This is a genomic window from Amycolatopsis coloradensis (assembly GCF_001953865.1).
GTDB lineage: Bacteria > Actinomycetota > Actinomycetes > Mycobacteriales > Pseudonocardiaceae > Amycolatopsis > Amycolatopsis coloradensis.
Map to the genome: position 1 here is coordinate 344,967 of NZ_MQUQ01000003.1, position 55,087 is coordinate 400,053.

56 protein-coding genes, 2 tRNA genes and 1 other RNA gene (2 of these 59 only partly in view) are annotated in these 55,087 nt (G+C 68.9%); 24 read left to right on the plus strand and 35 right to left on the minus strand.

The genetic code is table 11. The features are described from left to right. Positions 1 to 685 carry the end of a 2-isopropylmalate synthase gene (gene leuA, locus BS329_RS05185; RefSeq protein ID WP_076156079.1) on the plus strand. It extends 1,073 nt beyond the left edge of the window, so the window shows 685 of its 1,758 coding nt (coding positions 1,074-1,758); its start codon lies beyond the left edge, outside the window; its stop codon occupies positions 683 to 685. 171 nt (positions 686 to 856) lie between these two features. Here leuA and BS329_RS05190 read toward each other — a convergent pair whose 3' ends face one another. Then, positions 857 to 1,483 (minus strand): peroxiredoxin-like family protein, encoded by a 627-nt coding sequence (locus BS329_RS05190; protein ID WP_076156080.1) that lies wholly within the window; start codon positions 1,481 to 1,483, stop codon positions 857 to 859. Between the two features lie 57 nt (positions 1,484 to 1,540). Between BS329_RS05190 and BS329_RS05195 the strand changes: the two genes are divergently transcribed. Beyond that, the gene (locus BS329_RS05195; RefSeq protein ID WP_076156082.1) at positions 1,541 to 2,146 is read left to right on the plus strand and encodes a TetR/AcrR family transcriptional regulator; all 606 of its coding nucleotides are present in this window, start codon (positions 1,541 to 1,543) and stop codon (positions 2,144 to 2,146) included. Here the strand turns inward: BS329_RS05195 and BS329_RS05200 are convergent. Next, positions 2,103 to 3,041 (minus strand): LysR family transcriptional regulator, encoded by a 939-nt coding sequence (locus BS329_RS05200; RefSeq protein ID WP_076156861.1) that lies wholly within the window; start codon positions 3,039 to 3,041, stop codon positions 2,103 to 2,105. The two genes, BS329_RS05195 and BS329_RS05200, sit on opposite strands and share 44 nt — an antisense overlap. 87 nt (positions 3,042 to 3,128) lie before the next feature. On the opposite strand from BS329_RS05200, the gene BS329_RS05205 reads away from it, so the two are divergent. Then, positions 3,129 to 4,052, plus strand: a complete 924-nt coding sequence (locus BS329_RS05205; RefSeq protein WP_076156084.1) for an EamA family transporter — start codon at positions 3,129 to 3,131, stop codon at positions 4,050 to 4,052. On the opposite strand, the gene erm is transcribed toward BS329_RS05205, so the two are convergent. Both erm and BS329_RS05215 read right to left on the minus strand, forming a co-directional pair. After that, positions 3,955 to 4,758 carry a 23S ribosomal RNA methyltransferase Erm gene (gene erm / locus BS329_RS05210; RefSeq protein ID WP_076156085.1) on the minus strand — a complete coding sequence of 268 codons (804 nt, stop codon included), beginning with the start codon at positions 4,756 to 4,758 and terminating at the stop codon, positions 3,955 to 3,957. The two genes, BS329_RS05205 and erm, sit on opposite strands and share 98 nt — an antisense overlap. A 147-nt stretch (positions 4,759 to 4,905) precedes the next feature. Beyond that, positions 4,906 to 5,649, minus strand: a complete 744-nt coding sequence (locus tag BS329_RS05215) for an SDR family oxidoreductase (RefSeq protein WP_076156087.1) — start codon at positions 5,647 to 5,649, stop codon at positions 4,906 to 4,908. A gap of 87 nt (positions 5,650 to 5,736) precedes the next feature. On the opposite strand from BS329_RS05215, the gene BS329_RS05220 reads away from it, so the two are divergent. Continuing rightward, positions 5,737 to 6,300: a CGNR zinc finger domain-containing protein gene (locus BS329_RS05220; protein WP_076156088.1), complete on the plus strand. Its 564-nt coding sequence runs from the start codon at positions 5,737 to 5,739 to the stop codon at positions 6,298 to 6,300. Here BS329_RS05220 and BS329_RS05225 read toward each other — a convergent pair. The 12 genes from BS329_RS05225 to BS329_RS05280 form a co-directional block, all read right to left on the minus strand. After that, positions 6,293 to 6,934 carry an SDR family oxidoreductase gene (locus BS329_RS05225; RefSeq protein ID WP_076156863.1) on the minus strand — a complete coding sequence of 214 codons (642 nt, stop codon included), beginning with the start codon at positions 6,932 to 6,934 and terminating at the stop codon, positions 6,293 to 6,295. The genes BS329_RS05220 and BS329_RS05225 overlap by 8 nt on opposite strands. Positions 6,935 to 7,169: 235 nt before the next feature. Continuing rightward, complete coding sequence (locus tag BS329_RS05230) at positions 7,170 to 8,288, minus strand: ABC transporter ATP-binding protein (protein WP_076156090.1); 1,119 nt, start codon at positions 8,286 to 8,288, stop codon at positions 7,170 to 7,172. Beyond that, positions 8,285 to 9,280, minus strand: a complete 996-nt coding sequence (locus BS329_RS05235) for an ABC transporter ATP-binding protein (protein ID WP_076156866.1) — start codon at positions 9,278 to 9,280, stop codon at positions 8,285 to 8,287. Before BS329_RS05235 ends, BS329_RS05230 begins: the two co-directional genes overlap by 4 nt. 94 nt (positions 9,281 to 9,374) lie before the next feature. Next, positions 9,375 to 10,310, minus strand: a complete 936-nt coding sequence (locus BS329_RS05240) for an ABC transporter permease (protein WP_076156091.1) — start codon at positions 10,308 to 10,310, stop codon at positions 9,375 to 9,377. Continuing rightward, a complete protein-coding gene (locus tag BS329_RS05245) occupies positions 10,307 to 11,308 on the minus strand; it encodes an ABC transporter permease (protein WP_076156093.1) in 1,002 nt (333 codons plus the stop codon). Before BS329_RS05245 ends, BS329_RS05240 begins: the two co-directional genes overlap by 4 nt. A 140-nt stretch (positions 11,309 to 11,448) precedes the next feature. Continuing rightward, the gene (locus BS329_RS05250; RefSeq protein WP_482746704.1) at positions 11,449 to 13,122 is read right to left on the minus strand and encodes an ABC transporter substrate-binding protein; all 1,674 of its coding nucleotides are present in this window, start codon (positions 13,120 to 13,122) and stop codon (positions 11,449 to 11,451) included. A 463-nt stretch (positions 13,123 to 13,585) separates the two neighbouring features. Continuing rightward, positions 13,586 to 14,077: a uridine kinase family protein gene (locus BS329_RS05255; protein WP_076156094.1), complete on the minus strand. Its 492-nt coding sequence runs from the start codon at positions 14,075 to 14,077 to the stop codon at positions 13,586 to 13,588. A 44-nt stretch (positions 14,078 to 14,121) separates the two neighbouring features. Continuing rightward, entirely contained in the window at positions 14,122 to 14,559 is a 438-nt protein-coding gene (locus BS329_RS05260) for a DUF2304 domain-containing protein (protein ID WP_076156096.1), read from the minus strand. A gap of 12 nt (positions 14,560 to 14,571) precedes the next feature. After that, positions 14,572 to 15,273: a glycosyltransferase family 2 protein gene (locus BS329_RS05265; RefSeq protein WP_076156871.1), complete on the minus strand. Its 702-nt coding sequence runs from the start codon at positions 15,271 to 15,273 to the stop codon at positions 14,572 to 14,574. A 59-nt stretch (positions 15,274 to 15,332) separates the two neighbouring features. Further along, complete coding sequence (locus BS329_RS05270) at positions 15,333 to 17,309, minus strand: DUF6541 family protein (protein ID WP_076156098.1); 1,977 nt, start codon at positions 17,307 to 17,309, stop codon at positions 15,333 to 15,335. 74 nt (positions 17,310 to 17,383) lie between these two features. Continuing rightward, complete coding sequence (locus BS329_RS05275; protein WP_076156099.1) at positions 17,384 to 18,682, minus strand: hypothetical protein; 1,299 nt, start codon at positions 18,680 to 18,682, stop codon at positions 17,384 to 17,386. Continuing rightward, positions 18,679 to 19,695 carry a glycosyltransferase family 2 protein gene (locus BS329_RS05280; RefSeq protein WP_076156874.1) on the minus strand — a complete coding sequence of 339 codons (1,017 nt, stop codon included), beginning with the start codon at positions 19,693 to 19,695 and terminating at the stop codon, positions 18,679 to 18,681. Before BS329_RS05280 ends, BS329_RS05275 begins: the two co-directional genes overlap by 4 nt. A gap of 61 nt (positions 19,696 to 19,756) precedes the next feature. Between BS329_RS05280 and BS329_RS05285 the strand changes: the two genes are divergently transcribed. Next, positions 19,757 to 20,869, plus strand: coding sequence for a UDP-N-acetylglucosamine 2-epimerase (locus BS329_RS05285; RefSeq protein WP_076156101.1), 1,113 nt, complete (start codon positions 19,757 to 19,759; stop codon positions 20,867 to 20,869). Between the two features lie 77 nt (positions 20,870 to 20,946). On the opposite strand, the gene recR is transcribed toward BS329_RS05285, so the two are convergent. Both recR and BS329_RS05295 read right to left on the minus strand, forming a co-directional pair. Then, positions 20,947 to 21,543, minus strand: a complete 597-nt coding sequence (recR, locus tag BS329_RS05290) for a recombination mediator RecR (protein ID WP_076156102.1) — start codon at positions 21,541 to 21,543, stop codon at positions 20,947 to 20,949. Position 21,544: 1 nt separating this feature from the next. Beyond that, positions 21,545 to 21,901, minus strand: coding sequence for a YbaB/EbfC family nucleoid-associated protein (locus tag BS329_RS05295; RefSeq protein WP_005166259.1), 357 nt, complete (start codon positions 21,899 to 21,901; stop codon positions 21,545 to 21,547). 101 nt (positions 21,902 to 22,002) lie between these two features. On the opposite strand from BS329_RS05295, the gene BS329_RS05300 reads away from it, so the two are divergent. Next, the gene (locus tag BS329_RS05300) at positions 22,003 to 22,827 is read left to right on the plus strand and encodes an N-acetylmuramoyl-L-alanine amidase (RefSeq protein ID WP_084749388.1); all 825 of its coding nucleotides are present in this window, start codon (positions 22,003 to 22,005) and stop codon (positions 22,825 to 22,827) included. A 63-nt stretch (positions 22,828 to 22,890) separates the two neighbouring features. On the opposite strand, the gene BS329_RS05305 is transcribed toward BS329_RS05300, so the two are convergent. Beyond that, positions 22,891 to 24,912 (minus strand): DNA polymerase III subunit gamma and tau, encoded by a 2,022-nt coding sequence (locus BS329_RS05305; RefSeq protein WP_076156104.1) that lies wholly within the window; start codon positions 24,910 to 24,912, stop codon positions 22,891 to 22,893. Positions 24,913 to 24,942: 30 nt separating this feature from the next. Here BS329_RS05305 and BS329_RS05310 point away from each other — a divergent pair, with 30 nt between their 5' ends. Then, a complete protein-coding gene (locus tag BS329_RS05310; protein WP_076156106.1) occupies positions 24,943 to 25,776 on the plus strand; it encodes a spermidine synthase in 834 nt (277 codons plus the stop codon). 21 nt (positions 25,777 to 25,797) lie between these two features. Here the strand turns inward: BS329_RS05310 and ffs are convergent. Further along, positions 25,798 to 25,892: signal recognition particle sRNA small type (ffs, locus tag BS329_RS05315), an RNA gene on the minus strand. Between the two features lie 46 nt (positions 25,893 to 25,938). Here ffs and BS329_RS05320 point away from each other — a divergent pair. Continuing rightward, positions 25,939 to 26,829 (plus strand): serine/threonine dehydratase, encoded by an 891-nt coding sequence (locus tag BS329_RS05320; RefSeq protein ID WP_076156107.1) that lies wholly within the window; start codon positions 25,939 to 25,941, stop codon positions 26,827 to 26,829. A gap of 1 nt (position 26,830) precedes the next feature. On the opposite strand, the gene BS329_RS05325 is transcribed toward BS329_RS05320, so the two are convergent. The 3 genes from BS329_RS05325 to BS329_RS05335 all read right to left on the minus strand — a co-directional run bounded on the left by BS329_RS05325 (position 26,831) and on the right by BS329_RS05335 (position 29,719). Beyond that, entirely contained in the window at positions 26,831 to 28,303 is a 1,473-nt protein-coding gene (locus BS329_RS05325) for a sensor histidine kinase (protein WP_076156109.1), read from the minus strand. Beyond that, on the minus strand, positions 28,281 to 29,030 hold the full coding sequence (locus tag BS329_RS05330) for a response regulator transcription factor (protein WP_076156111.1): 750 nt from the start codon (positions 29,028 to 29,030) through the stop codon (positions 28,281 to 28,283). Before BS329_RS05330 ends, BS329_RS05325 begins: the two co-directional genes overlap by 23 nt. Positions 29,031 to 29,095: 65 nt before the next feature. Further along, the gene (locus tag BS329_RS05335; protein WP_143252860.1) at positions 29,096 to 29,719 is read right to left on the minus strand and encodes a hypothetical protein; all 624 of its coding nucleotides are present in this window, start codon (positions 29,717 to 29,719) and stop codon (positions 29,096 to 29,098) included. 121 nt (positions 29,720 to 29,840) lie between these two features. Here BS329_RS05335 and BS329_RS05340 point away from each other — a divergent pair, with 121 nt between their 5' ends. Continuing rightward, positions 29,841 to 30,422 carry a hypothetical protein gene (locus BS329_RS05340; protein ID WP_076156880.1) on the plus strand — a complete coding sequence of 194 codons (582 nt, stop codon included), beginning with the start codon at positions 29,841 to 29,843 and terminating at the stop codon, positions 30,420 to 30,422. Here the strand turns inward: BS329_RS05340 and BS329_RS05345 are convergent. Beyond that, positions 30,416 to 31,489, minus strand: a complete 1,074-nt coding sequence (locus tag BS329_RS05345; protein WP_076156114.1) for an AAA family ATPase — start codon at positions 31,487 to 31,489, stop codon at positions 30,416 to 30,418. The genes BS329_RS05340 and BS329_RS05345 overlap by 7 nt on opposite strands. Positions 31,490 to 31,541: 52 nt before the next feature. On the opposite strand from BS329_RS05345, the gene BS329_RS05350 reads away from it, so the two are divergent. From BS329_RS05350 to BS329_RS05360, 3 genes are all read left to right on the plus strand, one after another. Then, positions 31,542 to 32,717 carry a sensor histidine kinase gene (locus BS329_RS05350; protein ID WP_076156115.1) on the plus strand — a complete coding sequence of 392 codons (1,176 nt, stop codon included), beginning with the start codon at positions 31,542 to 31,544 and terminating at the stop codon, positions 32,715 to 32,717. Next, entirely contained in the window at positions 32,714 to 33,370 is a 657-nt protein-coding gene (locus BS329_RS05355) for a response regulator (protein ID WP_076156117.1), read from the plus strand. Before BS329_RS05350 ends, BS329_RS05355 begins: the two co-directional genes overlap by 4 nt. 67 nt (positions 33,371 to 33,437) lie before the next feature. Beyond that, on the plus strand, positions 33,438 to 33,644 hold the full coding sequence (locus BS329_RS05360) for a hypothetical protein (RefSeq protein ID WP_076156119.1): 207 nt from the start codon (positions 33,438 to 33,440) through the stop codon (positions 33,642 to 33,644). Positions 33,645 to 33,865: 221 nt separating this feature from the next. On the opposite strand, the gene BS329_RS05365 is transcribed toward BS329_RS05360, so the two are convergent. Next, positions 33,866 to 34,309: a nitroreductase family deazaflavin-dependent oxidoreductase gene (locus BS329_RS05365; protein ID WP_076156120.1), complete on the minus strand. Its 444-nt coding sequence runs from the start codon at positions 34,307 to 34,309 to the stop codon at positions 33,866 to 33,868. A 116-nt stretch (positions 34,310 to 34,425) separates the two neighbouring features. On the opposite strand from BS329_RS05365, the gene BS329_RS05370 reads away from it, so the two are divergent. After that, the gene (locus tag BS329_RS05370) at positions 34,426 to 35,115 is read left to right on the plus strand and encodes a TetR/AcrR family transcriptional regulator (RefSeq protein ID WP_076156122.1); all 690 of its coding nucleotides are present in this window, start codon (positions 34,426 to 34,428) and stop codon (positions 35,113 to 35,115) included. Here BS329_RS05370 and BS329_RS05375 read toward each other — a convergent pair. Both BS329_RS05375 and BS329_RS05380 read right to left on the minus strand, forming a co-directional pair. Next, positions 35,099 to 35,722 (minus strand): TetR/AcrR family transcriptional regulator, encoded by a 624-nt coding sequence (locus BS329_RS05375; protein ID WP_076156124.1) that lies wholly within the window; start codon positions 35,720 to 35,722, stop codon positions 35,099 to 35,101. The two genes, BS329_RS05370 and BS329_RS05375, sit on opposite strands and share 17 nt — an antisense overlap. A 9-nt stretch (positions 35,723 to 35,731) precedes the next feature. Further along, positions 35,732 to 35,926, minus strand: coding sequence for a hypothetical protein (locus BS329_RS05380; RefSeq protein ID WP_076156125.1), 195 nt, complete (start codon positions 35,924 to 35,926; stop codon positions 35,732 to 35,734). A 167-nt stretch (positions 35,927 to 36,093) separates the two neighbouring features. On the opposite strand from BS329_RS05380, the gene BS329_RS05385 reads away from it, so the two are divergent. Then, positions 36,094 to 37,617: a 3-hydroxyacyl-CoA dehydrogenase gene (locus BS329_RS05385; RefSeq protein ID WP_076156127.1), complete on the plus strand. Its 1,524-nt coding sequence runs from the start codon at positions 36,094 to 36,096 to the stop codon at positions 37,615 to 37,617. A gap of 64 nt (positions 37,618 to 37,681) precedes the next feature. On the opposite strand, the gene BS329_RS05390 is transcribed toward BS329_RS05385, so the two are convergent. The 4 genes from BS329_RS05390 to BS329_RS05410 form a co-directional block, all read right to left on the minus strand. Then, positions 37,682 to 40,504 carry a PQQ-dependent sugar dehydrogenase gene (locus BS329_RS05390; RefSeq protein WP_076156128.1) on the minus strand — a complete coding sequence of 941 codons (2,823 nt, stop codon included), beginning with the start codon at positions 40,502 to 40,504 and terminating at the stop codon, positions 37,682 to 37,684. A gap of 318 nt (positions 40,505 to 40,822) precedes the next feature. Next, positions 40,823 to 41,482: a L,D-transpeptidase gene (locus BS329_RS05400; RefSeq protein WP_076156132.1), complete on the minus strand. Its 660-nt coding sequence runs from the start codon at positions 41,480 to 41,482 to the stop codon at positions 40,823 to 40,825. Positions 41,483 to 41,576: 94 nt separating this feature from the next. Continuing rightward, on the minus strand, positions 41,577 to 42,461 hold the full coding sequence (locus BS329_RS05405) for a serine/threonine-protein kinase (protein ID WP_076156133.1): 885 nt from the start codon (positions 42,459 to 42,461) through the stop codon (positions 41,577 to 41,579). A gap of 1 nt (position 42,462) precedes the next feature. Continuing rightward, on the minus strand, positions 42,463 to 44,124 hold the full coding sequence (locus BS329_RS05410) for an N-6 DNA methylase (RefSeq protein ID WP_076156135.1): 1,662 nt from the start codon (positions 44,122 to 44,124) through the stop codon (positions 42,463 to 42,465). Positions 44,125 to 44,201: 77 nt separating this feature from the next. On the opposite strand from BS329_RS05410, the gene BS329_RS05415 reads away from it, so the two are divergent. The 6 genes from BS329_RS05415 (at position 44,202) to BS329_RS05440 (ending at position 48,875) form a co-directional block, all read left to right on the plus strand. Then, on the plus strand, positions 44,202 to 44,948 hold the full coding sequence (locus BS329_RS05415; protein WP_084749390.1) for a PP2C family protein-serine/threonine phosphatase: 747 nt from the start codon (positions 44,202 to 44,204) through the stop codon (positions 44,946 to 44,948). Between the two features lie 72 nt (positions 44,949 to 45,020). Next, positions 45,021 to 45,108 (plus strand) — tRNA-Ser (locus BS329_RS05420). 137 nt (positions 45,109 to 45,245) lie between these two features. After that, on the plus strand, positions 45,246 to 45,506 hold the full coding sequence (locus BS329_RS05425) for a hypothetical protein (protein ID WP_076156138.1): 261 nt from the start codon (positions 45,246 to 45,248) through the stop codon (positions 45,504 to 45,506). A gap of 2 nt (positions 45,507 to 45,508) precedes the next feature. Further along, entirely contained in the window at positions 45,509 to 45,754 is a 246-nt protein-coding gene (locus BS329_RS05430; RefSeq protein WP_076156140.1) for a hypothetical protein, read from the plus strand. A 15-nt stretch (positions 45,755 to 45,769) separates the two neighbouring features. Then, positions 45,770 to 48,511, plus strand: coding sequence for an FtsK/SpoIIIE domain-containing protein (locus BS329_RS05435; protein WP_076156141.1), 2,742 nt, complete (start codon positions 45,770 to 45,772; stop codon positions 48,509 to 48,511). Then, positions 48,504 to 48,875 (plus strand): hypothetical protein, encoded by a 372-nt coding sequence (locus tag BS329_RS05440; protein ID WP_076156143.1) that lies wholly within the window; start codon positions 48,504 to 48,506, stop codon positions 48,873 to 48,875. Before BS329_RS05435 ends, BS329_RS05440 begins: the two co-directional genes overlap by 8 nt. Before the next feature lie 112 nt (positions 48,876 to 48,987). Here BS329_RS05440 and BS329_RS05445 read toward each other — a convergent pair whose 3' ends face one another. After that, positions 48,988 to 51,471, minus strand: coding sequence for an endonuclease/exonuclease/phosphatase family protein (locus tag BS329_RS05445; protein ID WP_076156145.1), 2,484 nt, complete (start codon positions 51,469 to 51,471; stop codon positions 48,988 to 48,990). A gap of 145 nt (positions 51,472 to 51,616) precedes the next feature. On the opposite strand from BS329_RS05445, the gene BS329_RS05450 reads away from it, so the two are divergent. Both BS329_RS05450 and BS329_RS43775 read left to right on the plus strand, forming a co-directional pair. Then, on the plus strand, positions 51,617 to 52,945 hold the full coding sequence (locus BS329_RS05450) for a BNR-4 repeat-containing protein (RefSeq protein ID WP_076156146.1): 1,329 nt from the start codon (positions 51,617 to 51,619) through the stop codon (positions 52,943 to 52,945). A 127-nt stretch (positions 52,946 to 53,072) separates the two neighbouring features. Next, positions 53,073 to 53,243, plus strand: coding sequence for a hypothetical protein (locus BS329_RS43775; protein ID WP_167479985.1), 171 nt, complete (start codon positions 53,073 to 53,075; stop codon positions 53,241 to 53,243). 247 nt (positions 53,244 to 53,490) lie between these two features. Here the strand turns inward: BS329_RS43775 and BS329_RS05455 are convergent, their stop codons facing one another. Beyond that, entirely contained in the window at positions 53,491 to 53,937 is a 447-nt protein-coding gene (locus BS329_RS05455) for a limonene-1,2-epoxide hydrolase family protein (RefSeq protein WP_208619149.1), read from the minus strand. A 93-nt stretch (positions 53,938 to 54,030) separates the two neighbouring features. On the opposite strand from BS329_RS05455, the gene BS329_RS05460 reads away from it, so the two are divergent. Both BS329_RS05460 and BS329_RS05465 read left to right on the plus strand, forming a co-directional pair. After that, on the plus strand, positions 54,031 to 54,576 hold the full coding sequence (locus BS329_RS05460) for a DUF305 domain-containing protein (RefSeq protein ID WP_076156148.1): 546 nt from the start codon (positions 54,031 to 54,033) through the stop codon (positions 54,574 to 54,576). 42 nt (positions 54,577 to 54,618) lie between these two features. Next, positions 54,619 to 54,706 (plus strand) — tRNA-Ser (locus BS329_RS05465). A gap of 46 nt (positions 54,707 to 54,752) precedes the next feature. On the opposite strand, the gene BS329_RS05470 is transcribed toward BS329_RS05465, so the two are convergent. Both BS329_RS05470 and BS329_RS05475 read right to left on the minus strand, forming a co-directional pair. After that, the gene (locus BS329_RS05470) at positions 54,753 to 54,959 is read right to left on the minus strand and encodes a CsbD family protein (RefSeq protein WP_076156149.1); all 207 of its coding nucleotides are present in this window, start codon (positions 54,957 to 54,959) and stop codon (positions 54,753 to 54,755) included. Positions 54,960 to 55,044: 85 nt separating this feature from the next. Then, a protein-coding gene (locus BS329_RS05475) for a nucleoside deaminase (RefSeq protein WP_076156886.1) crosses the window boundary here: on the minus strand, positions 55,045 to 55,087 show its 3' end. Its footprint extends 410 nt past the window's final position; the window shows 43 of its 453 coding nt (coding positions 411-453); its start codon lies beyond the right edge, outside the window; its stop codon occupies positions 55,045 to 55,047.

The window sequence follows — 55,087 nt, forward strand, 5'->3', positions numbered from 1 at the left end:
GTTCTCCGGCAGCCACCAGGACGCGATCAACAAGGGCCTCGACGCGCTGAAGGCCGCCGCCGACAAGGCGGGGACCCCGGTCGACGAGCACCCGTGGGAGGTTCCGTACCTGCCGATCGACCCGAAGGACATCGGCCGCAACTACGAGGCCGTGATCCGGGTGAACTCGCAGTCCGGCAAGGGCGGCGTCGCCTACATCATGAAGGCCGAGCACCAGCTCGACCTGCCACGGCGCTTGCAGATCGAGTTCTCGAAGGTCGTCCAGCGCCACACCGACACCGAGGGCGGCGAAGTCGACCCGGCCACGATGTGGAACGCGTTCTCGGCCGAGTACCTGGAGCTGAAGACGCCGCTGGAACTGGTCCGCCAGCACGTCAGGGACAACGGGGACGGCGAGTACGACATCACCGCCACCGTGCGGGTCGAGGGTGACGAACACGAGGTCACCGGTCGCGGGAACGGGCCGATCGCGGCGTTCTTCGACGCGCTGTCGACAGTCGGCTTCGACCTGCGGCTGCTGGACTACAGCGAGCACACCCTCTCGCCGGGCGACGACGCCCGGGCGGCCTCGTACATCGAGTGCGCGATCTCCGACCGGGTCTACTGGGGCATCGGGATCGACCCGTCGATCGTGACCGCTTCGCTGCGGGCCGTCGTCTCGGCCGTGAACCGGGCGAACCGCTAAGTCCCCCAGGGGCCTTTCATGGCAACTTTGCCATGAAAGGCCCCTTCCGCCGGGTGATGTCCGCCCAGTCACGCGTGATGTCCGGCTGATCACGCGTGATCGCCGTCTGCGGAACGAAACCCACCGTCAAGCGAGCGGGATCACGCGCAACCAGAGGACTACTTGCGCCGGCTACAGGGCCTTCACCGCGGCCAGGACGTCGGCCGGGTCGGTGCGGGTGGTGTAGTCCGGGTGCACGTCGATGTAGCGGATGACGCCGTCGCGGTCCACGACCAGGACGGTGGGGTACGGCAGTTCCCATTCCGGCTCGCCGTTGATCTTCTCGACGTCGCCGATGAGCGTGTCGAACGCCGGCTTCGTCTCCGGGGCCAGCCGGAACGTGATGCCGAGCGCGCGTCCGAGTTCGTTGCCGACGTCGGACAGCACGGTGAACTCCAGCTCCTTTGTGGACAGTGAGCCGTCCGGGAGCTGCGGACTGACCGCGATCAGCTTCACTCCCAGATTCTCCAGCTCCGGCAACACATCCCGCTGATACGCCCGTAGCGCGAGGTTGCAGTACGGGCACCACGCGCCGCGGTAGAACACCACGACGGCGGGCCCGGTGGCGACCGGGACCTTGGCTCCGTTCGCGTCCGGCAGTGCGAGGTCCGGCATCGCCGTGCCCGGCTTCGCGGCCGTCTCGGCGACCATTCCGACGAACTTCTCGCGATCGGCTTTGAGCACCTCGGCGATCTCCGCCGGAACATGGCTCGCGACGGATCCCCGCAGCTCGGCGAGGTCGGTGTGCAGATCCCCCATCATCAGCTCCCTGATTGTACTGATTGGTACAGTGCGGCCGACTGTACTATTCGGTACATGGATGGTCAACCGGCGAAGACACCTCGCGGACGGCTGACGCGGGACGCGATCGTCGACGCGGCGGCGGAACTGATGTACGTCAACGGCGTCGCCGGGACGAGCGTCGACAAGGTCCTCGCGGCGAGCGGGGCCGGGAAATCGCAGATGTACCACTACTTCAAGAACAAGGATCAGCTCGTCGAGGCGGTGATCGCGCGTTTCCTGGAGAACATCCTCGGCAACCAGCCGACCATCTTCGAACTGCGCGACTGGGCCGATTTCGACCAGTGGGCCCAGGAGATCCTGGCCATCCAGACCACGCCGAAGGGCCCGATCGCCTGCCCCCTCGGCAACCTCGCCGGCGAACTCGGGGACGACCCGAAGATCGCGCCACTGCTCGACAACGCCTATCGCGAGTGGGAGTCGCATCTCGAACGCGGACTGAAGTCGTTGCGGGATCAGGGAAAGCTCGCCGAAGACGCCGACCCGGCCAGGCTCGCGCAGGCCGCGATGGCCTGCGTGCAGGGCGGTCTGCTGATGGCGCATCTGCGGCACGACCTCACGCCGATCGCCGACGCGCTCAAGATCGCGCTGGGCCACCTGAAGAGTCACGCTCGCCCGTGAGCGCGGCGACTTCGTCGGCGAGCGCGTCGAGCACCTTCGCCACCGCGGGCCGCGAGGACGCGCCGAGCCGGCAGACCGCTTCCACGTGCCGCGCCGCCTTGATCCCGGCGAGCGGACGGCAGACCAGGCCGCTGCCCCGCCGAGTGTCCATGGTGTACCGGGGGAGCAGCGCGATCCCGTGCCCGGCGGCGACAAGCCGTTCGGTGATGCGGAAATCGTTGATGCGCTGGACGACCTGCGGGCGCACGCCGGTGCGGATGATCAGCGACTGGAGGATGTCGTCGACCGGGAACCCGGCGTTGACGCTGATCCAGCGTTCGTCGGCCAGTTCGGCGAGTTCGATCCGGCGTCGCTTCGCGAGCCGATGCCTCGCGGGGAGTGCGACGTCGAGCGGTTCACGCAGTAGATGCCGCGTCTCCAGGCGCTCCGAACCGAGTGACGGCGCGTGCTCGTCCCGGTGCGCGACCACGATGTCGTAATCCGCGACGAGCCCGGGAACCTCCGGCGGGGTCATGTCGACATCGCGGACGATCACGTCCAGTCCCTCGAATTCCGCCGTCCGGCGCAGCAGTCCCGGCAGCAGCATCAGCCCGGCCGACTGGAAGATCGCCACCCGGACCCGCCCGCGCGGGGCGCTGCGGTAAGTGTCCAATTCGGACTCCGCGCGGTCGAGCGCGGCGAGCACGTCGTCCGCGCGGGCGACCAGCGCGCGGCCCGCGTCGGTCAGCCGGAGGCCCCGGCCCGCCGGTTCCGTCAGCGCGAGCCCGACGTCGCCCTGCAAGGCGCGGAGTTGCTGGGAAACCGCGGACGGGGTGCAGTGCAGTGCCTTGGCGGCCGCCGTCACGCTGCCGCGATCGGCGAACTCCCGCAGGGTCCGCAACCGGCCGATGTCCATGCCGCCACCATATGTGAAGCAGAACTGAACGGTCACTGAAAATATTGTCGCTTGTCCTTCACGATATGCACCCGTAAGAGTGACGGTATGCCCGCCCGCGACCGTTTGCTCGCCCTGCTCGTCGCCGTCCTCTGGGGCTGCAACTTCCTCGCCATCCACGCCACCCTCGGCCAGTTCCCTCCCGTTTTCGCCGGTGGGCTGCGTTTCGCGGTCATCGCGATCCCGACGATCCTGTTCGTACCGTGGCCGAAGGTGAAGATCCGCCACCTGCTCGGCTACGGCCTGGGCTTCGGCACCGGGCAGTTCGCGTTCCTCTTCATCGCGATGGACACCGGCATGCCGACCGGCCTCGCGTCGCTGGTGCTCCAGGCCTCGGCCCCGTTCACCGTCCTGCTCGGCGCCGTCTTCCTGCGGGAACGCGTCTCCGGGCGACAGCTGGCCGGGATCCTGCTCGCCGTCGCCGGGATGGCGACGATCGCCTGGCAGCAGGCGGGCAACGCCGCCCTGCTGCCGGTGATCCTGACCTTGCTCGGCGCGCTGAGCTGGGCTTTCGGCAACTTGAGCACGCGAAAGGCGGCACCGGACAACCCGCTGAACTTCGTCCTCTGGATGTCCGTGGTGCCGCCGCTGCCGATGTTCGCGCTGTCACTGGCCATGGAGGGCCCGGCGGAGATCGGCCACTCGCTGACCACGCTGGGTACTCCGACCGGCTTGATCGGCCTCGGCGGACTGGCCTACGTCGTGTTGTTCGGCACGATCGTCGGCTCCGGGATCTGGACGTCGCTGATGCGCCGCAATCCGGCGGGCGTGGTCGCGCCGTTCTCCCTGCTGGTGCCGGTGGTCGGGCTGTCGATGGCGTTCCTCGTGCTCGACGAGCGGCCGTCGCCGCTCGAAGTCGTCGCGGCGGCCGTCGTCATCGGCGGGGTGCTGTTCGGTTCGGCGAAACGCCGCGTGCGCGAGCCGGATTTCCTCGCTGAAGCCGAAACACCTCAGCCCACTGGCGTGCGGTGAGGCTTTTGGGCAGGGCGGTGGGCGCGACGCCCTCCGCTTTGAGCCATTGCCGCGTCTCGCGAGACGCGGCCAGGATCTCGGCGATGCCCCTGCCGCGGCCGGTGAACACTCGCTGGACGAAGTCCTGGTAGCGCTCGCGGTCCGCGTGCGCGACGAGCGGACGCCGACGGCGGGTCATCATCAGCAGCCCGCCGTCGACGCCGGGCTTGGGGCGGAACGCCGCCGCCGAGACCCTCGTGACCAGCCGGAAGTCGAACCAAGGCCACCACTGCGCGGTCATCATGGTCGCGCCGCCGACACCCGCGCGGCGGCGCGCCACCTCCCATTGGACGAGCAGCACGGCCTCGGTCCAGCCAGGAGCGCGCAGGACGCGGCGCAGCATCGCGGTCGTCAGATGGAACGGCAGATTGCCGACCAGCACGTGCGGCGTCGCCGGGAGAGGATGCCGCAGGAAGTCCGCGGTGACGATCTCCGTCGGCGGCTGGACCCGGGCCGCGAGCCGGGCGGCGCGCCGGTCGTCGAGTTCGATGGCGGTCAGGCGCCTGCCGAGCCGCTGCAACGGGACGGTCAGCGCGCCGTCGCCCGCGCCGATCTCGATGACGGGCCCGTCCGTGGCGGCGACGAGTTTCACGACGGTTTCGATGGTGTTCCGGTCGATGAGGAAGTTCTGGCCGAGTTCATGGCGGCCAGGACGCTGTGTGCGCAAGGGATCTCCGCGGCTTCGAGGTGGGCCGGGCAGCCTGAAGCGGGCCCGGCGATGACTCGCTCGGGCGGCGGTTCCTTGCTGGATACGGGAATCCGCCGCTAGACGCGGCGGGTCCTGGTGAAGGCGGGAGCACACATGGCGGCGAAACTACCTGGGCCGGGCCGCTCTCGCCAACGCTTTTTCCTCAGCGCCGATCCGGCTGGTGCCGAGGTGTTCGACCGGACCGGACAGCGCGGCCTTGACCCGGCGGGTGACGTCGTCGGTGAGCACCTCCGTCTCACCTTTCTCCAGCCCGTCGACGACCTGGCGGGCGACGTCCCGCGGGTCGTTCTTGGGGATGTCGAGGCCCTGGGTCATGTCGGTGTCGGTGTAGCCGAGGTGGACGCCGACGACCTGGGTGCCCTGCTCGGCGAACTCGATCCGGAGCGAGTTGGTGAGCGACCAGAAGGCCGCTTTCGACGCGCCGTAGGAGCCCGAGCCCGCCGCCCACGACAGGACGGAATGCACGTTGACCAGCGCTCCGCCATCCTTGAGCCGCGGCGCAAACGCTTGCGCGATGCGCAGCGCCCCGAAGACGTTCGTCTCGAAGACCGGACGGTGCGCGTCGACGTCGAGGCCGCCGCTGCCGAGCAGCGAACCGAGACCGAGGATCCCGGCGTTGTTGAAGACGATCGTCGCGTCGCTCGCCTTCTCAGCCAGCGCACGGACGGACTCCGGGTCGGTGACGTCGAGCGGGAGCGGGACGATCCGCGGGTCGGTCTCCTCGCGCGGCGTCCTCGCCGTCGCGTAGACCTTGGCGGCGCCGCGGTCCAGCAGTTCGGCGACGAACGCCTTGCCGAGCCCGCGCTGCCCACCGGTGACCAGGACGACGGCGCCCTCGATGGAGGTCATGGCTTGCTCCTTTGACAGAAGTGTATGGCTTTTGCTTCTGTCATCAGCATGGAGCCGCACGCCGACAGAGTCAAGTACGCTTGATCTATGTCATGGACCGCGACGGACCGGTACCGGTTGCGCACCGCCCCCTCGGGGCTGGCGCTCGTTCAGGACTTCCTCAACACGAAGGCGATCAAGACGCACGGCCTCGACCTGCTGAGCGAAGCCGACCTCGCGCGGCCTTGGGCGGCCGAGGCACTGGCCGAGTGGTCGCGGACGCGAGACTCCGACGTGCCTGAGATCATGCTGGCCGACAGCGACCTTCGCGCGCTTCGAGACCTTCGGGAGTCGTTCGTAGCGCTCGTCGACGACGGCGACGCTTCGGCCGTGAAACCGGCGAAGGCGGATCTGGTCCTGCGGGACGGCGTCGTCCGGCTGTTCCCGTCCGGCACCGGGCGGCAGTGGCTCACCTCGGCGCTGTGGACGGAGACGCTGCTCGCGCAGCAGTCCGGGATCTGGCCGCGGCTGAAACTGTGCCGTCTCGGCGGCTGCCGTTCCGCGTTCTACGACGTCTCGCGCAACAACAGCGGCGTCTGGCATGACGTGAAGACCTGCGGGAACGTCGCGAACCTGCGTGCGTCGCGGGAGCGGAAGAAGGCGCTCAGCTGAACGAGGCCAGCGCCGACGGGATCGGGATGTCGCCGCCGATGACGTCGAAACCCTGGTTCTCGGTCAAGGGTTCTTCGAGGGTCGCGACCATGACTGCGGCGACGTCGGCGCGGGAGACGCGACCCGGTTCGAGGTGACCGGCGATCTTGACGTGGCCGCTCGGCTGGTCGTCGGTGAGCGTGCCGGGACGGACGATCGTCCAGTTCAGGCTCGAGCGGCGGAGGATGCTGTCGGAGATCTGCTTCGCCATCAGGATCGACCGCACCAGGCGATCGCCCTGATCCGGCGAATCGGCGAACTGCGCGGACAACAGCACGAACCGCGAGACACCCGCCTTCTCCGCGGCGCGGATCGCGGTGATCACACCGTCGCGATCGACGAGGTCCACCGACGCCTGATCCGGATCGGGTGCGCCGATCGCGCTGATCACCACCTCGGAACCGGCGAGGGCCTCGACGAGGTCCTCCGCGTCGGCGGTGACGTCCGCGACCACGGTTTCGACACCGAGACCGGCGACCTCCTCGGCCCGGCGGCGGCTGCGCAACCCCGCCCGCACCTGATGTCCCCGCCCCCGCAGAAGCCGGACCACGTGAATCCCCGTCCGCCCCGAAGCACCCAGCACTGTGACCCGCATGACACCGAGTCTGCCCGAAAGCGGCGGACCGTGCCTGGTCACGCGGGTCGTGAGTGGCGATTCGGGTTGCAACCCGAATCGCCACTCACGACCACCCGGACCCGCTTGAAGCACAGGAAGGTGTGAAGGTCGCGTTTCTTCGGCTCAGCCGAGGGAGGGGGGCCTTCACGCGCCCCACTCCTGGCCCTAACCCGAGACGGCACTCACGACCAGCTGTACCGGGCGGCCAGGTGAGCTACAGGATCTCGGCCGCCGAGCCGACGTCCGGCAGGCCGCCGATGTCGGGGTTCAGCTCCCCGGCCTCGACGAGTTCCGCCTTGACCTCGTGCCGCTGGATCCGCCCGTCGCGGATGTCCTCCGCGTAGTGGCAGGCGACCCGGTGCCCCGCGCCGATCTCCCGCAGCTGCGGGCGGTCGGTGTCACACAGGCTCTGCTGCTTCCACGGGCACCGCGTGTGGAAGCGGCAGCCGGACGGCGGCCGCGCCGGCGAGGGAAGGTCACCGGCGAGCAGGATCTGCTCGCGGGTGTCCTCCACCGTCGGATCCGGCACGGGGATCGCCGAAAGCAGCGCCCGCGTGTACGGGTGCAGCGGGTTCTCGTACAGCGCGTCCGCGTCGGCTTCCTCGACCAGCGAGCCGAGGTACATCACGCCGATACGGTCGGAGATGTGCCGCACCACCGCGAGGTCGTGCGCGATCACCAGGTACGTGAGGCCGAGTTTCTCCTGGAGGTCTTCCAGCAGGTTGACCACCTGCGCCTGCACCGACACGTCCAGCGCGGACACCGGTTCGTCGGCGACGATCAGGTCCGGCTCGACGGCCAGCGCCCGCGCGATGCCGATGCGCTGACGCTGACCGCCGGAGAACTCGTGCGGGTACTTCCGCAGCGAGGACTCCGGAAGACCGACGGCGGACAGGAGTTCACGCAGCCGCGCGGCGGTCGCTTCCTTGTCCTTGTCGAGACCGTGTGCCTTCATCCCTTCCAGCAGAATGGATTCCACCGACTGCCGAGGGTCCAAAGAGGACATCGGGTCCTGGAAGACCATCTGCATCCGGCGGCGCGCCTTGCGCAGGGCCTCGCCCTTGAGCTCGGCGACGTCCGTGCCGTCGAAGACGACGTTGCCGCTCGTCAGCTCGGTCAGCCGGAGGATCGCCCTGCCCAAAGTGGACTTCCCGCAGCCGGATTCCCCGACAAGGCCGTAGGTCTCGCCCTTGCGGATGGCCAGGTCGACGCCGTCGACGGCGTACACGTGCCCGACCGTGCGGTCGACGACGATGCCGCGTTTGATCGGGAAGTGCACCTTGAGGTCGTTGACCTCGAGCAGCACTTCCTGGGTCGGTACCACTGAGGTCATCGTGCCCCTCCTCGTGCGGCCACGGCCGGGATCACCGGGTTGTGGCAGCGCAGCAGCCCACCGCGATCGGGGGTCAGCTGCGGTGAAACCTCCCGGCACACGCCGAGAGCGTTCGGGCAGCGGGGCGCGAAGGCGCAACCGCCGTCCCACGGGATGTTGTCGGCGACGGATCCCTTGATGGGGATCAGTTTTTCGCCGCGGCCCGCGTCGAGACGCGGGATCGAGGCGAGCAGGCCGTGCGTGTACGGGTGCCGCGGCTCGGCGAACAGCGCGTGCCGTTCGGCGCGCTCGACGATCTTGCCGCCGTAGAGCACGTTGACCTCGTCGCAGAGACCGGCGACGACCCCGAGGTCGTGCGTGATCATGATCAGCGCGGTCCCGGTGTCCTGCACCAGTTCCCGCAGCAGCGCGAGGATCTGCGCCTGGATCGTCACGTCGAGCGCGGTGGTCGGCTCGTCGGCGATGAGCAGCCGCGGACGGCAGGCCAGCGCGATCGCGATCAGCGCACGCTGCCGCATCCCGCCGGAAAGCTGGTGCGGGTACTCGGAAAGCCGCCGCGACGGGTCGGGGATGCCGACCTTGTCCAGCAGTTCCACAGCCTCCACCGACGCCGCCTTGCGCGACATCCCACGATGCCGCTCCAGCACCTCGGTGATCTGGAGGCCGATCGGGATGACCGGGTTCAGCGACGACAGCGGGTCCTGGAAGACCATGCCGAGGTCGCGTCCCCGGCGATCCCGCATTTCCTTGTCCGACAGGCGAAGCAGGTCAGTGCCTTCGAACGACACCGAACCACTGACCTGGTTGCCGCGCTTCGCGAGCAACCGCATGATCGCCAGTGACGTCACGGATTTGCCGCAGCCGGACTCGCCGACGAGGCCGACCGTCTGGCCGGGTTCGACGTCGAAACTGATCTCGTTCACCGCGGTGAACGGCTTCTCGCCGCGTCGCTGGAACACGACCTTGAGGTCGCGTACTTCGAGGAGGGCCATCGTGTTACAGCACCGCCTGTTCTTCGGATCGAGGGCCACCAGCGACGATCCGCCGCGCAGACAGGTCAAGTTCTTCAAGGAGAGCCATGAAAGATCACCGCCTGTTCTTCGGATCGAGGGCTTCCCGCAATGACTCGCCGAGCAGCGTGAACCCGAGCGCGACGATGATGATCGCGATGGCCGGGTAGTACGCCAGCTCGGGGCGGATGTCGAGGAACTGCCGAGCGCTGCGGCTCAGCATGATGCCCCATTCCGCCCGGTTCGGGTCCGGGTCGCCGAGACCGAGGAACGACAGTGCCGCCGCCTCGAGGATCGCGGTCGCCAGCGTCAGCGTGGCCTGCACGATGAGCGGGCCGAGTGAGTTGGGCAGCATGTGCCGCAACACGATCGCCCCGCGTTTGACGCCGAGCGACGTCGCCGCGAGCACGTGGTCACTGTTTCTTTGCGCGAGCATCGAACCGCGCAGCAAGCGCGCGAAGATCGGCACGCCGACCATCGACACGGCCACGATCACGGTCCACTGGCTCGGCTTCTGGAACAGCGCGGCGACCGAGATCGCGAGCAGCAGCGACGGCACCGACAGCATGACGTCGACGAGGCGCATCAGCACCGTGTCGACCCAGCCGCCGAACGCGCCGGCGAGCCCGCCGATGATCATGCCGACCACGACGCCGATGATCGTCGCGAGCACACCGACCAGCAGCGTGTTCTGCGCGCCGACCAGCAGCCGCGAAAGGTAGTCGCGGCCGAAGTCGTCGACACCGAGCGGGAAACCGGCCTGTGCGCCGGGGATGATGCCCTGGCCGAGGATGACCTCGCTCTGCAGGTACCGCTCGTAGGGATCCTTCGGCGCGATGAACGGCGCCAGAATCGCCAGCAGCAGGAACAGGATGGTGATCACGCCGCCGGTGATCGCCACCGGGCTCCGCAGCATCCGGCGGATCGCCTCGCCACCGAGGCTGTGCCCCTTCGCCGACGTCGCGGCGAGCTTGTCGATCGGCTCTTTCTTCTTGTTCAGCAAAGTGTTCATCGGACACGCACCCTCGGGTCGATGAGCCCGTACGAGACGTCGACCAGCATGTTCACCAGCACGTAGACCAGCGCGCCGAACAGCAGCAGCGCCTGCAGCCGCGGGTAATCACGCCGTTCGATGCCTTCGGCGAGCAGGAAGCCGAGGCCGCGGAAGTTGAACACCCGCTCGGTCAGCACGGCGCCACCGAGCAGCGCGCCGGTCTGCAGGCCGATGACGGTGACCACCGGCAGCAGGCCGTTGCGAAGCACATGGCGTCGCCGGACGACCGGCTGGGTGAGGCCCTTCGAGTTGGCGGTGCGGATGAAGTCCTCGTTCATCACGTCCAGCACCGACGCACGGGTGATCCGGACGATCACCGCGAGCGGGATGGTGGCGAGCGCGAACGCGGGCAGGATCAAGTGGGTGATCGCGTCCCAGGCGGCGTCCCATTCCTGGGTGATGATGCCGTCGAAGACCGCGAAACCGGTGACGGTGGTGGCGTCGAGCCCGGCCATCTGACGGCCCTGCGACGGAAGTCCCAGCGGCGCGGCCAGGGCGTCCTGCATCATGTAGCCGAGGAAGAACACCGGCACGGCGACGCCGATCAGCGAGAACACGATGATGACGTTGTCGACCGCCCCGCCGTGGAAGCGGGCGGACAGGTAGCCGAACGGGATGCCGAGTCCCACCGCGATGAGCATCGCGCAGAAGCCGAGCTCGAGGGTGGCGGGGAGGAAGTTCCCGATCTCCGACATGACCGGCTGGGCGGAGACCAGCGAGTTGCCGAAGTCGCCGGTGATGGCCCGGCCGAGGAACTTGAAGTACTGGACGAAAATCGGATCGTCGAGGCCGAGGAGCTTGTTCAGGTCGGCGATCTTCTCCGGGGTCGCCTTGTCGCCCAAGAGAGCGCCGGCGGGGCCACCGGGCAGTGACCGGAGCCAGGCGAAGATCAAAATGGACAGGATCAAGAGCGTCGGTATCGCTTGTAGCAGCCGACGCACGAGAAAACGGAGCACGTGCGTTCCTTTGTTGCCAGCCCGGGAATGGACCACAGGGGGCGGGCGCGGTAGCGCCCACCCCCTGGCGGCTCAATATTCAGCCTCGGGAGCGAAGCGACTCCGTTGAGGGCGGTGGTGGGGGCATGGATGGAGGTGGATCAGTTGACCGTGACGGTGTAGAAGCGCTCGTCGGTCAGCGGGCTGGCCACCAGACCCTTCACCTTCGGGCCGACGACGATCGCCGGGGGGCCGTAGGAGATCGGGATGGCGGGCAGGTACTCCATGATCTTCTGGTTCACTTCCTGGTACGCCTTGGTGTGCGTCTCACCGGCGGGCGCGGCGTCCGCGGCCGAGATGGCCGAGAACAGCTCCGGGTTGCTGAAGCCGAACTCCGGCTTCTCGCGGCCGAAGAAGGTACCCACGAAGTTACCGGCGTCGTTGTAGTCACCGGTCCAGCCGAGCAGGTGCACGTCCTGCTTGCCCGCCTTCTGGACGTCGTCCTTGTAGCCACCGTTCCACGGCTTGGCGATCGGCTCGACCTTGATGCCCATGGCCTTCATGTCCTCGGACAGCGAGGTGAAGATGTCGGCCGGGTTCGGCATGTACGGCCGGGTGACCTCGGTCGGGTAGTAGAACTTCAGCGTCATACCCTCGGCACCGGCTGCCTTCAGCAGGTCTTTCGCCTTCTGAAGGTCGTAGTCGTACTTGGTGACGTTCTCGTTGTAGCCGTCGATCGCCTTCGGCACGAACTGCGTCGCGGTCTCGGCGCCCTCGGGGAGCTTCGACTTCACGAACTGGGCACGGTTGAGGCCGTAGGCCAGCGCCTTGCGGACGTTGGGGTCCTTCAGCTTCGGGTTGTTCTTCTGGTTGATGCCCAGATACAGGATGTTGAACGACGGGCGGATGAGCACCTGCTCGCCGTCGTTGCGCAGCAGGCCGTAGTCCGCGGGCGACGGGTAGTCGTAGCCCTGGATGTCGCCGGCCTTCAGCGCCTGCTTGCGGGCGTTCTCATCCGGGATGACCTTGAAGACCAGCTTGTCGAGCTTGGCCGTCTGGGTCGGCGAGTCGGTCGCCTTGGACAGCGTGATCTCACCCTTGGCCTGGTCCCAGCTGTCGAACTTGAACGGGCCGGTACCGGTCGGGTGCTTCAGCGCGTACTCCGGGTACGAGAACGAGTCACCGCTCTGGGTGACGTTGTCGGCGTTGTACTTCTTCAGCGCGTCCGGGCTCTGGATGGACAGCGACGGAAGGGTGAAGGCCGCGGGGAAGGCGCCCTTGGCCTTGTTCAGGTTCAGGATCGCGGTCGACTCGTCCTTGGCCTGGCAGTCCTTGAACACCGGGGAGCCGGAAGCGTCACCCTCGTTCTTGGCGAAACCCTCGAAGACGTCGCCGTAGTAGATCATCTGGCTCTGGGCGGCGGCGCCCTTCATGTTGAACATGCGGTTGAAGTTGAAGCAGACCGCTTCGGCGTTGAACGGGGTGCCGTCGTGGAACTTCACGCCCTTCTTCAGGGTGAAAGTCCACGTCTTGCCTTCGTTGCTGCCTTCCCACTTCTCCGCCAGGCCGGGCTCGAGATCCGCGGTACCCGGCTTGTTCATGATCAGGGTGTCCATCATCTGGCGGATGATGCGGAAGGTCTCACCGTCGTCGTTGAAAAGCGGGTCGAACGTCTTCGGGTTACCGGCGGCGCCGAAGACCATGGTGCCTCCTGAGCCACCCCCTGCGCCTTCTTCACGCTTCGAATCGGCACAGGCGGAAATGGAGACCGCGAGTGCGCCGGCAAGCCCGATCAGGGCCACACGGCGTGCTCGGGTCACCCGCAGTTGCTGCATCTGGCACCCCTTGAGGAGAATTTCGGTGTTTAGGCACCGCCGGCGTCGGTCGGTCGGGAACTCGAACTCCGCGGACGATCGGTGTGCTCGCCGACACTAGCGGGAACTCGGCCCGCACTTAAGCACGCGAGGTTACGATCGCGCTACACGAAGGTCAATACGACCGCAAGGTGTCGGCAATTCCGGACGGAGCGTAATCAATTCGGGACCACTAACGCGTAGAGTGCCGGGCCACTGACGCAAATGGGTGTCCCCCACTCCGTCGAATGGGTGGCTGACAAAAGTGGACAAACACCGGAAGGACGGTTAGCGCGGACCGGTCTTCACCTACCCACGGCTGACCCGGTGTCTCCGCGAGTTCGCTGGCGATCCCGGGCCCTGGCCTGTTCAGGACAGCCGAGCGGCCGCTCGCGCCTGCCTGCCCACCGCACTTAGGGGACTACTTACGGCGTCCACGCCTGAGTCACGACCCGACCACTCGATCCGCCGCCGCCTTGGTCCCGTCGACGGTGAACCACCCTCGCTCGAACAGCTGCCAGCGCCGCAGGTCCGCCCGCGATTCCTCACCGTCCCGGCCCGCGGCGCGGTCGAGGCGGTCGGCCTCGCTCCCGCCGTCCAGCCAGGTCAGCAGGGACAACGACGGCCGGATCCGCGCCCTGCCGCTGGAAACGCCTTCCAGCACGAGGACGTCGGGGACGTCGATCTCGATTTCTTCACCCGGCCGCGGGGCGCCGCCGGCCCAGTCCACGCGCCGGTAGCCGCCCGGCCTGCCCGCGCGCAGCGGTGCCAGGACGCCGGTTTCCAGCCTCGGCCACCACGAAACGGGCTCGTCCCAGGTGGCGAATTCGTCGGTGCTGACCAGGGCGACCCGGACGCCACGGCTGCCGAGTTCCGCGACGACCTGCCCGGCGAGGGTGGACTTGCCCGATCCGGACGGCCCGTCGATGGCGAACAGGCGAACGGCGCCGAGCCGGGGCGGGGCCGCCAGGACCTCGTCGATCAGCGTGCGCGTGCGGGGCTCACTTCGGGAAGCCCTTTGACGTTGTCGGGAGCGGCCGTCCTCGCTTCGAGCGCGGCGACGCGTTCTTCCAGGTCACGCTGGGCGTCGGCGAGTTCACAGCGGAGCAGCGCGATCTCCTCGACGGAGGTCCGGACCTCTTCTTCGAGATGCCCGACCTCGGTCGACAGGTGCAACGCGACCAGTGCCAGCACCACGCCCGCCAGCAGGAATACGAAGTTCGACGGCGTTTGGACGCCGGTCACGCGAGCCAGGAAATCAGCGGCCTGCGGAACGAGCGCGAGAACCACGACGCCGAGAGAGAGGACGAGCCAAACACCCGCGTACTTCTCGCGCAGTTTCCGCCGTCGCATCATCTCGAGAACGGCGAACAGCACCAGACAGGCGACGACGATGCTGAGAATGCGCCAGCCGTCCATGATCAGCTCCTTTTACGCCGAATCCGACGAGTCGACGGCGGGGCGGCGGCGCACCAGCGCCAGCAGCAGGGCAAGTCCGGCGCGGCCGAGGTAGACGGCCGATTTCACCGGTGAATGGCTCGGCGTCCCGCCGACCCGTTCCCGCATGATCACCGGGATTTCCTTGATCTTCAGTTCGGCACGGATCGCCATCACCAGCGACTCGACCGTGTCGCCGAGATATTCGGCCGGGTAGTACCCCGCGAAAAGTTTGATCGCCTTCGGGCCCATCGCTTTGAACCCGGAGGTCACGTCGGTGAGCCTGGTCTTCCCGAGCCGGGAGAAAACGAACGAGAGGACGACCATCGCGTATTTCCGGGGGCCGCTCGCCTTGTACGAACCCTTGCCCGCGAACCGCGAACCGATCGCGATGTCCGCGTCGTCGAGCGCGTCGAGCAGGGCGGCGACCTCGTCGGGGTCGTGCTGGCCGTCGGCGTCCACCTGGACGACGACGTCGTAGCCGCGGGCGGCCGCGTACCGGAAGCCGGTGCGCATCGCCCCGCCGACGCCGAGGTTGACCGACAGGCGAGCCACCTCCGCGCCCGCGGCACGGGCGAGCGTGGCCGTGTCGTCGGACGAACCGTCGTCCACCACCAGCACGTCCATCCCCGGCAAGGACTGCTTGACCTGGGAAATGACCGCACCGACAGTGGCCTGCTCGTTCAAGGCAGGCATCACGATGAGTACGCGACGCGTGGTCACGGACGTACTGGACACTGGATCACTCTATCTTCTTACTGGCCGTGAGCGGTGTCGGACCCGGTCGTGGCGCCGGCGGCGACCACACCTTGCTGACCTTCGATTTCGTAAACCGACGCGTCGGGGTTGTGATAGACGCGCTTGAAACCCGGAGTGATGTCGAGGCGCTGGAGACCCACCGCGGACTGCGCGTTCGGGGCCACCTTGCCCTTGCCGACGAGCACGTAGCGCACCTTGAGGTCGGTGAGCGCCTCGCGCACGCGCGGCTCGCGGTTGAGGTCGTTGAGGAACACGCTGAGCCAGCCCGCCTTGGTGGTGAACTCGGCGCCGTAGTTGGTCCACTCGACCGGCTGGACCCCCGAAAGGGCGTACATCCACACCGAGCCGTCGGCCTTGTCGTTCATGACGCGCTCGCCGGGAACGACGTGCTCGCCGAGCCAGGCGTAGGCCTCTTCCTCACCCTTGCTGACCGAAGGGCCGTCCGCGCCGTAGTTCATCGCCAGCCGGGCGGAGTTGCGGCCGATGTAGCCGCCCCGGCTCAGCACCGCGAGCACCAGCCCGACCACCAGTGCCCCGGCGATGACCGCGGTGTACGGGTTCAGGTCCGGTTTGCGCTCGCCGAGCTTTTCGGCGACCTTGCCCGACGCGGTGTGCACGAACTCGCCGAACGCGACGGCGCCCGCCAGCGGGACGAGCGCGCCGATGCGCCAGTGGTCGTTGTAGAACACGCCGGTCAGGGTGTGGATGAGCGGGGTCTCCAGCGAGATCGTCGCGGCGAACAGGCCACCGAGCACGACGTACGCGCCGACCATCCAGAGCATCCGACGGTGCTTGACCAGGAAGAACACGCCGATGATCGCCGGGATGCCGATCCACCACTGCGGGAACGACGCCATCGGCGAGAACGTGATGGTCTGCCCGAGCGCGCCGGACACGCTGGTCTCCGACGCCCAGAACGCGCTGGTCACGCCGCCCGCGTTGTAGAGCGCGGGCAGGACCTGCGGCACGCCGAACACGACCGCCAGCACGATCGTGGCCACCAGTGAGACCGCGCTGCGGCGCCAGCTGATCTTCTCGAAGCGGAAGAGGACCGCGAGCAGGATCAGCAGGAAGTAGACCAAGATGACGAAGATCAGGCTGGTGTGCAGGCCCGCCAGCCCGGCGACACCGACGCCGATCGCGACCGGTCCGGCGATGCCGCGCGGTTTGAGCAGCAGGTGGGCCAGCGCGAGCATCGCGGGCACGAGCGCCACACCGGCGACGTACGGCCACAGCGGGCCGCGCCACAGCGAGTCGTACGGGAAGGCGGTGAACCAGGTGGACACGGCCGCCGCCGCGGCGGTCGCGAGGACCGGCATCCGCCAGGCGCGGCACATCGCGGCGACGCCGACCGGGACGGTCAGCACGACCATGAGCGCCGCCAGGTTCAGCGTCGGCATCATCGTCAGGCCGCCCTTGCCGAAGATCAGGGCGAGCAGCGCGTGATAGGTGTCCGGATAGAAGTAGTCGGTCTGGTTCGGCAGGTTGGCGATGGTGCCGACCGTCGACGCGCGCGCGTCGCCGTGCTCGGCGATCCAGCGCACCAGGTTGCCGTGGAACGGCGCGTCCCAGCCCTGCTGGACGTTCTCCAAGGAGTGCGAACCACGCAGGAAGGTCACCGCGCCGACACCGAGGCCGACCACGACACCCGCGCCGATCAGCAGGTGATCACGCGGGGAGCGCTTCGGCGTGTCCTCTTCGTCTTCGTCCCAGCCGGGGTGACGTTTCGCGGTGAAGCGGAGCACGAGGAAAGAAAGGGCGAAACCGACGACGGACAGCAACAGGACCCACAGGCCGACGTTCGGCAGGGTCCAGCGGATACCGAAACGGCCGAGGATCGGGATGCCGATGGCGACGAGGCCGAAGGTCAGCAGCGGGGCGGCGGCGGCGAGGGTCCAGCCGCGCAGCCTGATCGCGGCACCGAAGACGAGCCCCGGCAGCCAGAACGCCAGCAACACCAAAAGAACGTTCATCGAATTCGCTGTCCAACCCTATTCGGCGTTAAGAACGCCACCGGCCAGTTCCGGCCCGTGATGGCGCGGCCACACTATCGAGACGTTTCGGACGGCTTCGCGTTGCCCGGCTCTGGGGTGCCTCTCACCACGAACGCCATGACGACCAGGAGCCCGGCCGTCGGACCGGCGGCGAGGCCGACGACGGCGCGCACGACGGTGTCACCGGGGAAGAACAGCAGCACCAGCGCGGTCGCGACGACGACGACGGCCCAGGTGATCAGCACCTTCGTGGCCTTGGCCTGCGCGACAAGGACGGCGGCGAGGAGCTGCATCGCGGCCAGCAGCACCGAAGACCAGACCAGCCCGGCCATCCACCAGGCCTCGGGGTCGTTCTTGGCACCGTAGACGAGACGGACCACCCACGGGCCGATCAGCCAGCCGACCAGCGCGCCGAGGGCCGCGAGGGCCAGCGCGCCCGCCGAACCCAGCGCGAGCAGCCTGCGCAGCCGGTGCTTTCCCTCTTCGGTGCTGGACAGGCGCACCACGGTCGGGACCGCGAGTGCCTGGACCGGCGCCATCAGCGTCAGCGGCGTCCTGGCCACGAACAGGGCGAGGAAGAGCACCCCGAGCTTGTCCTTGTCGCCGCCGGGCGCGAGCAGGCTGACCAGCGCCGGATAGCCGGTGATGACGCTCGCGGTGAGCCCGGCGCCGGCGAGCAGCATCAGCATGTTCGTGACGACCGGCTTCGCGGGCTCGTCGGCGTCCAGCTTCGGGTCGACCAGGCGGGCGGCGCCGCGGGCGAACAGCAGCCAGGCGAACGAGCCGGTCGCGGCGGCGATGGCGAACCAGTACAGCTGCGTGAGCCCGGCGACCACCAGCGCGGCGACCACGAGGATCCGCACGGCCGCTTCGACCAGGATCAGCCAGGAGTAGGACCGGACGTGGTCATGGCCGATCAGCAGGCCGCGCGCGGCGAACTGGAAGGCGAACGAAAGCCCGCCTGCCAGCACGATCACGGCGAGCGCGAACTGGCCGCCGTAGATCTTGCCGGTCACCGGCGGGATGAGCGTGACCAGTGCCACGACGGCGACCGCGACCAGGCTGGTGACGAAGGCGATCACCGCGGGGCGGCCTGCCTTGCGGCCTTCGAGCGCGGCGTGCGCGGACTGGCGCGAGATCTCCTGTTCCAGCGGGGACAGGGCGGCGCCCAGCCCCATCAACATGCCCCAGAAGGAGAGCAGGACGGCGTTGTCCGCTGTGGACAGTGTCCGGCCCCAGACGACGGTGAGCGCGTAGCCGAGGGCGATCGCGATCAGCAGGTAGACACCGATCCGCCCGGCGGATTTGCCGGTGTTCTTGGCCAGTTTCTCGCTGGTCACCGCGGTGCTCATCGACGCAGCCGGGCTCGCAGCGCCAGGAAGAGGCCGCGCAGCGCGCCCGCCCCGAATCCGGCGGCGAACACGGGCGTGAGCCGGGCGACCGCCTTGGCCTCGGCCTTGGTCGCGCCGAACTTCGTCACCGCGAACCCGGCGGCCGTCGAACCCGCGGCGGCCAGCGCGACGGCGGTCTTCGGGCGCTTCGCGGCGACACCGAGTCCGAGCACTCCGACGGCCATCGCGGCGAACAGGCCGTTACGCGCGGGGCCGGGCGACGCGAGATACGAATCGACGAATGTGGTGCCGCGGAAATACGACTGCCCGACGAACTTCTTGAACGAATCGCGGCCGTGGTAGGTCGCGGAGAACTCCGGGGCCAGGAAGATTCGGTGCCGTTCGGCGATCCAGCGCAGAACGCCGGTGTCGTCACTGGCGAAACGGACGTCTTCGAAGAGCGACTCGAACGCGTTGGACGAATCCTCGAGAACTTCCTTCGGGGCGGAAAAGAATCCGGTGCCTTTCGGGAAGACGTCGAACTCTTCGATACCGAACGACATCAATCGCGGGTTCGCGCAATAACGGCGCCACGGGATCTTGACCAGTCCCGCCATGAATCCCGCGTACGGATTGTGTTCGGACGCGACGTTGATGTGGCCGTTCCACACCGAGCGCTCAGGGTGGTCGACGAGCTGGTCCCGGAGGAAGGTGAGCGAGCCGGAGTCCACGATCACGCGGCTGTCGAGCAGCAGGATCTGCGTCCCGGATGCCTTCGCGATCCCCGCCCGGCGAGCCTCGAACCGGCCGCTGTTCGGCTGGGTGAGGACGGTGATGCCGTACAGCTCCTGCAGCCTGGCCAGCTTGTCGCCGGTGCCGTCGGTGCTGCCGTCGTCCACGACGACGACCTCGACCGGCCAGTTCGCCGCCTGCGCCGACGCGATCAGCGCGCCGACACTGCGGTCGATCCAGTCCTGCTCGTTGTAGACCGGGATCACGACGGACAGGGCAGGGAGGAGCGAATTCGCACTCACCCCGGCGAGGCTACCTTGCGCGGCCCACCAGTATCCTTCGGGCACCGCAGACCCCGACAGAATGGCCATCCCGGTGATTTCCTTCATTCTCGGCACCACGGCGGAACTGATCAAAATCGCGCCGGTCTACCACGGCATCCTCGAACGCGGGGTCCGGCCGAAGATCTGGTTCACCGCCCAGCACGTCGACGAGGTCTCGGACGTGCTCGCCGACCTGAACCTCCCGGAGCCCGACGTCTGGCTGGTGCCGAAGGAGAAGGCGCACAACCTGGAATCGCCCGCGCAGGTGCCGGGCTGGGCCGCGCAGGTGCTGCGCACCGCGTGGAGCCGCCGCGCCGAGCTGAAGGCCGCGCTGGTCGAGGACGGCCGTCCGCCGCTGGTGCTGGTGCACGGGGACACCTTCACCACGCCGTACGGCTCGCTCATCGGGAAGCGGATCCTCAAGTCGCGGGTCGGGCACGTCGAGGCGGGCGCGCGGTCGGGCAGCATCATGTCGCCGCTGCCGGAGGAGCTGAACCGGAAGATCGCCGCGAAGATCGTCGACATGCACTTCGCGCCGAGCGCGCGTGAAGTGAACAACCTCCGCAACGCCCGCGGCGTCGTCGTCGACACCGAGGCGAACACCGCGATCGACGCGATGCGGCTCGCGATCAACGGACCGCTCGACCTCGAGGGGCTGCCGGAGAAGTTCGGCCTCGCCACCCTGCACCGCTTCGAACTGGTCTCGCGCGCGGACAAGTACCGCGAGGCGCTGGAGATCCTGCGCGAGCAGAGCAAGCAGATGCCGATCCTCTACATGGCGGGCGCGCCCGAGCGCGAGAAGATCCGCGCGCTGGGCCTGGCGAACCTCTTCGACGAGAAGAACTTCATCATCCAGCCGAAGATGCGGTACCTGAAGTTCCTGCCGCTGGTCGCGCGCGCCGAATACGTCGTCACCGACTCCGGTGGCCTGTCGGCCGAGTGCTACTACCTCGGCCTGCCGTGCGCCGTGCACCGCGAGCGCACCGAGACGCCGCAGCACCTCGGCGAGACCGTGGTGCTGACCGAGATGCGCGGGGACAAGCTGCAGAACTTCCTCGACACCTACCAGAACCGTCGCGGCGAGTCGTGGGTCGAGAAGTTCCACCCGTCGGAGATCATCGTCGACACGCTGGCGCGCCTCGGCTACTGCTGACGCGCTCCAGGCCGTGTTATGAACGGACCTTTCATAACAAAATTTGTTATGAAAGGTCCGTTCATAACATCCGGAGACTAGAGAGCCCGCCGTCCTGAGAGGGCCCGGCCCAACGTCAGCTCGTCCGCGAACTCCAGGTCCCCGCCCATCGGCAGCCCCGAAGCGAGCCGGGTCACCGACAGGCCGGGGAAGTCGCGAAGCATCCGCACGAGGTACGTCGCGGTCGCCTCGCCTTCGGTGTTCGGGTCGGTCGCGATGATGATCTCGCTGATCTCCGCGCCGCCGATCCGCGCCAGCAGCTCACGCATCCGCAGCTGCTCCGGCCCGATGCCGGACAACGGGTCCAGCGCACCGCCGAGCACGTGGTAGCGGCCCTTGAACTCCCGCGTCCGCTCGACGGCGAGGACGTCCTTCGGCTCCTCGACCACGCAGATGACCGTGAGGTCGCGGCGGGTGTCGCGGCAGATCCGGCAGGTCTCCTGCTCCGAGACGTTGCCGCAGACCTCGCAGAACTGCACGCCTTCCTTGACCTTGCCGAGCACTTCCTGCAAGCGCGCGATATCCGCGGGATCGGCCGCCAGCAGGTGGAAGGCGATCCGCTGCGCGCTTTTGGGACCGACGCCGGGCAGTCGCCCGAGCTCGTCGATCAGATCCTGGACGACACCCTCGTACAAGCTAGCCGCCGAGCCCGGGGAAGCCGCCGAGATCCGGCATCCCGCCACCGAGGCCGCCGGCGAGCGGGCCGAGCTTCTGTTCGGTGAGCTTCTGCGCGTTGGCCGAGGCGTCCCGCACGGCCGCGACGACCAGGTCGGACAGGGTCTCGACGTCGTCGGGGTCGACCACCTTGGGGTCGATGGCCAGCGACTTGAGCTGGCTGTCACCGGACACGGTCGCGGTGACGAGACCGCCACCGGAAGTGCCGGTCACCTCCGTGTTGGCCAGCTCTTCCTGGGCCTCGACCAGCTTCTGCTGCATCTGCTGGGCCTGCTGCATGATCTGCGACAGGTCGAAGCCGCCACCGGGTTGCACCATGATCCGATCGGTCCTCTCCTGGAAAATCCTGTGCCGCCTCCCAGCCTAGCCGTCACGCGTATGGCACCGTTGGCGCCGTGCGACGACGGCTGAGCCTGGTGATGGCGATCGGATTGGTGCTGTTCACGGCGTGCGGCGTGGAAACCCCGGCCGCGCCGCCGTCGGCCCCTGCTCCACCGGGGACCACCACCGTCCTCACCACCCTTCCGCAGCCGAGTTCCGCGCCGAGCGCGCCACCTTCGAGCGCGCCGCCTTCGAGCACGCAGCAGCCGAAGACCGGCAAGGTCGTCGTGCTCGATCCCGGGCACAACGGCGGCAACGCCGGCAAGCCCGGCGAGATCAACAAACAGGTCCCGGCGGGGCGCGGGAAGAAGAAACCGTGCAACACCACCGGAACCGCGACGAATTCCGGATATCCCGAGCACGCGTTCACCTGGGACGTCTCGCAGCGGATCGCGCAAGCCTTGACCGCGAAGGGAGTCCGGGTCGTCCTCACCCGGCAGAACGACACCGGCGTCGGACCGTGCGTCGACGAACGCGCCGCGATCGGGAACGACGCGCAGGCGGACGCGGTCGTGTCGATCCACGCCGACGGCTCGAATTCCGACGGCGCGCACGGCTTCCACGTCGCCTATTCGGCCCCGCCCCTGAACGCCCAGCAAGGCGAGCCCTCGACGAGACTGGCGACGGCGCTGCGGGACGGCATCCGCGCGGGCGGCTTCCCGACGTCGACCTACCTCGGCACGAACGGGCTCGCGCCGCGCGCCGACCTCGGCGGGCTCAACCTCTCGACCCGGCCTGCCGCGCTCGTCGAATGCGGGAACATGCGCAACGCCGCCGAAGCCGCGGCGATGTCGAGCGAAGAAGGACGTCAGCAGTACGCCGCCGTCATCGCGAAGGCCATCGCCGACTACCTCAAAGGCTGATCATCCCTCGCAATTAGTCCTCTAGTTGCGGTCCTTGCACGCGCAACTACCGCCACTAGAGGACTAATTGCGGTCGTCGAGGGGGCGCGCGTTGAGGTGGTCGGCGAGCAGCTTCCGCGCGATCTCCTCAGGGTCCTTCTCGGGCGGGAGTGGCGGAGGCGGCGGTGCGGGGCTCGCGTCCTCGTTGTAGAGATCCTCGTCTTCCTCGACCGGCTCGGGCGGGAGCGGGATGTCCGGCTCGGTGGTCGCCACCTTCGGCCGCTGAGGCTCCGGCTTCGGCTCGGGAGGCGGGGGCGGCTGCGTGGGAGCGGCGGCGCCGGGTGCCTCGGCGGACCGGCGGGTGAAGGACCGCTCGGGTGCGGACGGCGCGGGCGCGGCCTTGGGCGCGGCGGCCTGCCGGGTCTGCGCGGCGCCATGGACGCACCGTACTTGCCAGTCTCCTTCGAAGACCGCCTTGAACGCGGCCGCGATGCGCTCCAGGTGCTGCGGCTCGGAAAGCCTGCGTGCCACGGGTTCCGCGTTGTGCGTGAGGGTGACGGCGGTGCCATCGACACTCACCACGCTCGCCTGCGTGAGCATCGCCCCGGTGACGGCGCCGCCCGGGACCTTGCGGATCGCGGCCTGCACGTGCGGCCAGCGGCCGCGGATGCCGTCCACGTCCGTCCCGCCCGTCGAGGCCGCGGCGGCCGCCGCCGGAGCGGGCGCGGGCGCGGCTGGCCGTTCGGCGACCGGTTCGGGTCGCGCGACGGGCTGCTGGGCCGGGGCCGGTTGCTGGGCGGGAGCGGGGGCGGCGGCCCGTCGCGACGGCCGCTGGAACTCGCGCACGAGCTCACCAGCGGGAGCGGGCGCGGCCTGAACCGCCGGTGCGGACTGGGCAGCGGGAGCGACCGGAGCGGCTTGGGCGACCGGAGCGGACGCCGGTGCCGAAGCCGCGCGGCGCTCGAGTCGTTCGAGACGGGCGAGCAGCGCGTCGGCGCCCTCGGCGACCGACGGCAGCAGCATCCGAGCCGTCAGCAGTTCCAGCACCAGCCGCGGCGAGGTCGCGCCCCGCATCTCCAAAAGTCCATTGTGGACGATGTCGGCGTAGCGCGAGAGCGTGGCGGGCTCCAGTTTGCCCGCCTGCTCCTTCATCTTCTTGAGTTCGTCGTCGGGTGCGGCGACCAGTCCGCGCTCGCCCGCGTCCGGCACCGAACGCAGCATCACCAGGTCGCGCAGGCGGTCGAGCAGGTCGGTGGCGAACCGGCGCGGGTCGTGCCCGGCCTCGGCGAGGCTCTCGACGGTGCCGAACACGGCCGACGCGTCATCGGCGGCCAGCGCGTCGACCATGCCGTCGATGAGCGCGACGTCCGTGACGCCCAGCAGGGACACCGCGCGCGAGTAGTCGACGCCGTCCGGCCCGGCGCCCGCCAGTAGCTGGTCGAGCACCGACTGCGTGTCCCGCGCCGAACCGCCGCCCGCGCGGATGACCAGCGGGTACACCGCGGGTTCGACCTGCGCGCCCTCGGCGGCGACGTTGCTTTCGAGCAGTTCCCGCATCGACTTGGGCGGGATCAGCCGGAAGGGGTAGTGGTGCGTCCGCGACCGGATGGTGGGCAGCACCTTGTCCGGTTCGGTGGTCGCGAAGATGAAGATCAGGTGCTCCGGCGGCTCTTCCACGATCTTCAGCAGGGCGTTGAAGCCCTGCGTGGTGACCATGTGCGCCTCGTCGATGATGAAGACGCGGTAGCGCGAGTCCGCCGGGGCGTAGAAAGCCCTGTCCCGCAGCTCACGGGCGTCGTCGACGCCACCGTGGCTGGCGGCGTCGAGTTCGGTGACGTCGACACTGCCGGGGCCCTCGGGCGCCAGGTTGCGGCACGAGTTGCACTCGCCACACGGATCCGGCGTCGGACCCTTCGCGCAGTTCAGCGACCGCGCCATGATGCGCGCGCTCGACGTCTTGCCGCAGCCGCGCGGGCCGGAGAAGAGGTAGGCGTGGTTGATCCGGCCCGCGGCCAGCGCGGTGCGCAGCGGATCGGTCACGTGCTCCTGCCCGACGACCTCGGCGAAGGTAGCCGGACGGTACTTTCGGTACAGCGCTAATGCCACGCGGCGAGAGTACCGGGAGGGGCCGACAAGGTGAGACCAGCACCGACCCCGGGCACGTATCCGGTCCGCTTCGGCACCGCCGAACTGCTCCGCGACGCCGACCGTGCCAACGCCTGGATGATCTCCGTCGACGGCGTGGCCCAATCGCACGTCAACCTCGACGATCCCACGGATCTCGAGTTCGACTACATCCGCCGGATCGCCGACGTCGTCGACTGCCTCGGCGAAGGCCCACTCGACGCGCTGCACGTCGGCGGCGCGGCCTGCACGCTCCCCCGCTACGTCGCCGCGACGCGACCCCGCTCGCGACAGCTGGTCTTCGACGCCGACGGCGAACTCGTCGCGCTCATCCGCGAGCACCTCGGCCTGAAGGGACTGAAGGTGCGTGTCGGCGACGGCCGCGAAGGCGTCTCCGGCAGGTACGACGCTTCGGCCGACCTGGTCATCGTGGACGCCTTCGAACGCGGGGTGTTCGCCGACGGGCTCGCGACCGTGGAGTTCACGAACGAGGTCGCGCGGGTCCTTCGCCCGGCCGGTACCTACGTCACCAACGTCAGTGACGGCCCGAACCTGCCGTTCCTTCGCCGGTTCCTGGCGACCCTGGCGACGTCGTTCCCGCATCTCGCCCTGCTCGCGGAACCAGGCGTCCTCCGAGGTCGCCGGTTCGGCAACATCGTGGTCGCCGCGTCTCGCGTCGAGCTTCCGGTCGCGGACCTGACCCGCCGGGCCGCGTCGTCCGCGTACCCGGCCCGCTGCGTCGCGGGCGAAGACCTCCGCGAACTGCAAGGCAAGGCGCGGCCGGTCACCGACGCGGACGCCCTGCCGTCCCCGGTGCCGCCGAAGGACGTCTTCGGCATCTTCTGAAGGCGGCGTGGGGGGCCACATGAAAGGGGACCCCGCGCACCCGTCAGAGCTTGCTTATCCTTGCTGCCTTCCGGCCCTGGGGAGGTTCACAAGATGGACGCCGCGCGGGGTCCGAGGACCAGTGTAGTCACTCCGGTCCGGACATGGAGGACAGTGGGGGGTATGAGCACTCCGACCTGGGCCGATGTCCGCGAAGCCGCCGAAGCCGTCCACCCGTTCGTACGACGCACGCCGGTGTTGCGTGCCGAGGTCGACGGACGGCCGTTGGTCCTCAAGCTGGAGCATCTGCAGCGGAGCGGGTCGTTCAAACTGCGGGGCGCGGTGAACGCGCTGGTGAGCGAGCCGTTGCCGGAGCGGGTGCTGACGGCGTCCGGCGGCAACCACGGGTTGGGCGTGGCGACGGCGGCTGCGCTGCTGGGTGTGCCCGCGACGGTGTACGTGCCGGAGTCGGCTCCGAAGGCGAAGACGGCCCGGATCGAGGCCGCGGGCGCGAAGCTCATCCGCCACGGCGCGACGTACGCCGAGGCGGCCACGAAGGCGCTCGAAGCCGCTTCTGAGCCGGGTACGCGGTACCTGCACGCGTACGACGATCCCGCCGTCGTCGCAGGTCAGGGCACCGTGGCGGCCGAAGTGGTCCAGGACGTCCCGGACGTCGACGCGTTCCTGGTCGCGGTCGGCGGTGGTGGCCTGGTCGCCGGGACGTCCCTGTCCGGGGTGCCGACGTTCGCCGTCGAGCCGGAGCGGTGCCGCGCGCTCGGCGCGGCACTGAAGGCGGGTGAGCCGGTGGACGTGGAGATCGACTCGGTGGCGGCGTCCGCGCTGGGCGCGACCAGGATCGGCGCCGTCCCGCTCGGGGTGCTCCAGGATCGGGTGACGTCCGTGCTGGTCAGCGAAGTGGAGCTGCTCGCCGCGCGGGACCGGCTCTGGGAGGAGTTCCGGCTCGCCGTCGAACCGGCCGCCGCGGTCCCGTTCGCCGCCTGGCTGGCCGGGCGGACCGACGGCGAACTGCCCTGCGTCATCCTGTGCGGCGCGAACAGCGAATGGACGCCCTGAGTCAGGCGGCCCGGAACCGGACCTGGAACTCCGTCCGCCCCGGCAGGCTGGCGACCCTCACCTGACCGTCGTGCGCGGCGACCACGGCCGCGACGATGGCCAGTCCGAGTCCGGTGCTGCCCGCCGCCCGCGACCGCGAATCGTCGCCGCGGGCGAACCGTTCGAAGACGTCCGGGAGGATCTCCGGCGGGATCCCCGGCCCACCGTCGACAATGGACAGTGTCACCACGGAATCCACAATGGACAGAGAGGTGGCGACCTCGGTACCGGCCGGGGTGTGCGTACGGGCGTTGCCAAGCAGGTTGATCACCACCTGGTGCAGCTGATCCGCGTCGCCGAGGACGGTGATCGGTTCCGGCGGAACCTCCAGCAGCCACTTGTGCCCCGGTCCGGCGACATGCGCGTCGGCGACGGCGTCCGCGACCAGCCGGGACAGATCGACCGGCCCGCGCACCACCGGACGGCCGGAGTCCAGCCGCGCGAGCAGCAGCAGATCCTCGACCAGGCCGGTCATCCGCGTCGATTCCGACTCCACCCTGCCCATCGCGAACGCGATGTCCGGCGGCACTTCGGAGCCGGAGCGCCGGGTGAGTTCCGCGTAGCCGCGGATGGCCGCGAGCGGGGTCCGCAGTTCGTGGCTGGCGTCCGCGACGAACCGGCGCACCCGGCTCTCACTGGCCTGGCGGGCGGACAGCGCGTGGGAGATGTGGCCGAGCATGCGGTTGAGCGCGAAGCCGACCTTGCCGACCTCGGTCCGCGGATCTGTGTCCACCTCGGACACTCGTTCGGACAACGCCACTTCGCCGCGGTCCAAGGGAAGTTCGGCGACCCTGGACGCGGTCGCGGCCAGCCGGTCGAGTGGTTTCATGGTGCGCCGCACCGTGACGGCGCCGAGCGCGCCCGCCAGCAGGATGCCGCCGATGGCCACCCCGCCGAAGATGAAACCCAGGTTCCACAAGGTGTCCGTGACGTCCTTGGTGGGCAGTCCGGTGATCGCGATGCCACCGTTGGAAGTCTGCTTCGCCACCACGCGGTACTCCCCGAGCGACCCGAGGTCCACGTCGGTCGGCTCGTTTCCCGGCTTCGACCGCACAAGCGTGTCGACCTGGGCCCGGGTGATCTCGTCGTGCGGGAACGGATCGGTGACCTTCGCGTCGTAGCTGGACCGCAGCACGGCGGCGAGCACACGACCGTCCGGGAACACGTTCACGAACAGGGAACCGGTGCTCTGCCCGTAGGCCCGCAAGCCCTCGGGAACCCTTTCCCCGCCAGGACGGCCCGGTGGCGGCGGACGGCTGGCGCGTTGACTGGTTTCGTCGAGCCGGGAGTCGAGCTGGTCGATCAGGAAGTCCCGCAACGCCAGTTCGGTCGCCACGCCCACCACCAGGCAGACGAGCGCGAGCAGCCCCGCGACCTGCGCGATCAGCCGCCGCCGCAGGGACCAAGGCCGCTCAGCCCGCGGGCTTGAGGACATACCCGGCGCCGCGCATCGTGTGGATCATCGGTTCCCTGTCGGCGTCGATCTTCTTGCGAAGGTAGGAAATGTACAGCTCGACGATGTTGGCCTGCCCGCCGAAGTCGTAGCTCCACACCCGGTCCAGGATCTGCGCCTTGGAAAGCACGCGTTTCGGATTGCGCATGAGGTAGCGCAGCAGTTCGAACTCGGTGGCGGTCAGCGGCACCGGATCGCCGCCGCGGTACACCTCGCGACTGTCCTCGTCCAGGGTCAGGTCGCCGACGACCAGCGTCGAACCGCTCGGCCCGGCGACCCCGCCCGCGCGCCGGAGCAGCGCCCGCAACCGCAGCGCGACCTCCTCCAGGCTGAACGGTTTGGTGACGTAGTCGTCGCCGCCCGCGGTGAGGCCGGCGATCCTGTCCTCCACCGCGTCCTTCGCGGTGAGGAACAGCACCGGCAGGTTCGGCGACTCGGATCGCAGGCGGCGCAGCACTTCCAGGCCGTTCATATCCGGCAGCATGACGTCCAGTACCACCGCGTCCGGCCGGAATTCCCTGGCGACGCGGACCGCCTCGATGCCGTCGGCGGCGGTGCGGATGTCCCAGCCCTCCATGCGCAGGGCCATCGACACGAGTTCGGACAAGGTCGCCTCGTCGTCGACGACCAGCACCCGCACGGGGCTGCCGTCGGCACGGCGCAGGCCTGCCTTCGCGGAACCGGACGAAGGGACGTTCACACTGGTCATGGTGCCATCCTGGGTGGTGCCGTTGAGGCTTCCCTGTGTCCCGGCTGTGCGTTTCCTGTGAACGATCACCCGGCCGTGGCGAACGGGCGGAGGCGCTCGGCGAGGGCGGCCGGATCCGGTTTCGGCAGCACGTACGTCGGAATCTGCTCGGAGCGCCGGTTCATCCATTCCGGGCAGGTGTACGCGGTACCGGGCAGGTCGAAGCGGCCAAGGGGTTTCGCGGTCGCCGCCTCGTAGACCCGGTAGGTGAAGGTCGCGGCGAGCACCGGGGCGGTGGTGAAGAGGGCGTTGCGGCACCGGCCGATTTCCTCGCCATCGCCGACCCCGTGGCGGTACTGGCAGACGATCAGCTGGATCCCGGGTTCGGTCGCGCCCGTCGCCCGCCAGTCCGGCGGCAGGCCGGTTTCGCCGGTGACGTCCTCCATGTCGCCGTCCAGCCGGAGGCCTGCCGAATCCCTCGGCTCGATTTGACGAACATCGAAGACCAGCAAGGGATGCGGCGCCCCACCCCTGTACGGGGCGGCCCGGCCCGGCAGCTCGTAGGTCTCCGCGGTGGCGTCGCTGTCCTGGGCCGTCGGGCAGAACGCCGGCGGCGTGCCTTGGAAGGCACCGGTGCGCCAGGCGATCAGGAGGGCGATGAGGCACAACGGCACGAGCACGATCGCCAGGACACCGACTCGCCGACCCACACCGGAAAGCATGCCGGAATCGGCCTCGGATCGGAATCACAGCGCGTGCCCACCGGCGGCACAGCTTCCGCACAGCGACGGCGGCGAGCATGGCCGCAACCGAGGACACGGAGGCGACCTGATGACCGAACCGACCAAACCCGCCGAGCCCCCGGCGGGTGAGACCGCCGCCTGGGGCGCGCCCGCGCCGGCAGGTGAACCCAAGAAGGCCTGGTCGGGCCGCAAGACCGCGATCGCGGCCGGGGTGGCGGTGGTGATCGCCGCCGGTGGCGGGGCCGCCATCTGGGCCGGGACCGTCGCGAACGGCGCCGAACAGGGGCAGGGCGGGATGATGGGCGGCCCCGGCGGCGGCCGGATGCTCATCGGCCCCGGCGGGGGCGTGCCACGTGACACGCTGCACGGCGACTTCGTCGTCTCCGACGGCAAGGGCGGCTACACCACCGAACGGCTGCAGACCGGGGAAATCACCGAAATCAGCGCGACATCCGTCAGCTTGACCAGCAAGGACGGCTACAAACAGGCGTACACGATCGATACGTCGACCCGGAAGACCGGCGATCCCAAGACCGGCGAGACGGTGACGGTGACCGCCAAGGTCGCCGGGAACACCGCGACGGCGACGACCATCGGGCAGGCCGGGCAGACCCAGCGCGGCCAGAACGGCGGCCAGCCGGGCCAGGACGGCCCCCGGCGCGGCTACTGACGGACGACGTCGAGCAGTGCGGCGGCGGTCTCGCCGGGCTTCTGCCCGGAGGTGTCGAGGACGACGCGAGGGCCAGGGTCGCGCCGCATCCGGGCCGCCTCGGCGATCGCGCGGGCGGCCACCCGGTCCCGCACACCGGGTGGCGCGCCGCGTAACTCGTCACCCGCCAGCAACGCGGATTCGCCCTCGGCCCGGCGCCCGACGCGTTCGGTGAGGGTCGCGGCGTCCGCGTCGAGATGGACGACGGTGACCTCCTCGAAGACCTGCCGGTGCTCCGGACCGAATTCCCTGGCCACCACGAGCAGTCGCCGCGCTCCGGCCTCGCGGTAGCCGCGCCAGACGGCCGCGAGGTTCGCCGCCTCCACGGCCGGATCCGGGCCCGGGTGGACGAACCCGAACTGCGCGAGATCGACGTAGGCGACCGGCGTCTCCCGCTGCCAGAAGTCCCGCAGCACGCTCCACGCGGCTGTCGACTTGCCGACCGCCGTCGGGCCGGTCACCACGGTCACCGGTCCGGGATGCGGCTCCACGGGATCCGGCGGGCGGACCGGCCCGTCGGCCACGAGACAGCGCCGGAACAGGGCTTCCACGGTTTCACCGGGTCGCTGCCCGGTCGTGTCCATCTCCTCGCCGAAACCGGTGCGGTCGTAGGCATCCGCCACCGCGAAGAGGTCGGGCAGCGCCTCGGAGGGCGAACCGCGCTCGAGGAACCGGCGCCGGAGTTCATCGCGATCGCACGTCAACCGGACGAGCGTGAGAGCGAAGTCGCTGCCCTCGAAGGACCGCTCGACACCGTTTTCCGGATCCACCACCCCGGACACGACGAGCTGCCTGGCACCCCGGCGGCGCAGGATCTCCAGGACCCGCAGCAAGTTGGCCGCTTTGATGGCGTGCGAGGCGTCGCCTCCGCCCGGCGGCGGGCCGATGAGCCCGAGCTGATCGATGTCGACGTACGCGACGTTGCCGCCCGATTCGAGGACGCGGGTGTACAAACCCCAGGCGGTGGTGGATTTCCCCGCGCCCGGCGCCCCGGTCGTCCAGAGCACGGGCGTCTTCGTCGTCCCCATGGCTTTCGATCTTAGGAACCCCTGTCCACCGAAATAGGGCAGAGTTGGGCGCGTGCGGGACATCAGTGGTTCGCTGGCGAGACAGGCCTGCGCGGTCGCGGCCGTCTGCCTGGTCGCCGACGCCGGGCGGTTCCTCATCGCCGGACCACCGCTTTCGCTCGGCTGGCAGGTGTGGGTGATCCTGCTCGGCGGAATCCTCGCGAACAGCGCGCTGGCCGGGCCGTCACGGTATTCCGGCTGGGTTTCGGCCGCCCACGGCGTACTGCTCGCCGCCGCGCCGCTCCTGCTCTTCCCGTACGACCACTACTTGCAGGCCACCAACGCGGGCGTGCTGATCGCGGGTTACCGCGCGGGCGCCTGGCTGTCGGCCAAACCGGCGCTGGCGGCTCTGGCGGCGATGCTCGCCGGGCTCGTCGCCGGCAACCTCATCCCGGTCGACCGGGGGGATCGCGACTGGCGGCTGTTGCTCATCGACGTCGGGGTGAGCGGACTGCTGCCGTGGATGGTCGGCCGTTACACGACCGCGCGGCGCGCATACATCGCCGATCTCCAGCGCGCGGAGGAACAACGTCAGCAGCACGAAGCCGAGGCTGTGCGCCGAGCCGTCACCGAAGAGCGCACGACGATCGCCCGGGACCTGCACGACGTGATCTCCCATCACGTCAGCGCGATCGGTGTGCACGCCGGCGCCGCACGGCTCGGACTGCCGGAGGGTGAACCCGCCGTCCGGCGTTCGCTCTCCGCCGTCGAATCTTCGAGCCGCGCCGCGATGGCCGACCTCCGGCGCCTGCTGGATCTGTTGCACGGCAGGGAGAACGGGGACGCGCAGCGGCAGCCTGGGCTGGACAATCTCGACGAGCTGCTCGACAACCTCCGCACCGCCGGGCTGCCCGCGCGGTTGACCAGTCACGGCGGGCCGCGGGAACTGCCGGGCTCGGTGGACGTCGCGCTGTACCGCATCGCGCAGGAGGCGCTGACGAACGCGCTCCGGCACGGCTCCGGCGGAACCCTGGAAATAGACCTCGCCTACCGGCAGACCGAAGTCGTCCTCACGATCACGAACGAATTCGGCCGGCCGCCCCGGCGTACCTCGGCCGAGTCGACGAAACGTGGTCTCGCCGGGATCAGGCAACGGGTCGCGCTGTTCGGCGGGCAGGTGGCATGCGGACCGCTCGACGACGGGCGGCGCTGGCGGGTTCGAGTCGGTTTTCCTTTGGAGGCGGAATGATCCGGGTTCTGCTGGCGGACGACCACGCGATGTTCCGGTCCGGGATGCGCGCGGTGCTGGACACCCAGGCGGACTTCGACTGCGTCGGTGAGGCGGCCGACGGACGGGAGGCCATCGCGCAGGCGGCCGCGCTGCGCCCGGACGTCGCGGTGCTCGACGTCCGGATGCCCAAATTGGACGGTCTCGCCGCGACCGAGGCGATCATGTCCGCGCCTGGCAACGACACGCGGGTCCTCGTGCTGACGACCTACGACTCCGACGAGTACGTGTACCGCGCGCTGCGGGCCGGTGCGAGCGGTTTCCTGTTGAAGAGCCTCGCGCCCGAAGAACTCGTTTCGGCGATGCGAGTGGCCGCGCGCGGCGACGCGCTGATCGACCCGACGGTGACCCGGCGGCTGGTGTCGGCCTTCGCCACCAGCATCGAGCCCGTCGCCGCCGAACCGGCTGAGCTGGAACGGCTCACCTCACGCGAACGCGAAGTCCTCCTGCTGGTCGCCGACGCCTCCAGCAACGCGGAGATCGCCGCGCATCTGCACGTGGGCGAGGAGACGGTGAAGACCCACGTTTCCCGTATCCTCGCCAAATTGGGGCTGCGCGACCGGGTACACGCCGTCGTCTACGCCTACCGGAACGGTCTCGTCGGCGGCCGGTGATCGGTTTCGCCGGACGGGGCTCCCGGTGCCAGAATCCGGAGGACACGTCGAGGCAGGGAGCTTGCGGATGAAGCGCTGGGTCACGCTCACGATCGGACTGGTCTTCCTGCTGGTGGGCGGCGTCTGGGTGCTTCAGGGTGCCGGGGTGCTGACCGGCAGTTTCATGACCGGGCAGAAGCTGTGGTTCCTGATCGGGCTGGTCGCGTTCCTGATCGGGGTGGTGCTGGTGGCTGCCACCGCCCGCGGTTCGAAGCGGGCGCCCACCGACGAGTAGGTGCCTGACTTCGGGCCCAGATCGCCGACTCACGTGACCAGATGGCCGACTCACGTGCCCAGATGGCCGACTCACGTGATCGAAGGCGGAACTCGCGTGCTTGGGCACGGAACTCACGTGCTTGGAGGCGTAACTCGCGTGTCACGGCTTCAAGCACGGGAGTTACGGGTCCAATCACGCGAGTTACGGGTCTGATCACGCGTGATCAGGTGGACGACACGCTAGGTGAGCTTGAAGATCGGGTAGCCGGGCGCGATCTCCAGCAGCTTTTCGTCGGACGCCTTCGCGTCGACCCCGTCGAAGAACACGCCGACCTCGAACTTCCAGCGCTTGAGGTAGGCACGCAGGATCTCGGGCTTCTCGTCGTCGGTGAGTTCGGTGTAGGTGAAGGTCTCGGTGCGGCGCCCGACGCTGAGCTGTCCTTCACCCGCCACGCGCAGGTTGCGCACCCACTGCGTCACGCCGCGGGGGGCCACCAGGTAGCGCTCGCCGTCCAGTTCGAGCAGGTTGACCGGGACCGAGCGCGGCTCACCGCTCTTGCGGCCGCGGATCGTGAGCACCCGGCTCCCCAGGAAGCTCACCCCGAGTTTCGTCAGCTTGAGCACGCCCTCGTTGAACGCGCTGGTCGCCTTGGCCGGCTTGACGTAGCGGGTGACGGTGGTCATTTCATTTCCTCCAGTTTTCGAGAGCGGCGCTCTCTATTGAGAGCAGTGAACATCAGAGCATTGCGTTATGTCAAGAGCACTGCTCTCGTTTAGGTGCGATGCTCTATGGTGGGCGCATGGCCGCCACCCAGACCGCGCGCGAACGCGCCCGCGCCGAGCTCACCCGCGAGATCAAGGACGAAGCCCGCCGCCAGCTCGCCGAAGTCGGCGCGCTCGGTCTTTCCCTCCGTGCCGTCGCACGGGAGCTGGGCATGGTCTCGTCGGCGCTCTACCGGTACTTTTCCAGCCGCGAGCAGCTGCTGACAGCCCTGATCGTCGACGCCTACAACGCCGTCGGCGAGGCCGCGGAGGCCGCCGATGACGCCGGGAAGCCCTCCTTGGCACGGTGGGAGTCGATCTGGCACGCGGTCCGCGCCTGGGCGAAGGCGCACCCGCACGAGTACGCGCTGATCTACGGTTCGCCGATCCCCGGCTACCAGGCGCCGCAGGACACCGTCACGCCCGCGGGCCGGGTCGCGTTCGCGCTGGTCGCGATCCTGCGCGACGCCGACCTGCGGGTCGAGACCGAAGTCGGCGAGATGCCCGTCGAACTACGGCGCCAGCTCGGCTCCGTCACCGAGATCCTCAAGGTCAACCTGGGCCCCGAGACGGCTTCCCGCCTGATCATGGCCTGGACCCAGCTGTTCGGGATGATCAACTTCGAGCTGTTCGGACAGTACGTCGGCAGCGTCGACCCGCCGGACGCCTTCTTCGCGCACGGGATCCGTCAGATGGCCGAGTTCACCGGGATCAGGATGACCGGCTGAGCGCGGTCCACGACCGCATCAGCAACTGGACCGCGTCCACCACGTCCTCGTCGCCGGTCCCTTCCGGACTGAGAAAGCGTTGCAGCAGGAGCCCGTCCTCGAGCGCGTGCAGGATCAGCGCGAGGAAGGCCGGGTCGGCGGGCGGTACCACGCCCCGCGCGGCGAGTTCGGTCTTGACCGATGTCTCCAGCAGTGCCCTTGTCGACTTCTCGCCTTCGCCGACCAGCGGGCGCGCCTCGGGATTCCGCAGCGCGTAAAGGGCCAGCTCGGTGCGCAGGGTCAGCCAGCCGCCGAGATGTTCGGCGCGCTCGACGTTCCACGCGCGCAGGCGGTCCATCATTTCGGAGAAGGAGCCGACGCCGTCGCGCAACGCGGTGACCTCCTCGGCCTCGCGCTGGGTCCGGCGGCGCAGCAGTTCGACGACCAGCTCGTGCTTGCCGTCGAAGTTGCCGTAGAAGGCCCCGCGGGTGAATCCGGCCCGTTCGGCGATCTGCTCGACGGACGTGCCGTTGACCCCGCGTTGGGCGAACAGCTCGGCGGCCGCCGTGAGCAACCGCTGTCTGGTCTGCTCGCGGCTTTCCTCCCGCGTCAAGCGTTTCGCCGTCACACGGCGATCTTAGAGTTCGCGACTCCCCTTACGACCGGCCAGCCACACCCCACCGGCGAGGACGGCGACGGCGACCAGGACGGCCAGCGCGGTGAGCGGCCACAGCGCCTGGCTCGCGAAGAAGGCGGAAACCGCGCCGAAGAAGACGGCGACGAGGAGCAACGGCGTGGTCCGGACGGCTGCGGCGGCGGGGACGGTGACCATGGGAGGTTTCCCTTCGGGGTGGTACGCGGAACACTCGGTATTCGCGGAGGGGACCGCGCCGGCCCGGCGGCCTTACGCCGGTCGGGCACGGATCACCCGTCCGGGCGAGAAACCCGCGTGGCGGCTAACGTCACGCCGGGACGGCATCGAGGGAAAGGCGGCTCGCGGTGGAGAAGTGGGCGGAGCAGGTCGGCAGGATCCGGGTCATCGGAACCGGGGTGATGGGCCGGGGCATCGTCCAGCTCGCCGTGACGGCGGGGCTCGAAGTCGAGCTCGCCGACGCCCGGCCCGACGCCGTCGGCGAGGCCATCGACCACATCGGCGCAATGCTGGGCAAACTCGCCTCGAAGGGCAAGATCACCGAGGACGCCGCCGCGTCCGCGAAAGAACGGTTGATCGCGGTCGACGGCCCGCTGGCCCCCGCCGACGGTGTCGACCTCGTCGTCGAAGCGGTCCGCGAGGACCTGGAGATCAAACGAGCGCTGTTCGCCGAACTGGAACGCGTCTGCGGCCCGGACACCGTGTTCGCCACCAACACCAGTTCGCTTTCGGTCACCGAGATCGCCGCCGCGCTGACCGATCCCGGCAGGCTGCTCGGCCTCCACTTCTTCAACCCGGTCCCGCTGATGCGGCTGGTCGAGATCGTGCCCGGCGCGCGGACCGCGGACTGGCTGCCGCCCGCGATGACCGAACTCGTCCGCGGCTGGGGGCATGAACCGGTGCTCGCGCGTGACGCGCCGGGCTTCCTCGTCAATCACGTCGGCCGTGGACTGGGCACCGAGGCACTCCAGATCCTCGCCGAAGGGATCGCGAGCCCGGCTGAGGTGGACCGCGTCGCACGTGACGTGCTGGGAGTGAAACTCGGTCCGTTTGAACTGCTGGACCTCACCGGTCTCGATGTCTCGCACTCCGTGCTCGAAAGCATTTGGAGCGGCTTCCACGGGGAACCGCGGCTGCGGCCGTCTTGGCTGACTCGCCCGCGCGTCGCCGCCGGGCTGTTCGGGCGCAAGAGCGGCGAGGGCTTCTACCGCTACGTCGACGGCGTCCAGCAGGTCGACCCGGAGCCGTCCGCCCCGGAAGCGCCGACGACGCCGGTGTGGGTCGAAGACGAACGTCTCGGCACACTGCTCTCGTCGGTGGGGATCCAGGTCGTGCACACGGCCTACCCGGACACCGTCCTGATCGTGAGCCCGATCGGTTCGTCCACTGTGGACGCCGCGCTGGCCGCGGGTCTCCCGGCGGACCGGGTCGTCGGGGTCGATCCCCTCGGCGGCTACGGGAAACGCCTGACGCTTACGGTCCACCCGGCGCTCGACCCGGCCGCGGGCCGCACCGCCTGGGGCGCGCTCGCCGCGACCGGGCTGCCGGTCACCGTGGTCCGCGACGGCCCCGCCCCGATCGCGCAGCGGCTGCTGGCGTCGATCGTCAACACGGCCTGTTTCATCGCCGGACAACGGCTCGCGACACCGGAGGACATCGACACCGCCGTCCGGCTCGGCCTCGGCTACCCACGCGGACCGCTGACCTGGGGCCAGGAGGCGGGCCCGGAACTCGTACTGCGGGTACTGCGCGGACTCGTCGCGAGCACCGGCGACCAGCGCTACCGGCCGAGCGGCTGGCTCACCGAACGGGTCGCGCTCGGCCTGCCGCTCACTTCCGCCGGAACCTCGCCAGCGGACCTGCTCCCGTAAGTACATGAAGGCCCCCTTCCTTGCGCCTGGCGCAGGGAAGGGGGCCTTCAGGTACTTGGGCTACCTACCAGCGACGGTCGGTCACCGCACCGTTGGAAGCGTTCCAGAACACGTAACCGCCCTGGAAGTTGTTCTGCCGCCCGCCGGAGACGGACATCTCGTCACTCGTCGGGTACCTCAGGTACGAGGCCTCCCAGCCGAGCGCCTCCCAGCGCTGCCGGATGGCGCCGTAGACCGCGTGCGCGTCGGTCGCCATCGTCCAGTAGACCGACCCGCCCTTGGTGAAGTGGTTGTACCGGCCGACCCCGTCCGGGGTCGTCGACTCGTCGGTCGACGGGTACCCGAGGGGACCGCCTTCCCAGCCGAGCTGCTCCCACTTCGCACGGATCCGGCCCCAGATCGCCCTGGCGTCGGTCTGCACCGTGTAGTAGATCGAGGCGTTCTTGCTGAAGTGGTTGTACCGGCCGACCCCGTCGGGCGTGACGTTCTCGTCCGTGGTCGGGTAGCCGAGCTCACCGGCCTCGGCGCCCAGCGCCTTCCACTTCGCCCGGATCCGGCCGAACACCGGATGCGCGCCCGTCTTCACCGTGTAGTAGATCGACGACTGCATCTTGCCGGGCCACACCGGGAAGTCGTTGTAGCGACCGGTGGTGTCCGGCGTGATCATCTCGTCGGTCGCGGGCGGGCCGAACTCCGCGTGCCCACCCGCGGCGAGGTACTTCTTGAGGATCTCGCCCTCGATCTGCTTGACGCCGGTGTCCTTCGACCAGTACAGCCGCCCGCGCTCGTAGGTGCGGAAGCGGACCGTGCCGTCGACGGCCTCGGGTGCCGTCGGCGCGCCGAGTCGTTGCGCCAGCGCGGGTTCGTCGCGGTAGCGCTTGTCGATCGGCGTGATGTAGTTCGCCGTGATCGTCAGGTCGGTGGTGCCCATGGTGACGTTGGTCAGCCGCCCGGTGGCTCCGTTGGACCAACCGGTGAAGGTCGACGAACCGTCCGAAGCGACCTCGGCCGCCTGGATCTCCACCGTCGCGCCTTCGACCACCATCGCCGAAGCAGCCCCGCCTTCCGGCGTGATGCCGAGCGCGGCGGCGACGTTGCTGGTCAGGGTGAGCCGGTGTTCCTTCGGCTTCGCGACGTAGGTCTTCGAAACCGTGACACCGGCGCTGTCGGTCGCCGACGCGGTGAACTCCAGGTTGGAGTCCGTGTGGTCGGTGAACGGCATGGCGAACTCGGGGCCGGTGCCGCCGCGGTCCGGATGGGCGTGGCAGACCGCGTTCTCCGGGCAGTGCCGGACCAGCGTGGTCCAGGTGACCGGGAGGGCGCCGTCCTCGGTGTCGGTGACGGTCGCGCCGACCTTGACCTCCTCGCCGACCGCGAACAGGCGGTCGCCGGGGTCGGTCATGGTGAGCTTCGGCGAGTTGTTTCCGGGAGCCACGGTGATATCCGTGCTGCCGGACGCCTGGAGGCCGTCCTTCACCGTCAGCTTGGCGGTGAACTTCTCGGTGCCGGCCGGGTAGGTGTGGTTGACCTTCACCCCGGTACCGGTGGTGCCGTCACCGAAGTTCCACTCGTAGGTCAGCGGGTCGTTGTCGAAGTCGTAGGAACCGCTGCCGTCGAACGAAACCGTGCGGGTTTCGGGGTTCGTCGCGGACGTGGCCACCGCGACCGGCGCCTTGTTCCCGGTGGTGTAGCTCAGCCGGCGCAGCTTGCCGCTGTAGATGTCGGCGTAGACGATGTCACCGTTGGCCGCGGCCAGGAACTTGACCGGACCGCCGATGCCGGTGAACTTCGGCGGCGTCTCCTGCTGGCGGACGACCCGGCCCTGCGTGTCGTACTTGGCCGTCCACAGCTTCTGCGTGGCGTAGTCACCGAAGAAGTACGCGCCCCGGTATTCCTCCGGGTACGACTCTCCATTGTAGACAATGCCGCCGGTGACGCTGTTGCCGTTGTCGACGCCCTGGCCATGACGGATCGCCAGCATCGGCGGGGTGTTCACGGCCGAGGCGCACTGCGGCATCGCGGAGAAACCGTCGGCGGGCTGGTTGCCTTCGAAGCACGGCCAGCCGTGGTTGGCGCCCTTCTGGACGAAGTTGATCTCTTCCCAGGTGCCCCAGCCGACGTCACCGACCACCGGAAGCCCGGTGCTGGCGTCGAGGCTGAACCGGAACGGGCTACGGAAGCCGCTCGCGAACACCTTGGAGCGCAACGAGTTCGGGTTCGCGGCGGTGTAGTACGGGTTGTCCGGCACGCCTGCCCCGTCGGCGGTGACGTGGAAGATCTTGCCGAAGATCTTGTCGAGGTCGCGCACGTTCAGCGCGAACGGGTCGGCCTGCCCCTGGAACCGGGAGCTGTCGCCGGTCGAGACCCATACCGTGCCGTCGGGGGCGGCCACCACACCGGTGATGCCGTGGATGTCGGTGTTGGCGGCGCCCTCGATGAGCACCTTCTCCGCGGTCAGCCCGGTCGGCTGGGCGGTGCCGGACACCGTCCAGCGCGAGGCGCGCATAGCGATACCGCCACCGGCGACGTCGACCGCGCGGGCGGTGTAGATCGTGCGAGAGGTGGCGTAGTCGGGCGCGATCGCGATCCCGACCAGCCCGAGGTCTCCGGTGCTGCGGACGGGTAGGTTGGCGATGGTCTGGACCTGGCCGGTGGTGGACACCCAGGCGACGTTGCCGCCCTTTCCGGTGCTCAGGATCGAACCGTCGGGCAGGTAGGCGAAGTCGGTCAGGTCGTAGGCGGCCTGCCCGCTCGGCTGGTCACGAAGGACGAAGCCGGGTGGTAGCACGGGCGCCGCCGACGCAGGAGTGGACGTCAACGGCACGAGCAAGGTCACCATCAGGAGTGTCACGAGGGCGTGACAGAGCGCACGGAATCTCGAAGGCATGCAGAAGCCCCTTTCCCCAGTCGAACGTCTCATCGACGGGGCCAAGGTGGGCATTTCACACTTTCGAGTGGCTTTATCAAACTGTGATCAACAGCGTCGGTCGACCACCTGCCCCGTGCTCCGGTTCAAGGTGAGGTAGCCCGCCTGGAAGCTGTTCCGGCGTCCGATGGGGATGGTGAACTCGTCCGTCGCCGGGTAGCGCGGATACGACCGCTCCCAGCCGAGCGAGGCCCAGCGCCTCGCAGGCCCGTTGGACGTGGTGAAGGCCCCCTTCCCGCACCTAGGCGCAAGGACGGAGGCCTTCACGGACTTGAGAGGTCAGGCCACGACCTGCACCACGTCGCCGTTCTGCAGGGTCGTGAAGTACTTCTGCGAGGCCGCCGCGGACAGGTGGATGCAGCCGTGCGAGTACACCGAGAGGCTGCCGGTGTGGAACGCGATACCCGGCAGGAAGAACACTGAGTTCGGCATCGGCGCGTCGAACTGCTTCGAGTGGTAGTTCTTGACCTTGGCCGAAACGTGGAAGACACCGGTCGGCGTCGCGTGGCCCTTCTTGCCGGGCAACTGCTTGACCGGGCCGTAGATGACCTTGCCGTCCTGGAGCAGCCACGTCTTCAGCGCGGAGAGATCCACGCAGGCGCTCACGCCCGGCGAGGCCAGCGCGGCCTTGCACGGAACGTCGGCGACGTTCGCGGCCGGTTTGGCCGCCGGTTTCGGCGTGGGCTTCGGCTTGGGCTTCGAAGACGAAGACGGTGTCAGCTTCGGCTTCGGCTGGGAACTGCTGCTGCTCGGCGGCCGGGACGACGTGGTCGACGCGGCGGACGAGGAAGACGGCGCCGACGTGGTCGTGGTTCCGCCCGCCGGATCGCCTTGCGCGACGGCGCCGCCACCGGGCGCGCCGCCGCCGGCGTTGCCGGAACAGGCGGTCAGCATTAGCGCCGTGGCCAATGCGGTCACCCCCACCAGGAACTTCTTCACGACCCTTACCCCCGATCGTCCGTAGTGCGTCTGACATGGGTAAAGACGGAACTCACCCATCCGGGGTTGTTGATCGGAAGGTCACGATCGCGTCTCAGGGCACGCGGCCGACGACCCGCGCGTACATCCTGCCCGGATTGGCGCCTTCGTCAAGATAGCCGGGCAGCGGCGGCAGGTCCCGCGCGAACACGGCCAGCCGCCCGAAGAGTTCGTTCGCGTCGGCGGGACGCCGTTCCGGTTCCTTCTCCAGCAGTTCCGCGAGCAGGCCGTTCAGTCCACCCGGGACACCGTCCACTTCGGCCGGACTCTCCTTGACCTGCTTCTCGAACACCGTGTACGCCGTCGGGCCGGTGAACAGCTGCCTGCCGGTCAGCATTTCGTGCAGGACACAACCCAGCGCGTACAGATCACTGCGCGGCCCGGCGACCCCGCGCTGGATCTGTTCGGGCGCCATGTACGCGGGCGTGCCCAGGATCTGCCCCGCGCGGGTGAACTGGGCGACGTCGGTCTCGCGCAGCATCGCGAGCCCGAAGTCGAGCACCTTCACACTGCCGTCGGGACACAGCATCAGGTTGGTGGGCTTGAGATCGCGGTGACAGATGGACAGCGCGTGCGCGGCGGACAGCACGGCGCAGGCCTGCGCCGCGATCGCGGCCGCCCACGGCACCGGCAGCGGCCCGTGCTCGGCGGCGAGATCGGCGACGGTCACCCCCTCGATGAACTGCATGACCTGGAACAACCGCTCGTCGTAGGTGCCGAAGTCGTACAATGTCGGCGCGCCCGCGTGTTCCAGCGTGGCGAGGATCCGGGCCTCCCGGATGAAACGCTGTTCGAGTTCGGCGTCCGGACCGCCGGGAAGTCCGAGGAACTTGACCGCCACGCGGCGGCCGAGATGCCGGTCGTGGCCCGCGTAGACCGCGCCCATCCCACCCCGGCCGAGCGGCAGCTCGTCGAGTTCGTAGCGATCGGCGATCAGCAACCTAATTCTCCGGCCTCAGTTGACCTTCCATCAGTCCGGCCAAGCCTAGCCTCACCAGCTCCATGCCCGATTTCGCCGCCTCACGCAGGGCGTCCTCAAAGGCGGCGAGCCGGGTGAACGCCTCCCCGTGGACCCGCTGTGTCTCGATCGGCAGGCGCGGGATCTGGGTGCGTTTGAGGTCGATCCTGGTCGACGAGGTCGGCGCGATCTGTCCGGCCGCGCGCAGGCAGCCGGCGAGGAACGCGGCGTCGAGCCGTTCCGGATCGGTACGGTACTTCGACATCGGCGGCTCCACCGTTGCCGACGCTCCACTGTGGACATACGCGGGCACGGCCGGCGACGCGACGACGTCACCCTCTTCCACCGACTCCGGCACCGTGAGCACCCCGGCTTTCAGCAACTCGCCGATCGTGGTGAACGCGGGCTTCTCGCCGGACACCGCCAGCGACGGCGGCTCCGGCCGGATCCCCTCGAAATGCCGCCGGACTTCGAGGAAGGCCTCGCCCACGTGTTCGTCCCGTTCCTGATGACGGGCGGGGGAAAGGTCGATCTCGTCGTCCAGGAGGTCGATGATCCGGACCGCGCCCGGCACTTCGGCGCCCCGCAGGTGTTCCCGCCACTGTTCCTCCACAGTGGACGGATCGGCCAGCAGGAGCAACCGGGACGGCGGCCGCTTGCCGGGTTCCGGGCGCCGCAGCAGCCAGAGATCCGCGCCGCCGACCGTCACGATCGCGCGCAAAGCCCCGGCCCGCAACAGGTTCCCGCGGATCCGGCGCCCGGTCCGGCGCGCCGCGGCGGCGGGCGGCATGCGGATCACGACCAGCCCGCCGGGCTTCACGTGCGCGAGACAGTGCTGCACCCACGCCAGTTCCGGTTCGCCGCGTGGCGGCTGGCCGTACTCCCAGCGCGGATCGCCGACGAGTTCGTCGTAACCCCATTCCCGATCGTTGAACGGCGGGTCGCAGACGACGGCGTCGGCGAGAACTCCCGCGTAGGAGTCCATCGGCAGCGCGTCCGCGCCGTACATCTCCATGTCCGCGCCCGCGAGCAGCAGCCGATGCGCGGCGATGCACGAGAGCGCCGGGTCGTCGGTCTGGCCGAGCAGCCGGGTGCCACCGGAGGCGAGCAACAGCGTCCCCAGCCCGCACGCGGGGTCGAGTACGACACCGGGATCGGGACCGATGAGCCGGGACATCAACGCGGCCACCGGTTCCGCCGTGACCGACAGCTGACGGGAATGCGCCTCGACGTAGCGTTCGCACAGGAACTCGAAGGCCTCGCGCGCACCCACCTCGTCGGCGAAGCGGTCCAAGAGTTCGAGCAGCTCGGGATCGTCGTAGCGGGGCGAGAAGTCCCACTCCTCCCCGGAACCCCGGCGCGACAGGTACGTGCCCACCCTGCCGACCCGTTCGCCGAGCCACAGGTCGTCGCCGAGGTTGCGCAGCCGCTGCCAGATCCGGTCCCCGAGCGAGATCTCGAACGGTTTCCCGCGCTCGCGCAGCCAGTTTTCGATGTCGAACAGCGAAAAGAGGGGGCTCGAAGCCGTGCCGGCGACGGGCGGCGGAAAATCTCCGTAACGTCGACGCCAGTTGCTCACCGCGGCGCGGCCGACGCCGGCGATATGCGCGATGTCCGCCGCGCTGACGGTGGCTTGCTCCTCCATCGGCGCATCGTAACCGACAGCCGACCATTCCAGCCCTAAGTTTGTGAACTCAGTACACAGCTGCTTTACTGGGGTCCATGACGTACACCCTTCGGTACGCGGCCGGCTCGGACGTCGGGCGGCGCCGTCAGGTCAACCAGGACTCGGTTTACGCCAGTGCGAGACTGCTCGCGGTCGCCGACGGCATCGGCGGCCAGCCGCACGGCGAGGTGGCGAGCGCCGAAGCGGTCGGCGTCCTCTCCAGACTCGATACGGACCTTCGCGGCTTCGACCTCGCGGAGGTCGACCTGGTCGAGGTGCTCACCGGAGGCCTCCGCACCATCGACGGCCGGCTGGCCGCGACCGCCGAGCGCGAACCGGAGACACGCGGCATGGGCACCACCCTGACCGCACTGCTGTTCGACGGCGCGCACTTCACGGCCGTCCACATCGGCGACTCCAAGGGTTACCTCCTCCGCGACGGCACGCTTCGGCGCTTCACGCGCGACCACACCCTCGCGCAGGCGCTCGCGGACGACGGCCGCATCGACCCTTCAGAGGTCGAGGGACACCCTCGCGGCTCGCTGCTCATGAAGGCGCTCCTGAGCACCGGTAGCGGCGAAGCCGACATCTGGGCGTTCGACGCGGCCCCCGGCGACCGTCTTCTCCTGTGCTCAGATGGGTTAACGGCAACGGTTGTCGAAACCGTTATCAAGGACGTCCTCGGCGCCTTCCAAGATCCCTCCGACACCGTCCCGAGGCTCATCGACCTGGCCAACGAAGGCGGCGGACCGGACAACATCACCTGCGTCGTCGCCGACGTCCTCACCCCCGCGGCCACGTGAGCCCGGAAAGCCGCAAACGCAGGTCAGACCCGCCTTCTCGGCGTATGAACCCCATACGCTAAAGTTCCCCACGGAGGATTGGCCGAGCGGCCTAAGGCGCACGCTTGGAAAGCGTGTTGGGTTCACGCCCTCGCAGGTTCGAATCCTGTATCCTCCGCCATCGGCAAGGCCCCGGACGTTCCGACGTCCGGGGCCTTGTTGATTAGTTAGCAAGACCTTCACTTAACAGAGTCAGTTGATCACGCTAAGTTTAACAGTGGTCGTTCCAGCCCCCGACGTCCCAAGGAGTCCGCCAAAATGGCCGGAGTCGAAGAGATCCGCGCTGGTATCGCGCTCGCGAACGAGAAGTCGTCCGCGAGCATCGCCGCACTTCAGCAGGCAGCGCAATCTCTCGAAGAAGCCCAGCTTTCGCTTTCCCAAGCCACCCAGGGCAGCAGTCAGCACGAGGTGAGCCAGGCACACGGGCTTCTCGCCGAGGCGCTGCAGGGCATCAACGGTTTGGTGAGCACCATCCAGGCGGGCATTTCGTCGGCCGAGTCGTACTCGACCCGCCTCTGAGCATGTACCTCGAGGAACTGCACCAGCTGCTGGCGGCCGTCCAAACCGGCCTCGCCGACGGACGTGCTCATGCCGAGCGGGCCAGAAGCCTGCTCGAAGAGTCCAGGCGTGCCATCGTGGAACCACAGGCCCAGGCCGTGCCATGGGTGCCGTCGCAGCTGGCGCAGGCCGACGAGGGAATCGAAAACCTCCTGACGCGCCTTTCCGCCGCTGACGACCTGGTCAGCGGTTACCAATCCCGCCTCTGAGATCGGCGAGCCGGCATGGGCAGCAAAGCGAGCGAACAGCGCAATCGGGTCGTCACGGCGCTGGAACGGGTCCGGCACCAGATCGGACTCGTCCTCGGGTCCGCCGCCGGTGCCCGTCAAGCCGCCGAGGCGGAACTGGCCAAGCTGGAACTGGAACAGCACATCGTCCGGGTGGGGATGAACAACTCCACCTCGGAGCAGCACGCGGAATGGTCGCGCCATCCCGCCGCCACCGAGGTCTTCACCCTGCTCGGCAACGTGCGGGGCCAGTTCTACTCGGGCTGGGAAGCCGGGCCGAACGCCTTGCGCGACCTGGTCACGAACAACGCGCCGGGACCGGCGGGGCAGCAGCCGGGCAACTGGCTCGGCCGCGTCGGCGGAAATCCCGGCATCACCGCGCCGGGGCTGTGGCGCGTCGGCTCGGCGACCGTGCCGGGCAAGGACGTTCCGCGCAGCTTCGACGTCGCGATACCCCTGCTCGACGAGTCGCACCTGTCCATCACGTCGGCACCGAAGACCCGGGCCGCGGTGGACGGCATCGTGCAGAACCTGCTGATGCGGGTGCTGAGCACCTTCGAACCCGGCGCGGTGCGCGTCCACCTGTGGGACGTCGGTCAGCTGACCGCGATTCTGCCCGACCTCTACCCGCTGAGCCGCACGAGCGCGCTCAAGCTGTACGACCCAGGGCGGCTCGAAGACCTCCTCGACGAACTGGCCGGGCACATCCGCCGCATCCACGCGACCGGGATGCAGGCGGGGCACACGTCGCTGCGGGAGATCCGGCAGGCGAGCGGCCAGCGCGTCGAACCGTTCCGGGTCGCGGTGCTCTACGGTAACGGGGAAACCCTCGAACCGGAGCGCGCCCGCGAGCTGAAACGCGTCGCCACCGGGGCTCTTGCCGCCGGGATCTGCCTGATCATGATCGACGTGCCGACCACGCTGTCGACGTCGGTGGAAACCTTGAGCCTGCTCGACGACCGCCGCGCGATCAGCAGCATGACCGGTACGGACCTGGTCGTCGACCTCGATCCGCCGATGCCGTCCGGACAGGTCATCCGGGCCGCCGGGCGGATCGCCGAGGCGCTGATCGCCAAACAGGGCGGGCCCCGCTCGTTCGCCGACCTCCTGCCCACCGAACTGGGCAAGGAGAGTTCGGCGCGCGAACTGCGGGCGCCGGTCGGGTTCTTCGAGGGTGAGGCGGTGGAGGTCGTCATCGGCGACGCCAGCCCGCACGTGCTCATCGGCGGGCCGAGCGGTTCGGGGAAGACGAACTTCCTGTACTCGCTGCTCGGCAGCTTCGCGGCGCGGTACTCGCCGGACGAGCTCGCGCTGTACCTGCTGGACTTCAAGGAAGGCGTGTCGTTCGCCGGGCTCGCGCCGGGGCGGCGGGACGCCAGCTGGCTGCCGCACGCCAAACTCATCGGGGTCAACGTCAACACCGACCGCGAGTTCGGCCTGGCGCTGCTGCGGTACCTCGCCGACGAGCTGCGCCGCCGGTCCGCCGCGGCGAAACAGCACGAGGTCACCAACCTCGCGGACCTGCGCGAACAGGACCCCGGCGGGCACTGGCCGCGGATCGTCGCGGTGATCGACGAGTTCCAGTACCTGTTCGCCGGCCGCGACGGCGTGACGGCGACCGCGACCCAGCTGCTGGAGGACATCGCGCGGCGAGGGCGGTCGCAGGGCATCCACCTGGTACTGGCGAGCCAGGACGTCGCCGGGATCGAGGCCTTCTGGGGCAAACCGGCGGTGTTCGAGCAGTGCACGCTGCGGATCGCGATGCCGAAGGCGCGGCGCGTGCTGTCCGAGACCAACAACGCGGCGGTCTCGGCGCCGAAGTGGCATGCGGTGATCAACCACGATTCCGGTGTGGCGCACGGGAACCAGCTCGCCCACGTACCGGACGCGAGCAGCAAGGACGTCTTCGTCAAGCTGCAGCACCGGCTTTGGGAGCGGTACTCGGATTCGTTCAAGCGGCCCCGGCTGTTCGACGGGGCGCATTCCCCGGTGCTGGAACAGTTCCCGGCGTTCAACGATTTGAAGCCGACGAAGAAACCGCGGGCGCTGCTGGGTCAGTCCATCGACGTCGACGAGGCCGCGTGCGGGGTCGAGCTGCCGAAGGCCCCGGGACGGAATGTCGCCGTACTCGGCGCGGCCACGGCGGAGGCACTGTCCATCATGGACTCCGCCGCACGCTCACTGGCTCGCCAGCATCACGACGATTCGGTCGAGTTCGTGCTCTCGTGTCCCATCGAAGCGTGCCTCTCCGCGGTGACCGACTTGGCCGAGCGGCTGCGCACGGAGGGACACCGCGTCTCGCTGGAAGACGATTTGCCCGCCCGGGTAATCGATATCGCGGAGAAACTGTCCTCTTTGGACACTCCGAAAATCCTGCTGCTGTACGGCGTCGACGCCTCGATTCCCGCGCTGGAGGTCAAGGCGCCCGGGCAGGTGAAGAGCGGCTTGGACCAGTTGCGGGTACTGCTGAAGCAGGGTCCGGCACACGGCGTCCACACCATCGGCTGGTGGCGCAGCATCGCCCGGTTGAAGGACACGCTCGGTTTCGCGGGCACCGACGACATCGGCTCCTGGGCGGCACTGGACGTCCAGGGCAACGAACTGTCGCCGTTCGCCGCCGGCCAGGTCGTGCACTGGTCGCCGCGGCCGGGTCGCGCGCTGTTCTTCGACCGCACCACCCACGGCGCCCCCGAGGTGATCATCCCGTTCCAGCGTCCGGAAGGGCTTCTCGATGGATGACGGCATGACCGCGGCCATGCGGTACAAGGAGATCGTCGGCCTCGCGCGGGCTTCGGCGGAAAACCTGCGCAACTGGGAGATCGGCCGCGCGGACGAACTGGAGGCCCGGCTCGCCGAGGCCCACCAGGCCGTCGCGAACGCCGCCGAACGCGAGCAGCGCGCCGTCGACCGGGCCTCCCGCTGGTGGAAGATGGCTCAGCACAACGTCGAAGGCCTCGCCTGGCTGCCGGACGACGAAGCCCCGCAACCGGTCCCGACCGCGCGGCCCGGGTATCTGGAGCGGTACCTGGAAGAGGTCAAGCCGAGCTACCAGGAACTCGTGCAGGCCGTCCTCTCCCTGGGCTGGCGCGCGAAACGCTCCTAGACGGCGTCTCCCAGGTCAGTGCTGGTACAGGTGGTCGGGGCGCCGCGTTTCGTCCTCTAGTTGCGGTCCTTGCGCAGGGCAACTACCGCAACTAGAGGACGAATTGCGTGGGTTACGGCTTCGGGAAGTACGGGCCGAGGACCTTCTCCAGGTAGTCCGCCAGGTCGTAGAACGCGTCCTGGACCGGGTTGCCCGCGCTCGGCCGGAACCGCAGCACCTGCGGGTCGTGGTCGCTCGCCTGCTGCGCGAACTCGGCGTTCAGGTGGACGACGTCGTAGTCGAGCCCGCGCGGCGCCTTCGACGTCAGGATGTGGTCCAGCACTTGCGACTGGCCTTCGAAAACGTAGCTGTACCGCTCGTTTTCCGGCAGCGAAGCGATGAGGTCCTTCAGCGCTCCGCCCGCGGTGAGCGTTTGCACGGCAGGCGAGAACGGGTAGTCGTTGATGTCACCGGCGACCACGATGTTCGCGTTCTTGTCCGCCGCGAGCACCTTGTCGACGAACCCGCGCAGCACGGTCGCCTGCTTGACCCGCTGCACCTCGGAACTCCGGACCGGCGGCTGGTTGCGGCCGTGGGTCGGCTGGTCGCCGCCCTTGGAGTTGAAGTGGTTCGCGATGACGAACACGGTACGGCCCTGGAAGACGAACTCGCCGACCAGCGGCTTGCGGCTGGCCCCCCACGCCTCGTTCGCCGGGTCGACCCGGCCGGGCGAGACGGTCAGATGGGTCTTGCCGCGTTCCTTGACCACGTCGACGGGAGTGGTCGCGGTGCCGCCCGGCCGATCCACAAAGGACACCCGAGCCGGGTTGAACAGGAAGCCGACGCGGATGTTGCCACCCGGCTGGCCGCCGTCCTTGCCGTTCTCCGGGTCGATCTGGCGCCACTCGTAACGCGGGCCACCGGCGGCGACGATCGCGTCGACGAACTTCCGGAGCGTCTGCTCCGCGGCGACGGTGCCGTCGTTGATCGGCCCGTTGTTGTCCTGGATCTCTTCCAGGTTCAGGATGTCCGGCTTCGCCAGGTTGACGGCGATGGCCTTGGCCAGCTCGCCGAACTTCTCCGCACTGTCCGAAGCGGACAGGTTCTCGACGTTGTAGGTCGCCACCGAAAGCTCGCCGCCGCGCTGAGCACGGGTGCTCTCGCGCTTCAGCCCGTTGTCCTTGGTCGCGCCCAGCTTTGTCGCGAACAGCGTGTAGCCGCCGAAGTTGCTGTACTCGACCGGGCCGGAGGTCACGCCGGTGAGCACGTCACCGGTGTTGACCTTCGGGAACGGCACCTCGGCGAACGGGATCAGCGAAGCGACCTTGAGCACGCCGGTGTTGAGCCGGTCGTAGTCCAGGTACACCGCGCCGCCGCGCACGCTCGGGTTCTGCTTCGGTTTGGTGGTCACGTAAAGCTCGTTGAACGACGACGTCGGGCCGACGACGCGTGCGTCGGAGACGCTGACGATCTCGCTTTCGTGCGTCTCCCAGAAGTCCAGCGAGTACTTCGCGGGCTCCAGCGGCAGCGGTTCGATGCTGCCGCCCGGTGCGGGCGCGACGGTGTCCGGGACCGACTCCGGCGTGACAACGGTCGCGGCGGGCAGCGCGTTCCCGCTCGAATCGACCGTCCACTGTGCACTCGTCAGCTCGGTCAGCGATTGGTACGGCGAAGTCGCGGGCGCGTCCGGGTAGAACTCGCGGACGGTGCCGGAGGCGGTCACCGCGTCGCCGACGGTCACGGCGGGCGTGGTCAAGCCGGTGAAGACGAACAGGCCCTCGCTGGTGCGCGGGTCGGCGTCGGGAGCGGTGTCGGTGATCCAGAACCCGCGCGCCGAACCGAAGCCGCGGATCGCGGTCACGACGCCGGTGACCCCGGCGACCTTCCGGTCCTTGACCGGCGAGATCCGCGTGCTGCCCTGGATGTCGTGGATCTTCGCGGTCACCGGCGGCGGGCCGGTCTCGCCCGGCGTCTCACCCTTGCCGTTGGTCGGCGTTGGCGCGCCCGAGGTGAAGTCGGCCGCGTTGTCGTCGGTGTCCGACAGCGCCGTCCCCCTGGCGACGGAGGCGGTGTTGGACGGCGCGGCGGCAGCGGCCCCCTCGCGGATGGTGGCGCCACCGAAGCCGACCAGGTCCTTGATCCGCGCGTCGGCCGCGCAGTCGGCGGCGGTCCTGCAAGTCAGCGCCGAGGTGCCCTGGACAAGCGCGATGGTGCCCGCCGTCGCGGACAGCGGGATCGCGCCGGTGGCGTCCGGCGTCGGCAGGGCGACGGTGCCGCCGGCGCCCTTCGCCTGCGCGACGAGGTAGCGCGCGCCCGGCGCGACACTGCCGGTCAGCGGCGTGACCTGCCAGCTGTTCCCCGACGCGGGCGCGTACTGGACGCTGAACCCGTCGAGGCTCACGGCGGCCGCGCCGCGGTTGGCGAGTTCGACGAAGTCACTGGTCAGCGTGGCGCCCGAGTTGCCGCCACCGCCGTAGACCTCGGCGATCACGGCGTCGGCGCTGGGCGCGGCGAGCGCGGCCGGAGCGGCTGCGATGGCAGCACCGCTCACGACCAGGCCGGAGGTGACGGCCACGGTCAGGGCCCGTCTCCTGGCAGCACGGCGGGATGTGGTCACGCTGAGTCCCCTCTTCGCAAGATCGGTCGAGGAATACTCCCCCGAACAAGTGAAATGAGGAAGACGACCAGACAACGATTCGTGACGCCCGTAGTCCCCGTGAGAGGATCGAGATCCGCCGCCTGCACACCCAGGAGGCGTCTTCATGCGCGGACTTCTTTACGCGCTCATCCCCCTCGTCACGGCGAGTCTCGTGACCCCGGCGGCGGCCAAGCCGCCGGACAAGGCCGCGTTCGAGGTGATGACCCCGGCGAGCACGGTCGCGTCCCGCACCGACCGGCGGCCGAACGCGGGCGGCACCTACGACCCGGTCGCGCGCAAGACCTTCATCTCGTGGTCCGGCAAGGCCGCGGACACCTATGTCCAGGCCTACGACCATCGCACCGGCGACTGGACCGCGCCGAAGAAGATCGCCGACGGCGAGTCCGATCCGCACAACTACCCGACGATGCTGCTCGCCGGCGACGGCCACCTGCTGATCTTCCGCGGCATGCACAACACGCGCACCGTGATCAGCCGCGCGCCGCTCGCTCATTCGCTGGAGGGAACCTGGACCGACACCGAGGTCACCGCGGGTGACTCGGCGAGTTACCCGATGCCCGTCAAGACCATCGACGGCACGTTGTTCATGTTCTACCGGGAGACGACCAACGAGCTCGATCCGAACGCGAACCCCGACTTCCGCCCGATGAAGTACATCGTGTCCCGCGACAACGGGAGGACGTGGAAGAACTCCGTGCGGCTGACCGGGAAGCAGTGGGCGTTCGGCTCACTGGGCCGGGCCGACCACATGGACGAGATCTACGTCGGCCAGCCGCGGTACCTGCCGTCGTCCGGGCGGATCCAGTTCGTCTACACGCTCGCGGGCGGCGGGCCTTCGCAGCACGAACACGACGTCTACCACCGGAACGTCTACTACCTGTCGTTCGACGTCCGTACCCTGCGTTTCTTCTCCGCGGCGGGCCACGACCTCGGCACCCAGGTCGACGACGCCGAGCAGGAGCGGTACCTCAAGGTCGTCGAAACCCCGCTCGAACTCCCCGGCGGGCTCAAGTCGCCGGACTACATCCTCCAGGTCGGCACGCAACGCGACGGAAAGCCGGTCGTCACCTGGTTCCAGTTCGACGCCGCGGGCTCGCCGCGCGATTTCGCGGGCGCGTGGAACGGCTGGAACTGGGAAGTGCGCGAAGTCGCGAATGGACTCCGATTGCGTGAGATCGAACCACTCAATGGCGGCACGTGGCGCGTTTACGGAACCCGGGATGGACGACCGGACATCGAAACGTTCTTGCTCGAGAACGGACGCGTCTGGAAGCCGGAAACCTTGATCACCACACCGAAACCGGTCCAGCGCGTCGAAGTGATCACCGGTTTCCGGGACCCTGCCCGCATTCTGGCGACCGGCGCGTCCAGTGCGCGTGACGTCTCCGTGGCCGACGGTGACATTTACGTCGCGGGGACGCCGCGCAAATAGACCATTCGAGTTTCCCTGCCTTAAATGAACCTCAAGTCCGGGTACAACCCGGCATTCCCGGAGTTACCTTTGGCGACGTGAGCGAGGACACAAAATCCTCCCTCACGTCGCCGGAGGAGGTGTCCCGATGGGCTGGCTCATCGCAGGTACGGCACTGGTCCTGCTGCTGGGGATCGCACTGGCCGTCGAGCTGCGCGACCGGAAACGCGGCGGCCGCCCGATGGCTCACTTCAGCGGAGCACGGCTCGACACCGTGCTGCGGGAGGCCGACCTCGGCGATCGGCACATGACCTTCTGACGCTCACCGGGGAGGGTGAGCGGGGGGAACTGGGGGCGCACCGCCGGTGCACGGGACCCGTCGGGGGAGGACGGAGCCCGTACACCGGCGGTGTGTCATTTCCGGGGTCCGTGCCGCAAGTAGCCCTCTACTCGCGGCCGGACGCGGGTGTCGCGAAAGCCACTTTCGCGACGTCTGATGTCCCGAAAGTGGCTTTCGTGACACGGCCACTGGGCAGCCGCGGTAGGTACCTGAGACGCTCTTGCCCTCAGCGCTCCAGCTCCTGCCGTGCCCGGTACTTGCCGACGAGCGACTTCGCCCCGGCGACGGCCGCCTTTCCGGCGCCCTTCGCACTCGCGGCCAGGAACGTCGTCCAGTCGAAGTAGTCGCGCCACAACACGATCCGGCCGTCGCGTACTTCGAACGTGCCGCACACCCAGAACTCGGCCTCCCACGAACCGCGCCGCAGGACGTCGGTGCGTTCGGTGAGCACGATCGGCCCGTCGGCGGCGATGTGGTGCGTGCGCGCCTCGAACCCACTGCCGTAGCGGGCCAGGGTGCGCAGCTGCTTCTCCACCGCCGAGAGGCCGCGAGCCGGGGGAAGCGGGACGTTCTGGTAGACGATGTCGATCGCCGCGAAGCTCAGCGCGCGGTCGATGTCGAGCTCTTCGAGAGCCTGAAGGAAACCGGTCACCACGGTCTTCGGATCCGTCATGCCCACCGAGGCTAATCCGTTTTTGAACCGGCGGGAGGTCACAGCCGTATCACAAAGCGGAGGGGCCGGATCCCCACGACTACGGAGGTATCGATGCGACGGCGACTGCCGATGGCACTGCTCGGGCTGCTCGCCTGGGTGCTCGCGGGCTGCTCGGCGGCCACGAGCGCCGCGCCGGCGGCCCAGGGCGCCAGCCAGGCCGACATCACGTTCTCCCAGCAGATGGTCCCGCATCACCAGCAGTCGATCCAGGTCGCGAACCTGGCTTCGGAGCGGTCGGCGTCCGAATTCGTGAAGGCCACCGCGGCCAAGATCATCAAGACCGAGTCGGCCGAGGTCCAGACGATGACCGGCTGGCTCCAGTCGTGGAACGCGGCCGTGCTCCCCGCGGCAGGCCACGCCGGGCACTCGATGCCGGGGATGATCACCTCGGGGCAGGTCGCCTCGCTGCGGAACCTGACCGGCGGCGAGTTCGACAGGACGTGGCTCCCGCTGATGGCCGAACACCTGCGCAACGGCGTCGCGATGGCCAAGACCGTGCTGTCGTCGGGCGAGCACGCCGAGACGAAGGCGTTGGCACAGGAGATCGTCGAGAACCAGACGGCGGCGATCGACGAGATCACCGCGCGGCTTCCTTGACCCCCTGAAGGCCTACCGACGCCCTCCGGTATTGTTCTCGGCGGTGGCGTGTCCGAGCGGCCGAAGGAGCACGACTCGAAATCGTGTGACGGCTAATAACCGTCCGTGGGTTCAAATCCCACCGCCACCGCAGCGAAGAGCCGGTCTCCACGGAGACCGGCTCTTCTGCGTCAGGCTTACTTGTTGAACTTGTCCTTGAGGCCCTGCACGGCACCCTCGGCGCGGTCGCGCAGGTCGTGTCCGGCCTCCTTGGCCTCGCCCTCGGTCTGGTCGGCCCGGCCCGAGTTCGCCATGTCCTGGTTGCCGGTCTTCTCGCCGAGCTTCTCCTTGGCGGTGCCGATGGCCTGCTCGGCCTTGTCCTTCGCCTTGTCGAAAACGCTCATGGCGGACGTTCCTCCTTAGCCTGGCGGCCACCGTCTGCGGCCACCTGCCCTGGGAATACCCGGGGAGCACGGCGTGACACATTTGTCACCCGGTGCGGTTACCCCGTTGCCCGTGGAAGAAGTCTTCG

Excerpts from the sequence above, each read along its gene's own strand:
- BS329_RS05190 (WP_076156080.1), bottom strand. The coding sequence starts at position 1,483 with ATGGGGGATCTGCACACCGACCTCGCCGAGCTGCGGGGATCCGTCGCG.
- BS329_RS05195 (WP_076156082.1), top strand. The coding sequence starts at position 1,541 with ATGGATGGTCAACCGGCGAAGACACCTCGCGGACGGCTGACGCGGGAC.
- BS329_RS05200 (WP_076156861.1), bottom strand. The coding sequence starts at position 3,041 with ATGGACATCGGCCGGTTGCGGACCCTGCGGGAGTTCGCCGATCGCGGC.
- BS329_RS05205 (WP_076156084.1), top strand. The coding sequence starts at position 3,129 with ATGCCCGCCCGCGACCGTTTGCTCGCCCTGCTCGTCGCCGTCCTCTGG.
- BS329_RS05215 (WP_076156087.1), bottom strand. The coding sequence starts at position 5,649 with ATGACCTCCATCGAGGGCGCCGTCGTCCTGGTCACCGGTGGGCAGCGC.
- BS329_RS05220 (WP_076156088.1), top strand. The coding sequence starts at position 5,737 with ATGTCATGGACCGCGACGGACCGGTACCGGTTGCGCACCGCCCCCTCG.
- BS329_RS05225 (WP_076156863.1), bottom strand. The coding sequence starts at position 6,934 with ATGCGGGTCACAGTGCTGGGTGCTTCGGGGCGGACGGGGATTCACGTG.
- BS329_RS05230 (WP_076156090.1), bottom strand. The coding sequence starts at position 8,288 with ATGACCTCAGTGGTACCGACCCAGGAAGTGCTGCTCGAGGTCAACGAC.
- BS329_RS05235 (WP_076156866.1), bottom strand. The coding sequence starts at position 9,280 with ATGGCCCTCCTCGAAGTACGCGACCTCAAGGTCGTGTTCCAGCGACGC.
- BS329_RS05240 (WP_076156091.1), bottom strand. The coding sequence starts at position 10,310 with ATGAACACTTTGCTGAACAAGAAGAAAGAGCCGATCGACAAGCTCGCC.
- BS329_RS05250 (WP_482746704.1), bottom strand. The coding sequence starts at position 13,122 with ATGCAGCAACTGCGGGTGACCCGAGCACGCCGTGTGGCCCTGATCGGG.
- BS329_RS05260 (WP_076156096.1), bottom strand. The coding sequence starts at position 14,559 with ATGGACGGCTGGCGCATTCTCAGCATCGTCGTCGCCTGTCTGGTGCTG.
- BS329_RS05265 (WP_076156871.1), bottom strand. The coding sequence starts at position 15,273 with ATGCCTGCCTTGAACGAGCAGGCCACTGTCGGTGCGGTCATTTCCCAG.
- BS329_RS05270 (WP_076156098.1), bottom strand. The coding sequence starts at position 17,309 with ATGAACGTTCTTTTGGTGTTGCTGGCGTTCTGGCTGCCGGGGCTCGTC.
- BS329_RS05275 (WP_076156099.1), bottom strand. The coding sequence starts at position 18,682 with ATGAGCACCGCGGTGACCAGCGAGAAACTGGCCAAGAACACCGGCAAA.
- BS329_RS05285 (WP_076156101.1), top strand. The coding sequence starts at position 19,757 with ATGGCCATCCCGGTGATTTCCTTCATTCTCGGCACCACGGCGGAACTG.
- BS329_RS05295 (WP_005166259.1), bottom strand. The coding sequence starts at position 21,901 with ATGGTGCAACCCGGTGGCGGCTTCGACCTGTCGCAGATCATGCAGCAG.
- BS329_RS05300 (WP_084749388.1), top strand. The coding sequence starts at position 22,003 with ATGGCGATCGGATTGGTGCTGTTCACGGCGTGCGGCGTGGAAACCCCG.
- BS329_RS05320 (WP_076156107.1), top strand. The coding sequence starts at position 25,939 with ATGAGCACTCCGACCTGGGCCGATGTCCGCGAAGCCGCCGAAGCCGTC.
- BS329_RS05325 (WP_076156109.1), bottom strand. The coding sequence starts at position 28,303 with ATGTCCTCAAGCCCGCGGGCTGAGCGGCCTTGGTCCCTGCGGCGGCGG.
- BS329_RS05330 (WP_076156111.1), bottom strand. The coding sequence starts at position 29,030 with ATGACCAGTGTGAACGTCCCTTCGTCCGGTTCCGCGAAGGCAGGCCTG.
- BS329_RS05340 (WP_076156880.1), top strand. The coding sequence starts at position 29,841 with ATGACCGAACCGACCAAACCCGCCGAGCCCCCGGCGGGTGAGACCGCC.
- BS329_RS05345 (WP_076156114.1), bottom strand. The coding sequence starts at position 31,489 with ATGGGGACGACGAAGACGCCCGTGCTCTGGACGACCGGGGCGCCGGGC.
- BS329_RS05355 (WP_076156117.1), top strand. The coding sequence starts at position 32,714 with ATGATCCGGGTTCTGCTGGCGGACGACCACGCGATGTTCCGGTCCGGG.
- BS329_RS05360 (WP_076156119.1), top strand. The coding sequence starts at position 33,438 with ATGAAGCGCTGGGTCACGCTCACGATCGGACTGGTCTTCCTGCTGGTG.
- BS329_RS05365 (WP_076156120.1), bottom strand. The coding sequence starts at position 34,309 with ATGACCACCGTCACCCGCTACGTCAAGCCGGCCAAGGCGACCAGCGCG.
- BS329_RS05370 (WP_076156122.1), top strand. The coding sequence starts at position 34,426 with ATGGCCGCCACCCAGACCGCGCGCGAACGCGCCCGCGCCGAGCTCACC.
- BS329_RS05380 (WP_076156125.1), bottom strand. The coding sequence starts at position 35,926 with ATGGTCACCGTCCCCGCCGCCGCAGCCGTCCGGACCACGCCGTTGCTC.
- BS329_RS05390 (WP_076156128.1), bottom strand. The coding sequence starts at position 40,504 with ATGCCTTCGAGATTCCGTGCGCTCTGTCACGCCCTCGTGACACTCCTG.
- BS329_RS05410 (WP_076156135.1), bottom strand. The coding sequence starts at position 44,124 with ATGGAGGAGCAAGCCACCGTCAGCGCGGCGGACATCGCGCATATCGCC.
- BS329_RS05415 (WP_084749390.1), top strand. The coding sequence starts at position 44,202 with ATGACGTACACCCTTCGGTACGCGGCCGGCTCGGACGTCGGGCGGCGC.
- BS329_RS05425 (WP_076156138.1), top strand. The coding sequence starts at position 45,246 with ATGGCCGGAGTCGAAGAGATCCGCGCTGGTATCGCGCTCGCGAACGAG.
- BS329_RS05430 (WP_076156140.1), top strand. The coding sequence starts at position 45,509 with ATGTACCTCGAGGAACTGCACCAGCTGCTGGCGGCCGTCCAAACCGGC.
- BS329_RS05435 (WP_076156141.1), top strand. The coding sequence starts at position 45,770 with ATGGGCAGCAAAGCGAGCGAACAGCGCAATCGGGTCGTCACGGCGCTG.
- BS329_RS05440 (WP_076156143.1), top strand. The coding sequence starts at position 48,504 with ATGGATGACGGCATGACCGCGGCCATGCGGTACAAGGAGATCGTCGGC.
- BS329_RS05450 (WP_076156146.1), top strand. The coding sequence starts at position 51,617 with ATGCGCGGACTTCTTTACGCGCTCATCCCCCTCGTCACGGCGAGTCTC.
- BS329_RS43775 (WP_167479985.1), top strand. The coding sequence starts at position 53,073 with ATGGGCTGGCTCATCGCAGGTACGGCACTGGTCCTGCTGCTGGGGATC.
- BS329_RS05455 (WP_208619149.1), bottom strand. The coding sequence starts at position 53,937 with ATGACGGATCCGAAGACCGTGGTGACCGGTTTCCTTCAGGCTCTCGAA.
- BS329_RS05460 (WP_076156148.1), top strand. The coding sequence starts at position 54,031 with ATGCGACGGCGACTGCCGATGGCACTGCTCGGGCTGCTCGCCTGGGTG.
- BS329_RS05470 (WP_076156149.1), bottom strand. The coding sequence starts at position 54,959 with ATGAGCGTTTTCGACAAGGCGAAGGACAAGGCCGAGCAGGCCATCGGC.